We start from the raw sequence: 57,671 nt of genomic DNA, 5'->3' as shown, positions 1-57,671 counted from the left end.
GCTAGGGTAACTGGCGATGTTCAAGATTTACAATACTCTTTTTTATCTGTTTTAGAATTAATTGTTAGAGAGCCCTTAACTATTATTTTCACCATAATAGCTATGGTGTATATTAGCCCTCAACTTACGCTGTTTGTCTTTGTTTTTATTCCAATTATGGGCTTTGTAATATCCAAAATTGGAAAAAGTTTAAAGCGAAAATCAGATCGTGTTCAAAAAGAACAAGGCATGTTTCTGTCTACTTTAGAAGAAACACTTACCGGTTTAAGAATTATAAAAGGTTTTAGTGCTGAAGCTAAGTTTTATGAAACATTTCAAGAATCAACCTCTAGGTTTTATCATTTTTCAAATAAATTATTAAATCGTCAAAATCTTGCTTCACCGGCTAGTGAGTTTTTAGGTATTTGCATGATCTCTGTAATATTATGGTACGGTGGTAATTTAGTATTGAACGACAATAGTAATTTAGCTTTAGATGGAAGTAAATTTATAATTTACATGGGGCTAGCCTATAATATTCTAACGCCTGCAAAAGCAATATCCCGCGGCCTATACAACATTAAAAAAGGTGGTGCTGCTGCCGAACGTATACAGGAAATTATAGACACACCAAACCCTTTAAAAGACAAACCTGGAGCCATTATTAAAGAAGATTTTAACTCTGAAATTAGGTTTAATGATGTTTCATTTAAGTACCAAGACGAATATGTTTTAAAAGATTTTAGCTTAACCATTCCCAAAGGAAAAACCGTGGCTTTGGTTGGGCAGTCTGGTAGTGGCAAATCTACTGTAGCAAACCTTATAACGCGTTTTTACGATGTTAACAAAGGTGAAATTTTAATTGATGGTACCGATATAAAAAAGCTAACCACAAATTCCTTACGCAAACAATTAGGTATAGTAACACAAGATGCTATTCTATTTAACGATAGCATTAAAAACAACCTAAAACTTGGTAATGAAAATGCAACAGATACCGAAGTTATAGAAGCACTAAAAGTTGCTAACGCTTGGGAATTTGTAAAAAACTTACCGCAAGGTATAAACACTAACATTGGAGATGCTGGCAATAAACTCTCTGGCGGACAAAAACAGCGTTTAAGTATTGCCCGCGCCGTACTAAAAAGTCCTCCAATAATGGTTTTAGATGAGGCTACCTCTGCATTAGATACAGAAAGTGAGCGCTTAGTACAAGTGGCCTTAGAGAATATGATGAAAAATAGAACATCTATTGTTATTGCACACCGTTTATCTACCATACAAAATGCCGATGAAATTGTTGTTTTAAGTAAAGGCGAAATTGTAGAAAAAGGTAAACACGCAGAACTTATTGCTAAAAAAGGGGTATACCAAAAGCTAGTAGAAATGCAAAGCTTTGAATAATTTAGTTTCTCAATAAAATTTTGTAAAAAAACAAAAAGGATAGTGATTTGGGCAACTATCCTTTTTTTAAGTTTATGTTAGATTTGGGGACGACTAACATATTAAGTAGGTTTCTGATACAAATTTATATTAAAAATACATACTACACAAGAAAAAAATGTATTTTATCGTATTTATTTGCTTTTTATCGTGTATATATTTGTTAATTGTATGATTATTAAACAATTACAAAAACACATTTCTGATATAAAAATTCATTTTAAACTTTCAGTATATTTATCAGTCTAATTATTAAACCACTTTTGTGACAGACGAAGCGCAGTTAGTAAAAGAGTTACAATCGCAACAGCATAAAGAGAAGGCCTTTAGAGTGTTAATGTCGCTCTACAAGGAACGCTTATATTGGCATATTCGTAATATAGTAAAGTCTCATAACGATGCCGATGATGTGTTACAAAATACGTTTATAAAAATTTATAAAAACATTAATAATTTTAAAGGAGACAGTAAATTGTTTTCATGGATGTACCGTATTGCCACCAACGAGTCTATAACGCATATAAACAAAAATGCAAAACGCTTACAGGTATCTAGTGAAGAGGCGCAAGCATTGGCTATTAACAACCTAACATCTGATGTGTATTTTGAAGGGGACGACATTCAATTAAAACTACAAAAAGCTATAGCTACATTGCCAGAAAAACAACAATTAGTATTTAACATGAAATATTTTGAAGATTTAAAATATAAAGACATGGCAGATATACTAGAAACTAGCGAAGGTGCATTAAAAGCATCGTACCATATTGCAGTAAAAAAAATTGAAGCATATTTAACTAGCGATTAAACCTTTAGCATAAAAAACAGTCCAATAAATGATTGCTTAAAAAACATGAAAAACAGGAAATTACATCATATAAAATCGCACGGATTTAAAGTTCCAAAAGATTATTTTAATGCTTTTGAGGAAAATCTTCTAAATAGAATTGAAGAAGAGGCGCACTTGCCAAAAACCGAAACTGGCTTTAAAGTCCCTAATGGCTATTTTAACGCTATTGAAGATAATGTACTACAAAAACTATCTGAAGAAACTAAAACAAAAGTAATTTCTTTATTTAACAAAAAAACCATTGTTTACATAAGTAGTGTTGCAGCTGCAATATTACTTTTATTTAACCTTTCTATTTTTGAAAAAACACCATCTTTTGATAATTTAGAAACTGAAACTGTTGAAACTTATATTTTAGACGAAAACATAAGTTCTTATGAAATTGCATCACTATTTACAGATACAGAATTAAACGATAATAATTTTGTAGACCATAATCTAGATGCAGAAAACATTGAAGAATATTTATTAAATAATGCTGATATAGAAGCCTTATTAATAGAATAAAACAATAAAAAACATGAAAAAACTACTATGTATTTGCCTACTACTAGTGTCTATAAACGCATGGGCACAAAAAGAGGGCAAAAGAGAGCGTATAAAAGCAATTAAGGTAGCATTTATTACAGAACAACTAAATTTAAGTGAAAAGGAATCTCAAGAATTTTGGCCCGTTTACAATACTTTTGAGGAGAAAACCAATACCATTAGATTTAAAGAAGTACGAGCAATTCGTAAAAAAATTAGAGATAATTTTGATACTATGAGTAATGCTGATGCCAGCACGCTTTTAAACGAGCTTAACGCCGCTGAAAACCGCATGCACGAATTACGCATAGAGTTTTCTAAAAAGCTATTAAATATTATTCCTGCAAAAAAAATAATTCAACTTAAAATAGCTGAAGATGATTTTAGAAGAAAAATGCTTGAGGAATACAAAAAACGAAAAAGAGAGAAGCGCTAACACTTCTCTCTTTTTATTAGTTATTTAGTAATTATTTTTTTACTAATTTTCTAACAACTTTATTACCGCTATTTAGAGAGATATTCATTAAATAAATACCGCTAGACAACTCACTAATATTAATATTCTTTAAAGTTGTAGACATTACTTCTTTACCTAAAGCACTGTAAATTTCAACATTAGTAATGGTTTCTGAAGATTTTACCGTTATATAATCTTGAGACGGATTAGGAAAAACACTTACATTAATCTGTTTTACAATCGGTACATCATTAATACTTAAAACATTATTATAATCGAAAGTAGACCTAATTGTGCTACCCGAAGTAATAGTAAGTATTTTATTTACATACGGGAAATCCTCCAACAAATATTGTAAGCCATTATAATCTGCAAACGGATTTGCAAAATTGCTCATTAATGCAGAGGTATCGTATGTATAAGTTGTAGTTTCAGAAGTACCACCATTGTAAGTTTCTGTTTCAGATATTCTATTTCCATTACCGTCAAGAACATAAGAAATAGTATAATCATCTTCCCAAACACTACCGTTACGTGTTTCTGTTTCAACAAGGCTTATATTATCATTTGCATCGTAGGTAAATATTTCCCTTTCATCCAACTCCCAAACGTTACTACTTGTATTCCATTCTTCATCAACTATTTGGGCAATGGTATTATTAGGATTATAAGTTACGGTAGATCTAAATGAATTCACCCATACCCCTCCTACGAAATCTTCAGTAACGCCACTTGTTAGCAATCCAGATGTGTAGATTAAATTTGTTCTAGCCTCTGGCTCCCATACCCCAGTTCCCCATATAAAATCTTCTATATTTTCTACATCTCCGTTGGCATTGTATGTATAAATTATTCGTTCTGAGTTTTCAAACATGCTATTTACAATATTAAAACTCTGGAAAATTTCTTCGGTAGCTTTATTATTAGCGTTATAGGTGTAAAATGTTTTACCAAACGCTACCCAAGCGTTAGTATCCCAAAAGTAAATGGTCTCTGTTGTTAAGTTTCCATTAGCATCGTATTCATAGTTAAAACCTGTACTGTTTACAAAAGTTCCTCCATTGTAAATTTCGTCTATTCTAGAAAGAAGCTGGTTTTGGCTATAGCTTTGTACAATAAAAAGCAATAAAAGTGAGAGTGTAATTTTTTTCATGAAGTAGTGTTTTAATTTATGTTCAATATAATTAAAATTAGAGACATAAAAAAAATACCCAATACTGGGTAATTTCCTGATTTTCTATAAGTTAAACCTCAACTGCTTACTTAAACGTTAATTTAGAAACACTTCCTTTACCCACAGCATAAGCAACGGAATCGTTTAAAAAGCGAATGGTATAAAACCCCTCATCACTTAAATGTTTCCATGTGCTTCCAAAATCATTGCTGTAATCAATACCACTAAAACCAATAGCAACTAGTGCTTTGGCATTACTATTTGGGATGTATTGCACACAGCTCCTATATCCCGGGTTTTTATTGTTGGCAACCAATTCCCAAGTTTTACCTCCATCTTTTGTTCTTATTTTATTTGCTGAATTTTCATCTGGCTTGGTATAATCGCCACCAATGGCAAAACCATTTAATTCATCGTAAAAATCTATAGAATATATTCCTGTAGTTTCCTTTCCCTGTATAATTGGAGTATCAAAAACTTGCCATGTATGTCCTTTATCTGGAGAATATAAAATTCTACTTGCCACTCCTCCTGTAGCTACCCAAGTATGGGTACCAATTATAGCAATATTTGTATCGCTAGCTGCAAAAGCCGCTTCACCTGCTTTAGTATTTGGTATATCGTCGCAAGACAACTTAGTCCATGTTTCTCCACCATCTCTTGTAATAATAATACTCATGCAATTATCGGTTGGGTCTCCAATTGCAATGCCTTCTTGGTCGTTCCAAAATGCCATGGCATCGTAAAACACTTTTGGGTGGTGTTCTTGATACACCATAGTGTTTTCTCCATTTTTAATTTTATATAATTTTGCTGGTGTTCCTATTGTTAAACCAAATCTGTTTTTACGCGTGTAAGCCAATGCCCTAAAATTATTTTTTAAGCTATCATCATCAATAAAAATTGGGTAAACCACGTGTGCGCCATTATCTTCACTTAAATTAACACTACCGCCGTAACCATTTGATGTTAAAAAGAATACACAGTTTTCGTTTACAATTTCTAAAGCTCTAACATCTAAAAGGGAATCCTGCAATAGCGTTCTAAATTCAATTTTAGAAACGCTTCTTGGTTTAAACTTTTCTTTTTTTTCACAGGAAACAACAGTTAATACAATTGAAATGAATAAAGAAAGATATCTCATAATAAGTGTAGTTTTTATTAGTTCTATCGGGTTATAAAACTCTCCAGCCCCTTTTAAGCGTTATCTAATTCCATAAAAATAGAAAAGCTTTACGAATAAGTCCTTTAAGAATAAAACAAATAAACTTTTAGTGTACCTTTGCAGCCTTAAATACTTAAAAAGTCTGTTTTGGGTTTCCTATTCAAACTTGCATACCGCATAATGAATATTCCCCATTAGAAACTGGACACTGAGAACTAAAACAATGCGATTACACAGAAACCTATGTTTTGCCGTTATAGACGGATTAACACAAATCTTTAACGAAGAACAATACGCCGATAAGGTTATTCAACAACTTTTAAAACGAGATAAACGTTGGGGCGCTAGAGACCGTGGTTTTGTAGCAGAAACCACTTATGATATTGTGCGTTGGAAACGTTTATATGCAGAAATCGCGGAGGTAAAAGAGCCTTTTGATCGCGACAATTTATGGCGCATGTTTGCTGTTTGGGCAACTTTAAAGGGGATAACTTTACCAGATTGGAAATACTTTGAAAACACGCCAACCCGAAAAATAAAGGGACGTTTTGATGAGCTTTCTAAAACTAGAAAAATAAGAGAATCTATTCCAGATTGGATAGACGAGGTAGGTTTAGCTGAACTTGGAGAGGCCAAATGGACCAAAGAAATAGCAATGCAAAACCAACAAGCTGATGTTATTCTAAGAACCAACACCCTAAAAACTACTAAAGAAAAATTACAGAATATACTTTTTGATGACAATGGTATTGAAACCGAATTTATTAAAGGTTACCCATGGGCTTTAAAATTAACAGAGCGCGCCAATGTATTTGTTACTGATGCGTTTAAAAACGGACTTTTTGAAGTACAAGATGCTTCATCTCAATTAGTGGCAGAGTTCTTAGATGTAGCACCAGGCATGAAAGTAGTAGATACTTGTGCAGGTGCAGGAGGAAAAACACTGCATATAGCATCTTTAATGGAAAACAAAGGGCAAGTTGTTGCCATGGATATTTACGAAAGTAAACTTAAAAAACTTAAAATAAGAGCCAGACGAAACGGTGTACACAATGTAGATTTAAAAGTAATTGATTCTACAAAACCCATTAAAAAATTATACAATAAGGCAGACCGAGTGCTGATTGATGCACCTTGTTCCGGATTAGGTGTTCTACGAAGAAACCCAGATGCCAAATGGAAGTTAGAGCCAGAATTTTTAGACCGTATTAGAGTTACCCAACAAGAGGTATTACAACAATATTCTAAAATGGTAAAACCAGAAGGTAAATTGGTTTATGCTACCTGTTCTGTATTGCCTTCAGAAAACCAAAATCAAGTAAATACGTTTTTAAAATCTGAAGCTGGTGCAAATTTTAGCTTAGTAAAAGATAAAACAATATTAGCTCACGAAAATGGTTTTGATGGATTTTATATGGCGTTGCTAGAGCGTAAAACTTAACCAAACTTAAATTTTATAATATTTCTAGACCTCACTGGCTTTAAATTCTGTGAGGTCTTTTATATTGTAACAAGCATAAAATTCAAAATATCAATATTCTATTTTTTTGTCTCGGAATCGCATCTTATGTATCTTGGTTTTATGAGACCAAAAAACGTGGTATTCTTAGGTAAAAGCATTGGTAACTTCATTTCTGGAAACAAAATGGCACAAAGCTTTTTAAAACAAGATTTAATTGATAATTTAGATTAACTACCATTCCCATTGTTTTTTTGTGATGATGTCCTTTTGTTTCATGTGCTCCCAAACCCTTTAGAATTTACATATTGTAAAAACAGAAGGGTTTTATAATGTGATTGTGTAGAACCATTACAAACGAAATAGATAATAAAACGTAATGACAAGTAATTTAAAAAAATACCTCTCGAATTTTATAACCGAAACCATCACCAAAGTATCTTCTATTTCAGGTGGCGATATTTCAAAAGCATACAACATTGAAACTATTAGTAATACTTACTTTTTAAAACTAAACACTACTGCTGATGCATTAAAAATGTTTCAATTAGAAGCTAAAGGACTACGACTGATTGAAAAGACCAAAACCATAAAAACTCCAAAAGTATTGGCTTGCGATATATTTGAAGGTGCTTCATTTTTACTTCTTGAATTTATCGAGTCGAAAGTCCCTTCAGAAAAAGATTTTGAAAACCTAGGTCATCAACTAGCCAATTTACACCAATGCACTTCTGAAAATTTTGGCTTAGATGAAGATAATTTTATTGGACGTTTACCCCAGAGCAACACAAAACATAAGTCTTGGGTAGATTTTTATACGTTTGAACGTTTACTACCGCAATTGCAACTAGCACAACAAAAACATCTGCTTTCTAAAAAAGAATGTCCTGTTGCAGAGCATATAACAACCAAGTTACAGTCGTATTTTGAAGATATTAAACCTAGCCTACTTCACGGTGATTTATGGAGCGGCAATTACTTAATTTCAAAAAACGGCGAACCTTATTTAATTGACCCTGCAGTGTACTACGGGCATAACGAAGTTGATATTGCCATGAGTAAATTATTTGGTGGTTTTAATAGCAGTTTTTACGAGGCATACCAATGTAATTTCCATATTAATGCAAACACAAAAGATAGAGTTGTACTATATCAACTTTACTATTTACTGGTGCATTTAAATATGTTTGGCAATTCGTATTATGGCTCGGTGAGTAAAATTCTTAAAACGTATTTTTAATTAGCCACTTCACTAATAAACTTTATTCTATACAAACGTAGTTCCTCATCGTCGTAATCACCATCAAATTCTTCTATGGCTTCTTGTATACTATCAGTTTCAGACTCCATAAAATAGTCGTGAATTTCTTCTTGCTGATCTTCGTCTAGAATTTCCTCAATCCAATAATCTATATTTAACTTAGTTCCAGAAAACACAATAGCTTCCATTTCTTTAATAAACTCTTCCATAGACATGCCTTTAGAAGATGCTATATCGTCTAGCGGTAGTTTTCTATCAACGTTTTGGATAATATATAACTTGTTTGCAGAGTTACTTCCTGTAGATTTTACAACAAGATCGTCTGGTCGAACAATATCGTTTTCCTCAACATAGTTTGCAATAAGTGCAACAAAGTCTTTACCATACTTTTTTGCCTTTCCATCACCCACACCATGAACGTTACTTAGTTCTGTAAGGTTAATAGGATATTTTAATGCCATATCCTCTAACGATGGGTCTTGAAAAATAACAAATGGAGGCACACCTAGCTTTTTTGCATTCTTTTTGCGCAAATCTTTAAGCATTTCCATTAATTTTTCATCGGCAACACCACCGCCACCTTTTTCAGCGGTAATAATACCTGCGTCGTCATTGCTATCAAACACATGGTCTTCGGTCATCATAAAGGATTTAGGATTTTTAATAAAATCCTCTCCTTCTGGGTTTAGTTTTATAACGCCATACGTCTCTATGTCTTTTCTTAAATAACCAGCCACTAACAATTGTCTCAATAAAGCCATCCAGTAGGTAGCCTCTTCGTGCTTTCCTTTTCCAAAGAACGGTTGCTCATTTGTTTTATGAGAATTAATTAGCGCATTTTCTTTACCAATTATTACGTTTACTAAATCTTTAGATTTATACTTTGCATTGGTACCTTTTACAATATCTAAAAGAATTTTGGCATTATCTTTAGCTTCGGTTTTCTTTTTAGGGTTACGAACGTTATCATCCATATCGCCACCTTCACCTGTTTCGTTATCAAATTCCTCACCAAAATAATGAAGAATAAATTTTCGCCTAGAAATAGAGGTTTCTGCAAAAGCAACAACTTCTTGTAATAAAGCGTGCCCAATTTCTTGTTCTGCAACTGGCTTGCCAGACATAAATTTTTCAAGCTTTTCAATATCCTTATAAGCATAATAGGCTAAACAGTGGCCTTCGCCCCCATCTCTTCCTGCACGCCCTGTTTCTTGGTAATAACTCTCTATACTTTTAGGAATATCGTGATGTATAACAAAGCGTACATCTGGTTTGTCTATACCCATACCAAAGGCAATGGTTGCCACAACAACATCTACATCTTCCATTAAAAACATGTCTTGATGGCTAGATCTAGTTTTGGCATCTAAACCTGCATGGTAAGGCACCGCTTTAACGCCATTTACTTGTAGAACTTGTGCTAACTCTTCTACACGTTTTCTACTTAAACAATATACAATACCAGATTTTCCTTCATTTTGTTTTATAAACCGAATAATATCAACATCTACAGTTTTGGTTTTTGGGCGTACTTCGTAAAACAAATTTGGCCTGTTAAAAGACGCCTTAAATGTGGTAGCCCCAGAAATTCCTAAATTTTTAATAATATCTTCCTGTACTTTTGGGGTAGCTGTGGCTGTTAAACCTATAATTGGAATATCATCGCCAATTCTCCCAATAATATGTCTTAGGTTTCGGTATTCTGGCCTAAAATCGTGCCCCCATTCGCTGATACAGTGAGCCTCATCAATGGCCATAAACGAAATTTTTACTGTACGCAAAAATTCAACATTCTCTTCTTTGGTTAAAGATTCTGGTGCAACGTATAGTAATTTTGTAACACCGTTAGTAATATCTTCCTTTACACGTTTTATTTCGGTTTTATTAAGAGAAGAATTTAAAACGTGTGCAATACCATCTTCATTTGAAAGACCTCTTATTGCGTCTACTTGATTCTTCATTAACGCGATAAGCGGTGACACTACAATGGCTGTACCTTCTTGCATTAAAGCTGGTAATTGGTAACAAAGCGATTTACCACCTCCAGTAGGCATTATCACAAAGGTGTGATTGCCTTCTAAAATACTTTTTACTACTCCTTCTTGGAGTCCTTTAAATTTATTAAACCCGAAATACTTTTTTAGTGCATCGTGCAAATCAACTTTTGCAATAGACATAAAACTTGTAAAATTTGTTAACTAATTAATTATCATACCTTGCTGTTACAAACTATTAATTTTAGCAATGGATATGGAGAGCCCTCATTCTTTTTTTCGTTAGTTTTGTAACGAAATTTGAATTTACAATAAAATTTTAAATTGGCTACTGATAAAGATAACAAAATCTTTAATTGAGTACAATACTATAAAACTTATAAATTTTGAATAGTAAAGCAGAAATTATTAATGTGGCAAAACAAACTGTAGAAATGGAGGCTAAGGCCATTTTACACTTATCAACTCTAATTGATGATAATTTTGCTGATGCTGTAAACCTTATTTATAACTCTAAAGGGCGTGTGGTGATTACTGGTATTGGTAAAAGTGCCATAATTGCTAGTAAAATTGTGGCAACTTTAAATTCTACAGGTACGCCAGCCATTTTTATGCATGCTGCCGATGCTATTCATGGCGATTTAGGGTTAATATTAGAAGACGATGTTGTAATCTGTATTTCTAAAAGTGGTAACACTCCCGAAATTAAAGTATTGGTGCCCTTGATTAAAAGCGCGCACAACAAAATGATTGCAATAACCGGCAACAAAGATTCTTTTTTGGGTCTACAGGCCGATTTTGTATTAAATGCTTATGTAGAAAAAGAAGCATGCCCAAATAATTTAGCACCAACCACGAGTACAACAGCGCAATTAGTTATAGGTGATGCCCTTGCAATTTGCTTATTAGAAAAACGCGGATTTTCTAGTAAAGACTTTGCTAAATACCACCCTGGTGGCTCTTTAGGTAAAAAGCTGTATTTAAGAGTACACAATATTTCTTCGGTAAACCAAAGACCCCAAGTAGATGCCAACGCTAGTATAAAAGAAGTAATTGTAGAAATATCTGAAAAACTTCTTGGCGTTACGGCAGTAATTGAAAACGATAAAATTATAGGTGTAATTACTGATGGTGATTTACGTAGAATGCTAAGTAAAACCGATGATTTCTCGTCGTTAACAGCCAAGGACATTATGAGTGAAAATCCTAAAAGAATTTCTCCTGAAGCCATGGCAGTAGATGCAAAAGAATTAATGGAAGATTTTGGAATAACACAATTGCTGGTTGAAGACAATGGTAAATATGCTGGTGTTATTCATTTACACGATTTAGTAAAAGAAGGTATTATATAATGGCAAAAAAAGATGTAAATGAGATGTCTTTTTTAGACCATCTTGAAGAACTACGCTGGCACTTAATAAGAATTGTAGTAGCCATAGTAATTGTTGGCACAATAGCATTTCTCTCTAGCAGATTTATTTTTGATGAAATTATTTTTGCACCGCTAGAAATGAGTTTTCCAACGTACGATTTTTTATGTAAAACCGCCAATTTTATTAACGTAGAAACTACGTTTTGTGGCGAAAAAATTCCACTTATTTTACAGAACAGAACCATGGCAGGACAATTTTCTGCCGATATTTGGACAGCAGTTCTTGGGGGATTTATCATAGCATTTCCTTACGTAATTTTTGAATTGTGGCGTTTTATAAGTCCTGCAATGCATCAAAAAGAACGCAAACATTCCAGAGGTTTTATAATAATTTCATCCTTCTTATTTTTCTTAGGTGTACTTTTTGGATATTACATTGTTTGCCCACTTTCCATCAACTTTTTGGCTAATTATAGTATTTCTGCCAAAGTAGATAATCAAATAGATATAAGTTCATATATAGGCCTAGTAAGAGCTTCGGTTTTAGCTTCTGGTTTAATTTTCGAACTACCAATCATCATCTATTTTTTAACTAAAGTAGGATTGGTAACACCAGAGTTTTTACGTAAATACAGAAAATATGCCCTAGTAATAGTTTTAATACTTTCTGCTATAATAACCCCTCCAGATATTGCAAGTCAAATTATTGTTGCAATTCCAATATTGGTGCTATACCAAGTAAGTATTTATATTTCTAAACTAGTTATAAAAGGTCAACGTAAAAAAGTAAAAACACATGCCTAATTCAGTAGAAGAATTCAATACGTATCGTACCAAAATGAACGATAAGATTTTAGCAGACAACAATAAAATCATAAAACGTATTTTTAATTTAGATACCAACGCCTATACAGATGGTGCCTTAGATGTAAAAACAAAAGAACTCCTTGGTTTGGTAGCATCTGCCGTATTGCGATGTGATGATTGTGTGAAATACCATTTAGAAACCAGCTACAATCTTGGATTAAAAAAAGAAGAAGTTGTAGAGGCTTTAAGCATAGCAACTTTGGTGGGTGGCACCATAGTTATTCCACATTTACGTCGTGCTTACGAATTTTGGGATGCCCTGGAAGCCAATAAATAAATAAAATTTACGTTATTGCAAGTATGATTTTAAGAGCCGAAAATTTAATGAAGTCCTACAGCGGACGAAAAGTAGTAAAAGATGTTTCTTTGGAAGTAAACCAAGGAGAAATTGTAGGTTTGTTAGGACCTAATGGTGCTGGTAAAACCACTTCTTTTTATATGATTGTAGGTTTGATAAAACCAAACGGTGGACATATTTACCTAGACAATACCGAAATTACAAAGTACCCCATGTACAAACGCGCACAAAATGGTATTGGATATTTGGCTCAAGAAGCTTCTGTATTTAGAAAATTAAGTATTGAAGACAATATTTTAAGTGTACTGCAACTTACTAAATTAAGTAAGAAGGAGCAACGCATGAAAATGGAATCGTTAATAGAAGAGTTTGGTTTAGGTCATATCCGTAAAAATCGTGGCGATTTATTATCTGGTGGAGAGCGTCGCCGCACAGAAATAGCACGGGCTTTGGCTACCGACCCTAATTTTATTCTCTTAGACGAACCCTTTGCTGGTGTAGACCCTGTTGCGGTGGAAGATATTCAACGTATCGTGGCACAACTCACCAAAAAAAATATTGGTATTTTAATAACCGACCATAATGTACAAGAAACGCTAGCCATTACCGACAGAACGTATTTAATGTTTGAAGGTAGTATTCTTAAAGCTGGGGAACCCGAAGAATTAGCCAATGATGCTATGGTACGTAAGGTTTATCTCGGTCAGAATTTTGAGTTGCGTAAAAAGAAGATCAGAGAATAAAACACCTTTTTTTCCTTAAATCGTTCCTGTCATTCCTGTTTTCGGAGGAATGATAGAATTAAACAATTTTAATTTTGTAAAAAGTAAATTCGAAATTAATTCTACTACTTATGCCGTTTAATTTTTTTAAGCAGAAACTTAAATGTTTTAATGACTATTAAGGCTAAAAAGCCTACAATTAAGCCAACAATAAACTCTATAAGTATTGAAGGTAAGTTTATATCTTCGGTGGCATGATGAATATATTCTACATTATGAATAAAAATACCCCCAGCTACCAAAATTAATGCAATAGTACCTATAACGGCTAAACTTTTAATAACCACTGGTAATGCCCTAATTAAAAAGTTACCTATATATTTAGAAATACTCTTTTCTTTTTTACTAAAACGCACCAGCCTATAGCCAAAATCATCCATTCTCACAATAAGTGCCACAATACCGTAAACCCCAACTGTAGCTATAATGCAAACAATAGAAACTACTAGTATTTGAAATAGTATAGGTTCTCCTAAAACAGTACCCAAAGCAATTATCACTATTTCAACAGACAAAATAAAATCGGTAAAAATGGCCGACTTTATTTTCATTTTTTCAGCCACAACCCTTTCTTCATCAGTAAGTTCTGTTTTTAAATCTATTCCATTATCTGTTTCATGAGCATGAGGCACAAAAAACTCGTATATTTTCTCAGCACCTTCAAAAGCTAAATAAATTGCGCCAAGAATTAAAGCCAATGTTATAGCCCATGGCGCAAAAGCACTAAGTAAAAAAGCAATTGGTAGTATTATTAATTTATTAAGTGCAGATCCTTTTGTTATAGCCAACAAAACTGGTAACTCTCTAGAAGCCACGAAACCTGTAGCTTTTTCTGCATTAACAGCTAAATCATCACCTAAAATTCCCGCAGTTTTTTTTGTAGAAATTTTGCTCATTACCACTACATCGTCCATTAAGGCAGCTATATCATCTAACAACGCAAAAAAACCTGAAGCCATATTGTTCTAATTTTTTTTTAAGTTAAATTATCTAAAAGCGACATTACAATGTAAAGTAAGATAATAATAGGGATAGCTGCAAAATGTAGTGTAACCAGCATTACCAAACATAAAATTATAAAAATATAGCGTGTTGCATTAGCCTTAAAACCATATGTTTTAAATTTTAATGCAAAGAGTTTAATGTTTGATGTTAAAATCCAGCAACTAAATATGGTAAAACCTATTAAAAACCATTTGTTTAAAATTATTTGGTTTATAAAATCGTTATTCTGAAATTTTAGTATTAATGGCAAGGAAATAACCAACAAAGCGTTAGCAGGTGTTGGTAACCCCTTAAAAAAACTTTGTTGTTCTGTATCTATATTAAACTTGGCTAATCTGTAAGCTGAAGCCAGAGTAATTGCTAAACCCAAAAATGGCAAATATCCACCACCTGTTAGTTCATATAACGATATTTGAAAATTGTTATAACTACTATCCGTCCATCCAAGTTCTGTTAAACCCAAAAGCTTAAACATTACAATGCCTGGAACCAAACCACTAGTTACAACATCTGCTAAAGAATCTAATTGCAAACCCAGTTCGCCTTGTGCATTTAGTTGTCTAGCTGCAAATCCATCAAAAAAATCAAAGAATATACCAAGAAACACAAATATTGCCGCTGAAATAAAATTATCGTTAACAGTAAAAAGCACTGCAATACAACCACACAATAAATTAAGAAGAGTAAGTGCATTAGGTATGTATCGCTTCATGTAAAGTAATATTTTTGTAAAAATAACAAACAATTTTTGTTACATGCAACTATTAAACAATATCTGCTAAAATTTGAAGCATATAAGCAACAAATAAAATAGTTTAACGTTATATGAGAGCACACAAAACTATGTTTTCGGCATTATATTTTATGATAAAACTGGTATTATGTGCATCTTTGTAAAAAAATTGCGATTGAAACATTACACTACCGCATTATTTAGCTTAATAACGCTGTTCACCTTTAGCCAAACCGTTAGAAAATATTCTAATGAGTTTATGAATATTGGTGTAGATGCTGCTGCTTTAGGTATGAGTAGTGCTGTTACTGCGCACTCTAATGATGTAAATGCTGCCTATTGGAATCCTGCTGGTTTGGTACATATAGAAGATAATCAATTAGCTTTAATGCACTCAAGCTATTTTGCAAATATTGCTAACTACGACTATGCTGCATTTGCAATGCCTTTAGATGATAGAAGCGCAGTTGGTATTTCGTTAATTAGATTTGCTGTTGATGATATTTTAAACACAACACAACTTATTGACGAACAAGGCAATATCAATTACGATAGAATTAGTTTGTTCTCCACTGCCGATTACGGCTTAACTTTTTCGTATGCCAGAAAGCTTCCCGTCCAAGGACTTAATTACGGTGTAAATGCAAAAGTAATTCGCAGAATTATTGGAGACTTTGCCTCATCTTGGGGTTTTGGCTTAGATTTTGGCGTACAGTTTGAAACACAAAACAACTGGAAATTTGGTGTAATGGCTAGAGACATTACAACTACGTTTAACGCTTGGGCTATAGACGAGGAACAATTTGCAACCATTAGTAATGCTGTAGAAGGGCAAAACCAAGAACTACCTGAAACTACCGAAATTACCATCCCCAAATTACAAATTGGCATTTCTAAATTACTAACATTTAATTACGACTACACGCTGTTAACTTCAGCCAACTTAAATGTACGTTTTGCTGAAAATAACGATATTATCTCGTCCTCTTTTGCAAGCATAAATCCTGCTCTGGGCTTTGAGTTTGGTTATGTAGACATGGTATATTTACGCGGTGGTGTTGGTAATTTTCAAAACGAATTACAAATAGATAACACTGAGCAACTAAGTTTTCAACCTAGCTTTGGTGTTGGTTTTAAATATAATGGAGTGCAAATAGATTATGCTTTTACTGATATTGGAGACCAAAGCGTAGCACTCTATTCCAACGTATTTTCGTTAAAACTTGATTTTAGTATCTTTAGATAATGCAAAGAGTATTATTGTTATTTTTCTTATTATTTTCCATATTCGTTGGTGCACAACAGCAACTTTCTGATGGCGCTGATGTTAGCGTATTAACCATTGGCCCCGGAACATCTCTAAATGATGCTTTTGGCCATAGTGCATTTCGTATTAAAGATGAAGAAAAAGGTTTTGATTTGGTATTTAATTATGGTGTTTACGATTTTGAAGCCCCTAATTTTATACTAAAATTTGCACAAGGAAAGCTTAATTATTTAATTGGTTTAAACCGATTTGATGACTTCTACAATGTTTATACTGAACAGAATAGAACTATTAAACAACAAACTTTAAACCTATCTAAGGCTGAAAAACAAAAGCTTTTTGATGCTCTAATTGAAAACTATAAACCAGAAAACAGACGCTATCTCTATGATTTCTTTTTTGATAATTGTGCAACTAAAATTAAAGATGTAGCAAATATTACATGTAATAATACAATACAGTTTAATATTCCTGAAGATTACGAAGAAGCTACGTTTAGAACTCTTATTCAAGACAATTTAAATAAAAATTCTTGGGGAAGTTTAGGTATAGATTTAGCCTTAGGTGCTGTAATAGACCAAACGGCTACTCCAGAACAGCATATGTTTTTACCTAAAAACACACACAGTTTTTTTAAAAATGCTACAAAAGGAACTGAGAAAACCCCTTTAATAAAAAGTAGCAGTACGCTTTATGCTGCAAAACCTGTACCTACAAGTTCAAACTTTATTACTAGTCCGCTATTTATTTTCAGTCTCATCGGTATACTTATCATATACATCACCTATAAAGATTACAAGCAACAAAAACGCACTAAAACTTTAGATATCGCTATTTTTACAATTACAGGTTTAGCTGGCGTTGTTATTTTGTTGTTATGGTTTGCAACAGACCACGAGGCAACCCATAACAATTATAACTTATTGTGGGCAAACCCCTTAAACCTCATTATTCTATTTCAAATTTTTAAAACTAAAATGAGCAAATGGCTTAATAAATATTTAAAGTTTTTGGTGATTTTATTGTGCCTAATGGTATTCCATTGGATAACTGGCGTACAGGTTTTTGCTATTGGACTTATCCCCCTCCTTACAGCAGTATTTGCAAGGTATTTATTTTTAATTTATCATCTTAGGAGACTATAATATAACGTTACCCTACCATTCTACGAAGGTGTATTTTAATCGCACAAAAGATTTACAGATGGAGGTGTTTTTTAATAGAAGCTTGGGTACTTTACACTGAATACTACCAATAAAATACTGCCTTCTTGTTTACTACTGCCCCCTAAAAAAGATAACCGTACTAAGGGTTTTTACTAAAATGTTTACATCTAGCACAAAACTTCTGTGTTTAATATAAAACAAATCGTGTTGTAGTTTTAACAAACTATCATCTACAGAGGCTCCATATCTTGTTTTAACCTGTGCCCAACCCGTTAGTCCTGGCTTTACAATGTGCCTTGTTTCGTAAAATGGTAATACTTGCGATAATTCCCTAACAAAGTGAGGGCGTTCTGGTCTGGGGCCAATTAAGCTCATTTCACCCTTAAGCACATTAATAAACTGCGGAATTTCATCAATTCTAGTATTTCTCATAAACTTTCCAAAGGGTGTAATTCTAGCATCATTTTTTTTAGCCCAAACGGCACCATTTTTTTCTGCATCTACTACCATGGTACGGTATTTAATAATTCTAAAAAGATTTCCGTTTTTACCAATACGCTCTTGTGTGTACAGCAGTGGGCCTTTATTGGCAATAAGATTTCCTAAAAGAATTAATGGTATAAACAACACTCCAATTAAAATTCCAATTATAGAAATTAGTACATCGAAAAAACGATGAAAAAAAAGATACATTTTGTTTTGATTACTTCTACTAAACGGAAAATATTTGTAAAAATCCTTTCCAACAAATTGTACTGGAACCCGTTGTGTTAATTCTTCGTAAACTTGGGTGTATTCTTTAATAGGCACACCACTTTCTAAAAGCGTAATAAGATCGGTGTAAATCTCTGGTGTAATATTTTCAGAATTATAGCTTGCTACAACAACCTCCGAAATATTTTCGTCCTTTATAATCTGATAAATTTGTTTAGGATGGTATTCTTTTAGTCCATTAAACTTAACTTTTTCTCCCTTATTAATTTCGCAATTTATAAAACCTACAATTTTATAATTGGGGTCGGCATCATTAAAGGTATTTATAATGGTGGTTATGTTTGAGGTTTCACCAACCAAAAGGGCTTTTTTATAGAATCTTGGGGACGTTACAAAGGTAATATAAGCAAAACGCCAAATAAAAAGCGCTCCAAAAATTGAAACAAAAAAATATAGAATCTGTAAACGGTTTTCTGGTAGTACAGGTGTTAAAAAAGGTGTTAGCAGATAAAACAATACGGTAATAGATGTGGTGAGCAAAATATTAATCCATACCCTATCTAGCTTACTGGATTTTTGTAAATCGTACAATTCGAAAATAGACCCAAAAACCGAAATATACACTACCAAAACAAGTATCCATTTCCAGTTTAATCTAGTAATGGTAAAATAGTCAAAATGAAACGTATTGCCCACTACGTAAAGCAAAAATAGTACAACAACAACATCAAAAATTCTCAACAAGATTTTCCGTTCAGAAATATTAAAATGTATACTGTTTTTAGGCATTCATTTGTGAGAGTTAAGTGTGTAGCCAAATATAGCAAGTAAATTTATAAAATGTTAAGAAAGAACAGAAAACCATTTATGTTTAACAACCTCCCAATCAAATTGTTCCACTTTTTTTCTTGCATTAGTTGTAATTTGGTCTACTAGCAACTCGTTGTTTTTCAATCTTAAAATTGCAGTTTTAAATGCTTTTACATTATTTGGGGGCACCAATATTCCATCCACATTATTTTTTATTAAAAAAGGTAATCCGCCCACATTGGTAGAAACCACAGGCAAACCCAGAGCCATAGCTTCAATAACACTTACGGGCATATTATCAACATTTGTAGTATTAATAAATACATTAAATGCTTTAGATTTTTCATGCCATTCTGCTTTAGATAAACGTCCTGTAAATTCTACTTTAACATTTAAATTCTTAGCGAGCATTTTTACTTTTTGCAAACTACCATCGTTTTCTGGCCCTACCATACACAAGCTAACCTTAAAACCATCATCTTGTATTGACTTAAGTAGTTTAACAGCCAGTTTTGGATGGTATACTTCTGAAAATGAACGTACCCAAAAAAGGTGAATATCATCTATTTGCCGTTTTTTAAAATGATAGTTTTTTAACTCTATAACATTAGGGATATTAATGATGTTTTTAAATCCGAAGTTTTCAAAAAAAGATATAAAATATAATGAAGGCGAAACGTTTACATGGGCTTTTGTAAAAATTTGTCGCGATAGCTTTTGAGAAGTTTTTAACCGCTCAGGCAAATTGCCACCATGTAAAATGGGAATATACTTTAGCCCGAAATAAGTGCACAATACACTAGATAAGTAAGCATAGTAAAAGTTGGTAGTGCTGTAAGTATCTATTAACACATAATCTACAGAATTTCTATGTTTAATAATATGATACAACATATCGCACAACCTAAATATCTTATTTTTTTTATTGGAAGCCGTTATTAGATGATAACCTTCAGATTGTAACAAAATACTTAAGGTGTCTATAGTGGTTACCGTTTTGTTTTTATCTACCAATTGGTTTCCTATGTAAAGAATATTTTTCAAATGTTCAACTAGAGTTTATATAGTTTAAGCTTTCCTTCAGAATGAACTAGTTCGCATTGTGGAATAGTACTGGTAGTTACAAAATAATCGGCATTATAATACCTTAGGTAACTTATAACCTCGTCAATAGTTGTAAAATTATTGATTGTTTTTTGGCGCTTTTGCCATTGCGTAAAACGCTTTGGGTTACCCTCAATAAGCATAGAAGCACCTTTTCCATCAAAAATTACAGATCTTTTGGTAGCGCCTCGCAACACGTGACTTCCACAAATAACATCAGTGGTCTTGGTATGGGCTTTAATGTATTTTGCCATTTTATCTATGGCCAATGGTTTTCTGTCTTCTGGTGCAAAAGCACTTAAACTACGAGGCAAAATAGATTTAGAAATATCGTCTCCAAAAAAGGGTACATTGTTTAACATTTCACTTTTACTAAATACCAATATACACACGTAAACAAAAACAACGGCTGGTAATATATGAGGAGTTTTAATTTTTGAAAAGACATAATCTAACACAAATGCGAGTGCAAAAACACATGGAATAATTGCCACTTTTTGCATGCGTATTAACTGAAAAGACATTCTTAAATTTGTATTGAAAACGCCATTAACCAAACGCTCTAAAGGTATAGCTAAACTTGGGATTGCAATAAGAATAAGTGTTAAAACAAGTAATAATTTAGCATTTTTACCTATACCTCTTTCCTTAAAAGCAATTAAAACATATAGCAACAATGGGATAATAAAAAATAGGGTTTTAAACCCAAACCACTGTTTTAAGAACAACCATGGATTTTTAAAATACTCTGGAATTCTAGCATTAAAAGCCTCGTTAAACGCATTTAAATCGTAAGTTACCGCTACAGATGTTTTTCCAAAATAGGTTATTATAAATGGCGATATTCCTAAACCTATTGCTAAAATTAAACATAATAACTTAGGAACTGAAAACCTTTCTCTAAGTTTAGGGTAATAATATAAAAGCAGTACCACCAAGGTAACAAACATTAAAATACCACCTAAACCTGTAATAGGATGAAAATTAAATATAAGGCCTATTAAGACCCCTCCAAAAAGTAGTTTTATAAACTGTTGGGAAATAAGCAAAAAGGGAATAGGCATTAAGGAAATATATACCGTTCTGGGCATGATGGTCCACAAATCTGAGATACCCCAAATTTCTAGTCCCGGTAACCATATTACGCCTCTCAAAATAATAGATATAAAAAACGCTACCCAATAATTGTTTACAAATTTATATAAGAGAAAAAACCAAAGAATTCCAAAAAGTAAGTGGCATATTAACCCCAAAACATTAATGGCTTGTACATAGTTATAGTCTGTAAATTTTGCAATACATCGTAATGTTTGCACATAAAACGGTGTATAATATTTTACATTGTTAAGATTGTTTACATATAAATCGTCCTGAAATAAATTGGGATTATCAAATTTTTGTGCTACTGGAATAATATTTTGAATATCTGAAGATAGCTCACTGTAATTTGCATTTAAGTTATCTAAATAATACACTATAGCAATAGTGATATTTAAAACGAGTACTAACGCTATTCTTAGCTTATTTAGCGGTTTCATTTTACAGGTTTAGGCGCTTTAGTTATATCGTAGTGTATAGCTTGTAGCAATAATTGAAATCCTAGAATTATAGTAAGTGTTACCAACATTATTGTACCTGTTGGCGCAAAAATAGCTTTAGAACTGTAAAACCACCAAGTGTACAATCCATAAGTAAAACCAAACAAAAACAAAGGTATCCCCAGAAGCAGATATACCGAGGACATGTTAAAATCGTATAGAAAATAAGATTTTACAATTCGTTTTATAAAGGTTTTACATAAGCGGGGTAAAAACACAAAAGGCATTTTCCAAACACTCATACTGGATGTTTCATCACCATAAATAGCTGGCATAGATATATCTTTTATTCTCGCTTCCTGAAAATATAGCTCTGCTATTAAAGAAGTTTCAAAATAATACCTGTTAGAAATATTAGTAAACTCTAATTGCTTTAAAGTATTTACATTAATGGCAAAAAAACCATTGGTAGGGTCGAAATTATTCCAATATCCAGTTGCTGCCTTAACCAAAAACGAAAGTATTAAATTACCTGCTTTTCTAACAAAAGGCATTTTATTTAAAGACTTAAAATCCCTAAACCTATTCCCTTTGGCATATTCGGCAGTTTTAGACATTAATGGCTCTACCAATGCCGGTATAAAAGATGTATCCATTTGGTCATCGGCATCCAACTTAACAACAATATCCATACTATCGGTTATTGCTTTTTTAAATCCCTCTTTTGTAGCACCTCCTACACCTAAATTAGTTTTATTATTAATAATAACTATTTTAGTATTTTCCGTTATAACATTTGGCAAAGGCTCTGGGCTGCAATCGTCTACCACGTATATAGCATCAATAAAATCTGGAAGTTTCCCAACCACATGTTTTATGTGTTTGGCAGCGTTGTAATATGGTATAACTACGGCTATTTTACTTTTTTCGAGCATTTAAAAAATAATAACGTGGTGTAATAAGCATAACCACAATTAACAAAAAGTATCCTAAAATAGTGAATAACGAGCGGTAAATATATAAATGTTCACCAAAAAACAAAGTCACCATCATTGCCAAAACCAAACCTGTAAGTGCAGATTTTAACGATGTTGCTCGACCAAATTTTAAGAACAAGTAATTAGATAACCACTTAAAATATAAAAAGAGCCCAACTAAGCCTACTTCATTAATTAAACTTAAATAAATATTGTGAGCTGAAAACTGTATTAACAACCTATTATTTAAACCAATACCTAAAGGAATAATTAATGGGTTTTCTAAGAGATAGAAAAAATAACGTGTAGACAACTCCTTTCGCCCTGATCCTAAATCTTCGTATAGGTCTACAACATCCAAACTTTCTCCTGTAAGCAAACGCGGATCGCTTACTTTATTTACCACTCTATTTTCAACAGTGGTTGTAATGGTTTCTATCACTTCTAAGTTTAAAAAAAAGGCCACTATAACTCCAATTGATATAATTACAGATAAACCAAAAAACTTTTTTGTTCTAGATACAAAAAGGTAGCATATAAACACTATTAACCCTAAATACGTAGTTCTAGAACCAGATACACCTATGGTGGCTAAAGATGTAAGCAACGTAACTATTATAAGTACTTTATTTACTTTTAATTGGGGTTGAAGCATAAGCCCTGTAGCAAAAACGAATGAAAAAAGCATATTCATACCCAGGTTAATTTTATTAGGGCCTAAGGCTCCAGATAAAAAACCGCCATAAGACATATTATAAACTTCGTTCCACAAAAAAGGCACTAAACCAGCATGCTGCGAAAACACAAGAAGTGCTTCGGCTATGCCAAGTAGTAGTATTAAACTGGCAGCATATTTGTAGCGCGATCGTTTCCTTAAATACATTGCCATAAGCACTGCGGTGTAAAAGAACACTAAAAGATGGTAATAATACAGGCAGGTTTGCACAAACCACAAAGGTCTAGCCTTATATAAACTAAATACTAAGTTGAAAACTAAGGTAAATCCTGCCCAAAGTATAAACGTATGAAGGTATTTAAAATACGATTTAGATTTTATGTAAACCGTAAATAGTTTTAGGTTGTTATAAACTATAAACAAAATAACCAAACCAGCTAAGTCGTATAGTCGTAATTCGTTTTGCCCAATGGCACTATAGGTTAAAGCTGGTAAATTGTAGAAATAAGAAACAACCATTAATACCAATGCCACTTTAACATACAATGGTTTAAAAAGGTATTCTATTTTTTTCTCAATATATTCTGTTTTAGTCATTAACAATTACATAGATTGGTAGACTTTTACTATACTTTTTATTGTAGCTTGCTTAGAAAAATGCAACTTAACTTTCAAATTTAACTGTTCTCCGGCCAATTTAGCTTTTTCAGGGTTATTAATAAAAACTTCTATGGCATTTTTTAACGCTAAAGAATTTTGGGGCGCTATTAATTTTCCTTCATTTTCGTTTGAAATTACTAAGTTACAATCACCTACATTAGTCGCTATTGTTGGTAATTTAGCAAGACCATATTCAACTAGCGCTAAAGGCAAACCTTCTGATTTTGAGGATAACACTGCAATATCGCACTGTTTTAAAATAGCTGATATATCTGAACAAGAACCATACATAAAAACACTATTTGATAAATTTTCGATTTCTATATGTGAGCGTATAGATTTTGAATAATCGTCCTGAAAATCTTGTCCGACTAAATGCAAACTCCACTTTGGAAATCTACTATTTACCTCTTTAAAGGCTTTTAGCAGTGTAATATGATCTTTTTGTGGCCTAAGATTAGCCAAACATACAATACGCTTATTTACGAAACCTTTTAGTTGTGTGATAGCGGATTGACGGTCTAGTTCTGCAAAATTTGGCAAATAGCTAACACGTGTTGTTTTTAAATTGGTTTCTGCCCATACTTTTAACTTAGAATTTACACAGAAAATATGATTAAAATATTTAGAGCAAAACTTTAAAACTGCTTTTGGGCGCTGTTTCAAATACTCACTTTCCCCATAATGATCGTGCCATATAAGTTTTATTTTTGGGTGCAAAATCTTTAGAATAGTACCAATAAAAAAAGAGGTTGCATGTGCATGTATATGAGATATGTTGCGATGTTTCACAAATACGCTCAACCTTTTTATAGCACTAATATCTAAGGTTGAAGATCGTTCTAAAAACAAATAACCTACTTCTGGTTTTAGCAATTTTTTTAACACACCTTCCCTCCTCGTAGCACATAAAAACGAGGCATCAACCTCATCTACCAGAGCATTTGCAAAATTAACGGCTACACGCTCTGCACCTCCTGCATTTAGTGTGTCTATAAGTTGAAGTATTCTCATTTAAGCCACTATTAGTTTTTTAATCTCATACTCAAAGCCCTCTAATGTATACTGTTGAGACCATAGCGTTGCTTTTTTAGACATTTCTGCAAGCAAATTGTAGTCCGGCAAATGGTTGGCAACTTCAGTAACCGCCTTTTCTAATTCATCAGAAATTAAAATACCACGATTACCATTGTTTAGCATAAATGGCACACAAGAGACCGAAGTAGCAATAGGTATTACACCAAAAAACATGGCTTCTGCTATGGCTTTTGGCCATCCTTCAGACTTAGACGCTAAAATAACAAAATGAGTGGTTTGTAATGCTTTCTTAATAACATTCTTATCTTGGTTTCCGTGGAATATTATGTGTTTGTTTAAACTATTGGAATTGCAATACGCTATTAAATCTTGCTTTAAAATACCGTCGCCAAAAATCTCTAGGGAAGCATTGTAACCTAATGTGTTTAACTTTTCAACCATTTGTATGGCAAATAACGGACGCTTTCCTTCTACCAAACCACCAATAAACACGAATTTTAAATGTCCTGAATACTCCCTAGGCGTTGGTGTTACTTTATCTGCCTCATTAAACGTAGCCGTAAAAAATGGTTTAATATTTTTAGTTTGATTTTGCCAATTTCCATATACCAAAGCAGTCATGTTTTTAGTCCAAAACGTACTGGATATTATTTTTTTCTGAAGTCGATAACTCAACGGTTGCATTGCGTTAGGATCCCAATTTCCTGCATATTTTGCTGTTTTCACTTTCTTTGGAAAGCATATTTGTACTAAACATCCCAATAGCCCTATATTTCCAGGACATCGTAAATGGATATGATCTGCTCGTTTACACGCCATAAACAAACTAAAAATAATAAAAGGTAGTGAAAAAAATGAGCGTACACACCTTCCTAAGGAAACAAAAGCAATTTCAGGAATTTGGGTAAAAATAATATTATCATCCTTGTAAGCTGTATCTATAGCGGATGGCAGCTGTTTTGTAACTGGAGCAACAATTTCAACTTCATCAACATATTTTAACCATAAATTCATTTCCCTAACATAAGGCGCATAGGCAAACCAAGAATTTTCAATTGGCTTGTGTAACACATGGGTAATGATTAAAAATCGCATTATTGTAGTTTTGGTTTATTATATATAAGCGAAAACCATCCTGAAATTCTGCCCAAAGTTTCGGTTAACGCCTTTTTCTTTTCTTTTGATGTTAGTATGTTACTTGCTCTAATTAATGTTAACAAAAAGGAGGTGGCATGAAACTTAATTATAGCTCTAAAACTTGGTTTTGGATACTTTACACGCCACACATACCAACCGTTTCTTATTACCATTACACCGTATTTAAAATAGTTTGGTCGTCCAGAAGGCTCATGATAATGCGCCAATTTAGCATTTGTATTTACATAGAGTTTACCAATTTTGGCAATACGCAACGAAAAATCGGTGTCCTCATACAATCCATAGCCTTCAAAATAGGTTGAAAAAGTAAGCTTTTCAAAAACGTCTTTTCTATAACTCGATACGCCTCCCATAATTTGTTCTACCTCATATATATTTCCTGAAGGTGGCAAAAAACTCACTGAACGCCCATGACCAAAAGTAGGTAAAACCGCTGGAGGTGTGTCTGGTAATAAACCAAACCAACGTCTTACTTTAAATCGTGTTGGTTCGCTACGTTGCCAACCATCGATATAAAATTTACCTTTATCATTAGTGGTATTGGCTGGTTCCCAATTTACTTCGTTGGTAATGTAACCACCAACTGCCAATGCATCAGGACACACTTTATAAGTGGTTAATAGTTCTTCAAAATAATTAGCTTCTAGCGTTACATCATCATCTAAAAAACAAATAATTTTTGAGCTATCATCAACTTTTCTAATCCCAAAGTTTCGTTGTTTGGTTAAACCTCTATCATTATTATCGACTTTAAAATAAACAAGATTCTCATATTTTTTTCCAGATAGTATGGCTTCTGTTTTCATATCTACCGAACCATCAACAATAATAATCTGGTTGGGATATTTGGTTTGCGTATTTACAGTGTCCAAAAGTGCAACCAAAGCCTTTGGTCTCATATAGGTACAAATCACTAATGAAAATTTTAGGCCCATTAATTTAATTTGGCTTTAAACAATTGATACATTTTTATAAAGTAGGCCTCCCTTTGCAACAAATTTAGCCATAAGTTTCTATTAGCGTTTTGTATTGCTTCGTATTCAGCATCAGATAAATTTTTATGAAACTCCAAAACGTGTTCAGCAATAGGTTTTTTACTAGTCTCATTAATTATTAAACAGTGTTTATGCCATTCTATTTCATTTTCCAAAGGAAACCTACAATCTGTATTTATTACTATTGGTATGCGACCTACCGCCAAAGTTTCGTAAAACCTTACAGAAAAATTGCCAACCCCTCGCAAACAAAATGTATAGCCGTTTTCAAAAATATTATTATAAAATTCTTGCGAACTTGTTTTTTGCGTTATCGCAGAATGCAAACCCGCCCTATAATTATTACGCAAAATAAAATGAGTATTTAAATGAGTATTAGGTGCCAATTGCTGCAAATATTTTGCACGCTTTACACTAGAAGGATAAAAGGGCTGAGCATCTACCAAAGTTTTCTTTAAAGCACGCTTTAACTTATATTTTACATGGTTACTATACTCCTTAAAATATTTTGAAATTCCTGATTGTGCATGCCCAACGAAACCAATACTAGGCTTATCTTCTTTTTTTAAGACCGAAAATGGTTCGGATAAGAAAAACTTATAGGGATCGTTAATAAAAGAGGGGATTATAAATGTATGTTCTCCCAACTTACTGTTAAAACCACCTAATCTAAAAGTGTAACTATTAGGGATGTAATTTGTGAAGCCATAGTCTCCAGAAGTGTAAATCCATATTGGTTTTTGGTATGTTTTTACCAATACATTTAAAGCTGAAAACGCTTCTTTGTGTTTTAAAAACGATGTATAGTCTATTGGAAACACCACAATATCTGCAAGAGAAATTTCATTAACTATTTTATATTGGTTTAATAAATTACTATTCTTTTTAAATACTAAATCAAATAGCAAAGGAAATACTTCTCGCCTATGTGCTTCAACTAAAAAATCTGTATTTGTATAAAGTTTTAGCATTAATCTTGCGACTTAAGTTTTTGGCACCAATATACACTGCGTTCCCACTGTTTTTTAAAGTGTTTTATATATTTTAAGGGGTGCTTACCTGTACTGTTTTTGTAACTACGTAAACCTAACAATAATTTATAACCTAATTGCTGCTGTATTGTAAAATAAGTTTGATGTAACAATTGAATTGTTGGCGATGGTTTTGGTTGTATCGTATCGTTTTCCCAAAGTTGTTGTACTTTGGTTCTATAACCACCAATTGGTGCTTTCAAATGGGTTATTTTAACATCAGCAAAATAAATAACATCATGACCTAATTGTCGCAATTGCATACCAAAATCGTTATCTTCTCCATAATTGAATTCATACGCCATATTAAATTTTACAGCATCTAAAACATAAGATTTCACAATACTATTACCAGCACCAAAAATACTGGTTTGTGCAGTTTTTAAGTAGGTTTGAAATTCATTAGGTTGCAAATATACTGTGGTTCCCACTGTAGCACCGTGGTGTTCCAATCTAGAAAATAAATCTTCTATTAAGGTGTTGTTTAACCTATTATCGTCGTCTCCAAGTAGTGTCCACTCGCTTGTTACCTCAGCCAAGGCTAAATTACGGGCGTTACAAACACCCGTTTGATGTGTAAAGATATGTTTTATGTTATAAGGCCACTCCTCAGTAATAATATAATCCAGTTCTGAAACAGAGCCACCTATTGGGTTTTGTTCAACAATTATAACATTTTTGGGTTTTACTGTTTGATGCGACAAATCCTTTAAAACATCATACAAATAGTTTTTTCTGCCAATGGTTGGGATAATCACATCAACCTCTTTGTTCTGTATTACTTTTTTTATAGAAGTAATTGGTATATTTTGCAACTGAAAATTAGTTGATAATTGCCTATAAAACAATGCTTTTACTAACGGAAAAACCTTTAATTTTTTTTCAAAAACAGCATAAGCCATACATAGAAAAAACACCCAAACCCATTTGTAATGTTGTTTTACAAATTTAAAAAGTTGAAAAGATGATGCTTGTTCCACATCAATTCTTAACGGTGTGTTTTCTAACAAAAGTTTAGGTTCAGAATAACAAAACAAACCTTCTACCATTGCCCTTTTTGATAGGGAGTTTAGGTAATAATTAAAATTTTCGTTATAGTTTAAATCTGCTTTTAGTTGGTTAATAACCTCGGCATAAACTCCTCCAACACAACTATGCATTAACCAAGTGGGGTAATTAACAGTTTTGTTGATTTTTAAAAAGAAGGAGCGCTCTACATAACCAATTTGTTTTGGTAAAAAATTTTCTTTTGAAGGGCTAAACGAAGCCATGATACGTTTATGATGAAAAATTGTAGCTATTGCATCTATATTCAAATCTTCCAAATAACTTTCGTGACACCAAACCAAAAGTGTTTCTGGGAATTTTTCTGCAAGATTATTAAGTGTTTTGGTTACCGTTTCACCAACAACAGCATTAACAGCATGTTTATTACAGTCTAAAATTTTAGTGGTTTTATTATGTTGGTGCACTATAACTATCATGCTTCTAAACGTTCAAATTTAGTATTACCAACAATTGCTGCATATTTAGAAAAACTACTGTTGTACATAGGGTTTACTTTAAGAAAGTAGACTTTTTCGCTTTTAGAAATCATAAAAAAATCTATAAGTGTTTTTAAATGTCCGTTGGTATCTTTTGTTTTTTCAAAATTATCCATATGAAACGGATTCCCTTCAACAGTTTTAATATTTATTTTATCCTTTACATAAGCTATAAAATTAATACTATCAGAAAACAAATAAGCCTTTTGCGCTTCAGTAAGTATTGTCTTATTTATGAGCTGAAGCAATTTATCGCATAATACTTCTCGCTCCCTATAAGGTAATATTTTAGTGGTGGTATCTTTAAAATCTCCCATTAAACTCGTAAATCGGGAATGAAATGCAATAAATGGTTTTGTTTCTATTTGGTTTAATTTTTCACTTAAATGGCTACTTTGTTTAAATAATGTGTTAAAACTTTCCCGCCAATTATGTTCTAATTGAAGTTGATTTAATTCTGGAAAAGTAGATTTAGAATAATCTATATTAGCATAAACATAAAAACGGATAGCTGAGGAGTTTTGGATAAGTTGCATGGGGTTTGCACCAAAATTATTTATAAGATAAATAATTTTTGTTTTTGTAGGATGCCATTGTATCTGCTTTCTACTAAAGTTCCAATCGATATTATTGGGTTCTAAAAAGCTACTTAATTTAAACGGATTATCGAACAAGATCTTAAAATCATAATTCAATTCCTTAGCTATTTGGTAAAATGAAATAATGCCTTTTAAACGATCTACCAAACCGCCATGAGGAACTACCCCATCAAAACAAACAACTATTTGTTTTGTCTTTGGTTGTTTTGCGCTAAAGTACTGTACATAGTGCAAAAAAAGCATAACGCTTTTTTTCTTTTTGCCCAAAAACCGTTTTAGCATGTTAATTTTCATTAAGGTTAGCTTTTAGAAATTACATTTTTATAAAAGTTAATGTTTTCGTTTGCAATAGTATCTATATTAAAGTTATGCTCAGCTTTTCTCCTTGCTGCTGCACCTAATTTTACACATAAATTTTCATCGTTAAAAAGTTGTATTATGCTTTCAACATATAGTTTGGTTTCGGTAGGGTGTACTAAATACCCATTAATGCCATCATCAATAATTCCAGATGCCCAACCCATATTTGTATTTATTACAGGTTTTTGCAACGCCATACTTTCTACCGTAACCATCCCAAAGGTTTCAGCAAAACTTGGGAATATGCAAACATGGGCATTTTTAATATGCGTCACGATTTCAGTGTAAGGTATTTTTCCCAGATAATTAGTGTGCTCTTTAGCCTTATCTGAAAAAATATCTTGCATTAATTTATAGGTGGAAGCGGTATTGGTTTTCACATCTGCGGTATCGCTTCCTATTAATATTAATTTAGCGAGGGGTTCTTTTTCTATAACCTTATTAAAAATTTTAGCTAACTCTAAAACTCCCTTTTTTCTAATTAAAGTACCCACATAAAGTAGCGTTTTAGCTTCAAAGATAGTTGGCGTTTCATTTTTAAAATTCTGTAAATCTATACCATTTGGTACCACTTTTATTTTATCGGGTTTTAAGCTGAACAGTTTTGCTGTTTCCTCTTTTGTAAATATTGTGGGAGAAATATATGCCGATGCTTTTTTTAGTGCTATTTTTTCAAGAACAAAATTCTTAAACTTCTGCTTACGGTTTTCTAATTTACAGAAATAAGCATCGGTACCGTGAAAGCGAATCACTAAGGGGATATTAAGCTTCATAAAAGCTGTTATACCTGTCCAATCTGCCGCTTCAAGAAGACTAATATTTTCTGTTTTTACAACTGCATTAATATAGTTTTGAAGCTGTTTCCTGTAGAAATACCAAGTGAAAAAACGACGCGGTTTCTTAGCAATTAAATGAATGGTTAGCCCCTTTTCCTCCAATATGGCGTTACGTTCTTGATGGTACACAAAAACAGTTACCTGCATATTTTTTTTAACTAACGCCTCCACCAAGTTTTTTATACTTGTACCAATGCCAGCACTAGATACTACTTGTGGGTGAGGATATTCTGGTGCTAGAAAGGCTATGTGCATTAATAACTAGACTTTATGAAAAAAGTGAGTAATATGTTAAATATAGACACCAATATTAAACTAGTTTTTATAACATAAGGCATTTTAGGTTGTAATTTAGTGTGGGCAAAATATTTCAAACTTATTAAAATACATATACACAATAGTATATCATATCCAATTACCCATCTAAACTCCATTAGAGTTAAGACTATGGTAGATATTAATAGCATTGCAAATAAAAACACATAAAGCGGATATTTACGCATACTTATATAGGGTTTAGTAAATAAATACATAAATGGAAAAATTATTAAAAAACCATAAAATCTAAAATATTTTAAGGATAAAAAGCCAAGGTTATAAATCGATAATTTCAGTACTAGCATAGGATCTTTCATCAAAAACTCCTTTTGATTTCTCGGAAGTGATGCTACTCCATTTTTTTTCAAATATTGATTTACTTCAGAAAACGGTGTCTCCCTAAAAATTGAATTTTTATGCACTGGAAGTTCTCCTGCTTCCATTTTTTTTACTGCTAAGTAGTTACGTTGTAACCAATTTGCTCCCTCATTGAAGTTTTTATCATAAAATCCTAATTTTCCTTTTTCTTGTATAGAAGGATAATGACACATAAGAACTATAGACATTAAAGGAACAAAAAAAAGAAGTAAAGATTTAGAGTAAGAAAATATAGTACTTTTTTTTAAAAATTCTAGCAAAATAATTGAGAATAGTACAACTACGATAATAATTTGAGATGTTGGTCTAATTAATGTACAAATGGCACAAATGATACCAATAATAAAAAATAAATAATGATATTTTGTTTTTTTTTCGTATGCAATAAGAAATAAAAAAATTATTAGCATAAAAAAAACTGTTTGAAAGACATCATTATTAGAATATCTAAATGCTTTTAAGCTTAAAATATTAAATACATATATACTTAAAACAGCATAAAAACTTTTAGAATTTATTTTTCTATTTACCTTTATCAATAATAAAATACCCAAAATTAAAACCAGTAATTGAGATATAATGTTAGTGAAGAGAAATGCTTTTTTAACATCATCAAATATTTTAAAAAATAAATGATTAATTAAGTTGTACAAATAACTAGAACCTTTTGTAATTGTAGTATTATAATCATGATTTAAATAAAAATCAAAAGCTGAAAAATATCTATCAGGATCTCCTATTTCTTTGAATGAGAAATCTATATTCGAATAAAATAAATGAATACTCCAAGTAGCAACAAAAATAATCAGTATTATTTTGGTTGTTACACTTAAATTTTTAAAATATTTCATGCTAAAATAAAATGATATTATCTACTACTTTTTTTGCATCCAACCCATAAAACATGGGCAATCGCAGTAATCGTTCAGAAAATTTATCACTATTTGGTAATGCTCTACCATCATGTTTATTTTTATAAAATTGACTTTTGTGTAAACTTAAATAGTGGAAAACAGACAAAATGTTTTTTGATTTCAAGTATTCAATAATAGCATCTCTTTGCGCCATACTTTTGCAAACCACATAAAACATATGTGCATTATTAGTTTCTTTTTCGGGTTCTGGCATTAATTTAATATCATGTGCATGCGCCCAATTTACAAGAGCATTGTTATAATAATGCCAAAGCTGTAAGCGTTTCTTTTGAATATTGTCTATATTTTCAATTTGCGCCCAAAGAAAAGCTGCAATAATCTCAGATGGTAAAAATGATGACCCTGTATCTACCCATCCGTATTTATTGACTTCTCCTCTAAAAAACTCTGCTCGATTAGTTCCTTTTTCCCAAATAATTTCTGCCCTATTTATAAAACGGTCATCATTTATTGCCAATAAGCCACCTTCACCAGAAATTATATTTTTTGTTTCATGAAATGAAAAGGCTGCCATGTGGCCAATAGCACCTAAATACTTCTCTTTATACCTAGAACATATAGCTTGTGCTGCATCTTCAATAACCAAAATACTATGCGCATTGGCAATAGCCATAATAGTATCCATATTGCAAGCTACTCCTGCATAATGTACCACAACAATAGCTTTTGTTTTATTTGTAATTAAAGTTTCTAGTTGGGTTTCGTCTATATTTGGATTATCAGTTTTAGAATCTGCAAAAACTATATTTGCACCTTGCCTTACAAAAGCCAAAGCTGTAGATACAAATGTGTAACTAGGTACAATTACCTCGTCTCCAGGTTTTATGTTTGCCAACATGGCGCACATTTCTAGAGCATCTGTACAAGAAGTTGTTAAAAGCGCCTTTTTAAAACCAAAAGATTCTTGAAAATACGTTTGGCATTTCTTAGTGTAGTAGCCATTACCAGATATCATACCACGTTTAACGGCATCTTCTATATATTTAGTTTCTTTTCCTGTAAAATAGGGTTTGTTAAACGGTATCATTAATTATAAATTAATTGGCACAAATTTCGCCTTATCTGGAAGTAAAAATTTCATAAAATCAACTTCTTGCGTCGAGCCCCTTTTAGTATAAGTACGATTACTAACATTAAAAAATGAAACCTCAGTATTTTCGATATCTATTTCCGAGACATCTTTAACAATTTTTATCGATTTAGCGGTATTATCCCAGGTTTTTAAAAAACCCATCATTTTTACATATTTATCCTCTACAGAAACCTCAACAAATTGATGACCTATTTTTTCACTAATAGATTTAGCTGGCGAACCGGCATAGATTTCATTGTAGTTCATATCTTTAGTTACAACAGATCCTACTAATGCCATAGATTTATCTTGTGCGGTAATTGGAGAAACTATACAATGTCCCACAAACCAAACATCATTTCCTATTATCATTTCTTTTTCAGATAAAAATCTGCAACCTTCCAAAGTGTCTCCATATTTAACATGACTCCAAATTTGAGAGTGTGCACCAATACCACAATTATTACCTATGGTGGTTCCCCCAACAGAATCTATTATAGTATATTGCCCAATCCAAGCGTTATGGCCTATTCTACATGGTAAATATCCATGAACATTAGTATGGTGATGTAATTTGGAATAATCGCCTATTGAGAAATCATCACAAATTATTTGAACATCCTTCCCTATATAACAGTTGTCTCCAATATATATTCGTTTTGCATTTCCATTTAAACCTCTTATTATAGCGGAATCCTCTATAATGGTATTTTTTCCAATAGAAATTTCATCTGCAAAAACATTATTGTACTTCATTATCAATTATTTTATCTATAATATAAGGTGCCCTATTTTTAGTTTGATCAAATATTTTACCAATATAAATTCCTACTACACCAATAATGGTAATTAAAACTCCCGAAAGAAACCATATAGAAACCATAAGCGAACTGTATCCCAAAACGGTTATCTGTCCCGTAAAATATTTATAAATTGTATATACCCCTATTAAAAAAGAAATTAACGATACTATTATGCCAAACTTAACAAAAATCTTTAGTGGTTTATTTGAAAAGGAAATTATCGTATTAAATGCCAAGCTTAGCAACTTGGAATAGGTGTATGTAGTTTTACCCGAAATTCTTGGCGCATGCTCTACTTTTACCGAGGTTGATTTGTAACCTACCCAGTTTACAAAAAGTGGAAAAGACTTTATATAATCATCCATTTTTAAGACCTCTTTTATAACCTTTGAGTTGTAAACACCAAAATTTGCAATGTTATTATCAAAATCAGAGTCGGTTAAATATACATACAGTTTTGAAAAAAACTTAGAAAAAAACTTTTTGGTAAAAGTGTCTTGTCTTTGATGACGGCTTGCCAAAACAGCATCAAATCCCTCTAAGGCTTTGTTGTATAATTTCTCAACCTCTTTGGGTTGGTCTTGTAAATCGCAATCCATTACAACAACCCAATTGCCTTTGGCTTGAGATAAACCAGCCATTATCGTTGGGTGTTGCCCAAAATTTCTACTTAATCTAATACTTTTTACTTCTGGGAATTTAGAGGACAAACTTTTCATTACCAGCCAACTATCATCTGGACTTCTATCGTCCACTAAAATAATCTCGTAGGTCTTGTTTATTTTCACCATTACCTTTTGTATTTCTGAAACAAGTTCAGGAAGCATATTTTCGGCTCTGTAAACAGGACTTACAAACGATATTTCAGGGTATTGGTTACTCATTATTAATATTTCACAGTCGTTCTAAGGTAATTTCAATACATTTTGGTTGCCCATTTCTATCATAACCTCCCGATGGGTTTTCGCCAATAAATACCAGGCTAAATTGCGGTCTAGACATTGCTATAAAATCATAAACCTTTTTATGATGTTTATGCATATCATGAAACTCAAAAACTAAAGCTGAAAACTGTTTTAAATTTGATGTTATTTCATCTAAAAAATCATATTCGCTTCCTTCTATATCTAGCTTTAACAATATGCCGCTTTTAGAATTAACTTTACCTTCAATAAGTTTAAAAATACGTTCTGGCTTTTTTAACCAAAGTTTTAAATGGCTGCATCTTTTCTGCCTAACAAGATAATTAAAAATTAATGCGTTGAATATATATCTTATCTTTTCTGGTTTTTTAAAAAATAATCTTGCTAAACCTTTTAAAATTAACTTATATCCAGAAACGGTAGGATCTACCATTACAATTTCTATATGTTTATTAAAGCGAAATATATCGTATTCAAACTCTAAATTTGAAGATATGCCGCCACTAAACAACAAATGGGACGAAGTTATGGTGTTAGGGGTTAAATAATACCCGCCATCGTTAATACTACCAAATCTAAAAAGCGATGGTGCTTCAACTAAAAAATCTTCTTTTATTTTATTGTAATAATTATTCAACTTATTTCTTGTTCAATATTGAATTTATAGATTTCCAAATATTCTCAGAGGCAAGTGTTGGTGTTTTTCCAACTATAATTTCGTACCATTTTTTACCCGCTTCAACATTGGATAATTTACCATCTAGTATTTGTTTTACCAAATCTTGCAAGTTCTTTTTATCTGTACAAAATACAGCAGCTTTATCACTAGGCATGCTTCTAAAGTGTACGTACTTGTAATTTTGCCCTATATCTCGAATTCCTTTTTTTAACTGTGGCTGCTCGTAATTATAATAAATGCAGGATTTGTTATGCGCCACAAAATCAAAAACCGTAGAGGAACATACATTGGTTACAAACTCGCTATGTTCACACACGTTATGTAACATTTTAAAGTCTTCTTTTGCTGGTAACACTTGGTTCCATTGGCTGCCTACTTGCTTCCAAATAGGATCTAAAACTTCAATTATATCTTTATTGGCATTAATTACAGCATCGAATCTATTGGTAAAATCTACAGGGCATTTTCTGTAAATAACCCCCAAATTATAACCCTCCTTATTTAAATTTTTAACGGCATGTGCTAAATCTTCTAAATAATACTGATCTAGAGGCGATGTGGTTTCATCGTCTCCAGAATAGCAGATGTATTTTTTATTAACGTCTAAATTATAAGTCTTAAAAAATTCTGCCCTACTTACCCTTAAACGTTTATCGTAATGCGGTTCAAACTGAGGCGTACCAGTTACAAACACCTGATGCGCATCTACAAATGGGTAGTATTGCAATACCTCTCGTTTCATATGTTCACTCCACACACAATAATAATCGGTCTCTACTACTTGCATTGCTTTAGGGACGTTATCCCAAGAATACACAAACGCCACTGTTGGTATTCCTAAATCTTTTGCCGCTAATAATGCACTTATAGATTGTGTTGCGCGTTGTGTGGTACAAAAAATTATATCGGGTTTATGTGTTTCCAATTGCGCCTTACAGTAAGCATATTTTGGGTTTTTTCGTTCTAGAGCGTTTATTTTTTTTCGGATGGCTTCAACACCTTTTTCAGAGGAATATACACCTATTAAGAGCTTTGTATACAAGCTCTTAAATGTATTTTTTATTGAGTTATAATTGAATGGAAATTTATATGTTGTATAAACATCGTCATTAAATTTAGCTTTAGATACGTTTAATTCACAACGTTTTCTAGCTCTAGAATAAATAGGCGTTAGAGGGTGTAATTGATGGTTTTCTATTTTAACTTCATTGAAACCTAAGTTGTCTTTTAAAGAAAAAACAGTATTGTTCCAGTAAGTAATATCAAAACCCATTTCTTCACCAATGGTCTTAAAATCGGTAAAAGCGAAATTTCGTAACCCTACACCATCTGGAAAAAAAACAAAAACTTTTTTTTTCATTACTATCTTTGAAAATTAATCTTTTTTGTTCTTTAATTTATCGCGCTGTACTTGCTCTATGGGCAAGATATCTTTTGATTTAAATTGAAGTGCCTTGTGTACAGCTCGTAAGTCTCTAGACAATTTTCGCAAGCCCATAGGCTCTAAAGATGCGGCGTGGTCTGTACCCTTCCAAGTACGATCTAAAGTATAATGGCGCTCTACAATATTAGCTCCCAATGTGTATGCGGCAACATCTACCGCAATACCTAAATGATGACCAGAAAAGCCAATATGTTTTACATCACTTCCATACTTTTCGATAAGTAAATTAATATCTAATAAACATACGTCCTCAAACGGTACGGGGTAGCCCGAAGTACAATTATACAACACCAAATCTTTATTTCGATGGTATGATTTAAAGAGCGACACCAAATCATCAATTTCGCTTTTGGTAGTCATGCCTGTGGAAATGTGCAGTTCGCCTTTATAATTTTTGCACAACCATTCTAGCATTTTTGTGTTATTGTTACAGGCCGATGGTATCTTAATAAATTTAGGGTGTAATGTCGCTATTTCTTTTGCAGAAGTTACATCCCAAACCGAAGTCGCATAATCTATCCCTATGTCTTCACAAAATAGTTTTAGATGTCTGTGCTGTTCTACATCAAATTCCAAAAACTCACGATGTGCTCCATAAGTATCGCCATAGGAATTTACAGGATTTGGGTGGGGTTTGTTATATTGTTCTTCTGTTAGTAATTCTTTGTTATTTCGCTTTTGAAACTTTACAGCATCGGCATCGCAAAATATTTTTGCCACTTTAATAAGCTCTTTTGCTATGTTTATATTGCCTTTGTGATTACAACCAATCTCTGCTATAACATAAGGTTTTTTGTAGGTATTCATATATTTTGCCTAAAAGCGTTTGTTGTAGTTTATAATAAATTCGCAAGCCTCCCTAATAGCGCCTGCTCCAGAGTTTTTGGAAAGCACTACATCAGCAAGCTGCTTTATTTCTGGCATTGCATTGTTTGGCGCTAAAGACCAACCAACACTACATATGTTTGCCATATCGTTTACGTCGTCTCCTACATAAGCCACATTATTTAATGAAAAGTTTTGACTTGCAGCGAGTGTTTGTAATAGCGTATACTTATCCTTAACAGCTAAATACACTTGCGGAATTTTAAGTTTCTCCATGCGTTTGGCCACCAATTGAGACTGTTCGCTCGTCATTACCATAACCTCAACACCAAACTGTCTTAAAATTTCCAACCCCATACCGTCTCTCATATCAAAGTTTTTGGTATGCTCACCATCTTTTGTGTAAGCAATAGTTCCGTTGGTAAATACACCATCAACATCTAACACCAAATGTGTGATTTTCTCAGAACGTTTGGCTCGTCTTTGGCGCTCAATCAATAGGTTTTCTACAACTATCCAATCCTGTTCAGTATCTACTTCGTGCAAGCTTTCTTCTGGCATTTTTACAATACCTATAGTATTACCTAATCTGTTTTTTTGATTCAAAAGTACATCTTTAGTACATACATAAACGGCGCCATTTTCTATTAGAAGTCCTTTAAAATCTTGCCGTCTTGGGCGTTCTTTAGGATTGTAATTAACGGCTGTTCCATCTTCATTCCAAACAAATCTGTGCGTATTAACTACTGTAAGCGCAGAATCCTTTCCTTCTGCAATCTTACTTAAGCAGTTGTCTATATCTATTGCTTTGGTAAAAGGTGAAGTTGCCTGTAGCAAACAAAACACATCAAAATTATACGATAATTTCTCAGCAAACTCAATCATAGCACTTTCAGTAGAAGCAGTATCTGTAGCAGAGGCCCCAGAGCGTTTTAAAACCTTTATTTTATTGGTATAATGGTATTCTTTTTCAATAAAATTAATAATAGTGTCATCATCGGTGTAAACATAAACAACATCTAAGCTAGAATGTATTGCCTCTCCCAAAACCCAAGTAAAAAGTGGCCTACCCACCATTTTACGTTTGTTTTTCCCAATAATACCTTTAGAATTTTGTCTTAAAGGAATAAAACCAATTTTTTTCATAAATACTTGCTGTTGAATCTTCTGTAACAATCGCTAAAATACATTTTTTAGAGTTAGAACTCATATTGACTTTTCCTATTTCCTGAAAAATGGTTGAAATCCACTCATATTTCTTTACTTTTTTGAGCTTAGTAGAACTATGCCTTCCAAAAATTACCTTATCTGGAGAAATTTTATATCTTTTTCGGTTGAACACAATAAATCAAATTGAGTTCTTAAAGAAAACGATTCAAATCATTTAGTATTATTTTTATTTATAAATGCGCTAATTTCTGAAGTGAAAATTTCTGCGCCGTTTTCTAAGAGGTGCGCATAATCATAAAAATAATCTGCATTTTTATATTCTGGCTTTAGAGTATCGAAAACAATGACACCTTCTTCAGCCTTTTGGAGCTTTTTAAAACGATTAAAAAAACTTAAATTAAAGGATCTATAACTTGGCGAAAACACATGAATAAGTTGAATATTATTTTTTTTACATAAGTATTGAATATTTTTAAATGATGTTAGTCTTGATGATTCCTCCAAAGCTGTATTATAACTTGATTTGTTTTTACTGTAAATTAACTCTAAATCTTTCTTTTTTATAAGTGGCATTGTACCAGAACTATCTAATGGGTTCATGGAAGGCGCTGTTCTATTTTTAAACCTAAAATGAGATTTATTTAATCTTGATAAGAAAAAAACATGAGATAATTTATTATTTACACCTTCATCTATAAGTGTTGTGTTTATATAGTTATAGTTCGTTAAAGGCTGCAATACATCTACACGATAACGAATAGATATATCTCCAACAAACTCAGAAGGATTATCTATAGCCAAAAGTATTATTTCTGGTTTTTCATTATACTTTAATAACGTTTTTAATATAAACTCATGAAAATTAACATTAGAGCCTTGATATGATAGATTATAAGCACTTAGTCCTGTTTCTTCTTCTAACTGATTCGCCAAAATATTCCCAGCACCTTTTGATGACCCTAGTACAATTAATTCTTTATTAATTTCTCCATTTATGAGTTTTTCTAAACGCTTATCATATTGCCTTTTTGGAGTAGCATCCAATAAAAACCAAGTTACTTTTTCTACAGTAAAAAAGATTAAACCAAAAAGTATAATATGTTTAAAAAAACGCTTCATTTTTAAAATTGAAAATAAATGAATTCTTGTTGAGATTGATTGCTAAATATAAAAACTAACGCTACCAAAACCATGTAAAAACTCCATCGTAATGGTTTTGATGTATTGAACATAAGCGTTTGAATAGCATATTTTTGACGTCTTCCTAACCATTCAATTATTATAAAAAACACGATTAAGACCAAGATATTACTTGGTCTAATTATAGGTATAGAAAATAATGATGCGGTAAATAATTCTTTTAAATAAGAAAACGCGTGCGCTATGGTTTCCGCTCTAAAAAACACCCAAGCGATAACTGTTAAACTGAATGTAACAAATATATTAAACAACTCTTTGATACTAGGCAAAACACTATTTTGAGCAACAACATTTAAATTATTTCTATTACGTTTGGCTAGTAGAAGTGGTAAAAAATACAGGGCATTTAAAAGTCCCCAAACAATAAAGGTCCAATTAGCACCGTGCCAAAAACCACTAACTAAGAAAATAATAAAAGTGTTACGCACTTTCATCCAAGTACCACCTCTGCTTCCTCCCAAGGGTATGTATAAATAATCCCTAAACCAAGTGGATAAGGATATGTGCCATCTTCTCCAAAATTCGGCAATGTCTCTAGAAAAATATGGAAATGCAAAATTCTGTTTTAAATTAAACCCAAATAATCTGGCTGTACCAATAGCAATATCTGAATATCCTGAAAAATCCCCATAAATTTGAAATGTAAAAAATAAGGCACCAACTAAAAGCGTACTACCTGAATAATCATCAGAATTATTAAATATCTGATTGGCATACTCGGCGCAATTGTCTGCGATAACTACTTTTTTGAAAAAGCCCCAAAGTATTTGTCGGCAACCATCAACTGCTCTAGAATAGTGAAATGTTCTTTTCTTATAAAACTGTGGTAATAAATTTGTAGCGCGCTCAATAGGCCCTGCAACCAATTGCGGAAAGAAAGACACAAAAGCTAAAAACGAAACAATATCTTTAGTAGGCTCTAGCTTCCGCTTATAAACATCAATAGTATAACTTAAGGTTTGAAAGGTGTAAAAACTAATACCAACGGGTAAAATTATATCTAAAGTATTGGGTTGAATCTGCTGTCCGAAAAACGAAAATGCTTCAATAAAATTATCAACAAAGAAATTATAGTATTTAAAAAAGCCTAGAAAACCTAGATTCACGAGTATACTCGTCCACAGTAAAATTTTTCTTTTATTGAGTTGGCTTTCCTTTTTTAAATGAATACCAATAGTATAATCTATTAAAGAACTAAAAATGATTAAGCTTAAGAAACGCCAATCCCACCAACCGTAAAACACATAACTAGCTACAACCAAAAGCGCATTTTGTAATTTGAGATTATACTGTGCCACAAACCAATACAGTATAAATACTATGGGTAGAAATATGGCGAAATCTATGGAGTTAAATAGCATTTTTACAAAATTGATTGGAGTTTAAAACATTTAAACTTTGGAGTCTATTTTTCTTCAATTAAAAAATTCTTATTAATACCAATGGTTAGTTCTCCTGTTTTAAAACAATTAAAATTATTGGCTTTTAATATTTTATTAATATCCTCTCTACAATTAAACTCATCATGAATTTCTATTGCAATACATTTTGTTTTTTTTAAAAAGGATATGTCTGCTTCATTTGTAGTAAAAACTTCCTTTTCTGCTCCTTCAATATCTACTTTTAATATATCTATGTATTCCCAGTTTTTTTCCTTTAGCAAAGAATTTACAGTAATGGCTTTTAAGCCCCCTACTAAGCTTTCTTTTACCCTAACTGACCATTCTTTTTTGTCTCTAAAATCATTGACAATTGTTAAGTTGGTATTCTTATTCCACAAGCCCGCCTTATGTAAAGTAGCATTTACGGCATTATTTTCTATATTGTATTTTAATACTTCAAAATTATCATCATCTGGTTCTACACATAAAATCTTTAGTGTTTTTAATTTTCTGTGAAAATATAGCGCGGTAAGCCCAATATTAGCACCTGCATCTATAATAGTTACTGGTTCCGCTTTAAAACTCTGGATGTAGCACTCTATTACAGCACGATACTCTTCTTCTTCGAATATTTGACCAAAAACACTTATATCGCTAGATGGTCGTTTTCTTAGTTTAAATTGCAAGCTATTAAGCTCAGTGTAATAAAACTGGCCATCTTCATCTTTTTGTTTTCCATCTAGCTTAACCAACTTGATAAAATATTCTTTTAATCCATACCACTCAGGGGTATTTCTAATTTTAAAAACCCTTTTAATTTGAAATAAAAATAACTTCAATAGATTCCGAAAAGAAATTCTATCTCTGTGTTTTAAAAATAAACGGAACATTAAATATTATTTATAATTTTTTATTTTGTTTTTCACTTTTCGAATAAAACGCTCCAAATCTATATACTTTGGATAATTATCATAATAAGCATTGCCGCCTTTTATGTAAACAAGCTCTTTTTTACTTCCAATATTTGCGCCCTGTTTTGATAGTATTGCATTAATTTGATGATTAATGAAAGGAAATATTTGATAACGATCTAAAACCAATTCTCGAGCTTCTTTAATAGCCTCCAATTTAGCTTCATAAGCTTTTGAGTTTACTGTTTCCTTTAAAAATTGCTTAATATGCTTATCTTTTGGATCTATTTGAATGATGGCTTCAGCTGGAAAATAATCTTCAATACGCTCACAACCAAAATATAAAGGCACATTGTAGCTTAAAAAGCAATCCGATATTTTTTCTGTCCAATAGTAATCATTCGTAAAATTTTCATACGCAATAGTGTATTTTGATGTTTTCATTACATCCCATTTACTGTCTATTTCCTTAATGCCACGACCGTACAAATGTACGAATGGCAAATCTGAAATAAACTCTAAAAAGTCCATTCTTATGCTATGTTGAATAGAACTGCGTTGATTACCAGTTACCCAAACTATTTTATCTTCTTTTTTTAAATCCTCTGGTTGTAGTTTTTTAAAATAATCGTAATCTTTATCTAAATGCCAAGGTAATGCACCATGCGACAACACATATTTTCCTCCCTCGTTTATTTGGTTGTAAATTATGGATGCCTTTTTATTAGCATATTGTCTGTATTTAGAAACTTCGTTAGCAGGCTCTAAACATAAATGTAATATATTATTAGGGTTAACTTTTACGCTTACATCAGTTTTTGGATAATCTAGAACAACCAGAAAGTCGCATTCCGTAACATCATCTTCAGTAAACGTAATATTGCCCCATTTAAAAGATTGGTTTGGAGTTTGTCTTTTTATATCAGGATAAGGATAATATCTGCAAATCTTTACTAGCATTAACTTCTGTTTTATTAATATCTTAACCCTTGCAAGTTTGTTTTTCGTTTTATGGTTTCTAGGTTTACAGGCTTTCTATACTTTAACACTTTTGGCAAACCTAATATTGTTTTAAATACAGCTGTAAAGTAACATCTAAAATATTTCCAGTCTTTTAAGGCATACTTCATAAAGTTATGCCATAACACTTTTACTATTTTTTTTAATGGTGCCTTATAGTACACGATATAAAAATTGATACTATTTTTTAGCTGGCGCTGAAACCTATAATAATTTCTACCTCTTTTTTTTCTTAAATCAACATCAATTCTATGGTTTACTTTTATCTCTGGTTGATATAAAATAGTATAGCCTAAATTTAAAACCTCTATAGCTACCGCCGATTCTTCTTGATAAATATCCATCCAAACAGGAAAGCCATTAGTTTGGTCATACACTTTTTTCTTTATGGCAAACCCACAGCCCACAAAATCGGTTGTGTAATGAGACTTTAATTGTTTAGAACTTTGTAATGCCGCTTTATCAGATTCATACAGACCTCTTACTTCTTGAAAAGCAATAATTCCCAAATTAGGATCTTTATTAAAACAGTTGGAAACTGAATTAATAAAATCGTTACTTATAGGATGCGCATCATCATCTAAACCAATAAATATAGTGCCTTTTGCCTTTTTATATAAAATATTTCTAGCTGGCGAAGCACTTATGCTTTTTTTTATAATCGTCCAATTTACCCAATCGTAATCATTTACCAATGCCTCTGTTTCTTGGCATCCATCTATGCATACAAGCACTTCATGACAGGAAGTATCTATAATAGTTTTTAGTTTATTTAGTGTAAAAACCAAATCTTTCGCTCTATGTTTTGTGACTATTAAAAAAGATACCTGCATTTGGCCTAAACCTTATAAAATTGTGTCTTTGTAAAGTTGAATAATTTCAGGTTGTAAGGTAGCACGTTTATAATTATTTTCAATGAATCTTATATTATAATCTTGCGCTTTTTTTCTTAAGCGTAAATCGCTTAAGGCAATTTCAATTAGTTTAGAAATCGCTGTAAAGTCTAAAGGATTTTCAATTAAAAAACCATTAACACCATTTTGAATAACTTCTGATGTTGCACCGCCAGGGTTGGACTGAATTGGAAAAGCTCCCATGCCCATGGCTTCTAAAAGTGAATTGGGCATACCATCAGACAGATTATTTCCTAAATGAATAATACTTTTACCCATTAGCTGTAATAACACTTCATTTTGAAGTCTTTGATGTCTTGGGTGAATAACATATGATAGTGCCTTAAAAACTTTAGATTTTTTAATATATGCCTCTACTTCTTTATCTGCACTGTAAACATGAAATTCTACATCCTTAATTAATTTAAAAGGTAAAACTTCTATAGCTTTTACTATTTGTATCGCCTCACCAGAATCGTATTGATAGCCTTTAAAAATTATAAGGTTTCTATCGTTTTGGGGCATAATTTTGTGCTTGTTTAACTCAAGCCCCCCATTACCAGGAAAGACAAAGCTTTTTTTATTAAAGCCTAGGTTTGTAAGTATTTTAACGTCGCGTTTACAATCTGAAATTAATACATCAACCCTATTCATAAAACGAGTGACATCGGCATCTGTAGTACCTCTTTTTTTATAATAATAAACATCACTACCCCATGATGAATAGATGAATGGTATTTTGTTTTTCTCAACAACTGGAAGTATTGAAAACCCAGTTAATTGCATTTCAAAACAATGTATAATATCGGGTTTTATAGTATTAATACTGTTGGCTAAACTACTTGCTAAAGATGTTTGATTATAGTTTTGAATAGCTTTGTAAAGTTTAGGAAACTTCTTTTTAACGGTTTGCCTAAATAGATAATTCCATTTTTGTTTCCAGCCCTTAATCTGTGTTACCCAAGGTATTCTATGTGAAAATACGCCATCGTCGTTAGCATCAAGCCAATATATCTCGTATCCCGAATCCTTCAATTGGTTTACCCATTGAAAAAAGTGATGATTTGGTATAGCGACCATTAAAATTTTCATTATATCTTAAACAGTGGTTTAAATTTAGTATCTCCTCTTCGTATTATTTTAAAAATCGCAAAGAAAAATTGTATACGCAAACATTTCAACTTTAAAACAAAACTGTAGCACAGTTTATTCTCATTTATAAACCTTAAACACTTATTGGCTGCACTAAAGTTGCGTTCTGCTAAAGCTTGTCTAAAAAACCCTAATGTCATTTTTAAAACCGAAAGCTTTACAGGTTTAGTTTGAGATAGTTTTAACACTGTTTTTTTCGCCTTAAAATAAGATATTAATCCATAATCTACGTTAGAATAAAAACTATTGGTGGAAGATGCTCCTGCTACGCGATAATAAATTAATTCGTTATTTAAAATTGCAGCTTTTTTTTGTGTGAAGAGTGCTCTGGCATATAATTCATGATCTTCTAAAATGTGTAAATCTTCACGTATAGGCAAATAGGGTTTTAAACTTTTTGTACGCCAAAGTGGCGCTACCATCATCATAGGAAATGCTCCTGTAACAAACGCTTCAAATAGGTTAAGTGGTTGAGTTATTTTTGGTGAACCATCTTCTTTAAAAAAAACTTCTGGATTGAAATCGCCAGAAAACGTCCTTAATTTGCATACAACAAAATCGTTATCCTTAATGGCATTTATTTTTAACTTAAGATGCTCTGGGTGCATGATATCGTCACTATCAAAAAACTGTACGAAATCTCCTTTTATTTTTGTGAAACCATAATTTCTGCAAGCACTTGGCCCTTTGGTAATTGTTTTAGGCCTTTCAAATAACTGGAATCTGTTATCGGCTTTAATTAATGCTTTTACACATTCAACTGTAGCATCGGTGCTACCATCGTCAACAATAATACATTCCCAATCGGTATAGCTTTGTGCTTTAATAGAATTTATAGTTTCTTCTATTAAATATGCTCTATTATATATGGGAATAATAATGGAAACCATTATCTAAGTATTAGTATTTTAATGATATAAAACTGGGATTTCAAAGCATCCACAACTGTTAATTGCGGACTTGAATACACATATAGCAACTTCAAATAATATTTAAAGAAATCTTTACTTCTCTGAATCATACTTTTTTCGAACTTAATACCTGCATAAAATGCCCAAAGTGCTTTTTTAGCAATGGTTTTATTAAAATTTGCATCAACATCAAAACTATAATCTTTTGCGAGTTTTAAGCATTGATAACGATAATAAAACACATCGTATAGCTTTTTTTTGGTTAAATTAACCTTTGCACTAATTTGACTCTCATGACCATCGCCACTTTTTATGGTTGCCAAAACGGTATCTAAAATTTTAAGATTGGGTTTTAAAGCTAACATTCTTATATGAAACTCGTTATCTTGATATCGCATAATTTCCTCAGAAAACAATATTTTATTTTGTAGATAACTACGTTTCCACATAAAGCAGCAAGTTTGTAGTTCTATATGTTCCATGGCATAATTGTAAAATAAACTTTTACCATTATTATAGTTAAATTTGCTATCTCTAAATTGTGTTAACTTATAATTAGCGTAATTATTTCTATGCACTACAGCATCACATTCTGGGGTAAAAGCATTTACTTTCTCCTCCAGGAAGTTGGGTTTCATTATATCATCACTATCAAACCAATTAATATATTCGCCTTTTGCTAAAGTAAACCCATAATTTCTGCAACTGTTTGCGCCTTTTAAAAGCTGTTCTGGACGTTTAAAAAAATTAATTCTAGAATCTTTTTCTATATGTTTTAAAATGACACTTTCTGTATTGTCCGTACTACCATCATCAACAATGATACACTCCCAATTGGTATAGGTTTGTTTTATTATAGAATTTAGGGTAGCCTCAAAAACTGATGCTCTATTGTAAATGGGAATTATTATTGAGACAAGCTGAGTTTTCAATTTATATAGAAGTTATATACTTATAGTTGCTTGTTGCTATTACAAATACACTTTTATTACCAATAAATTCTTTTGTTTTAACAGGAATATTGTTTTTTTCTAACACATCTAATAATTCGTGTACAGTCTCTTTTTCAGAATGCCTTTCATAATCATCAAATAATATAATAAATTGGTTATCTGAATTTAATTTTTTTGCTAAACTTACAATATCAAACCTAGAATAACGGGAACTTCCTAGGGGACCGTCTATAATATATACATCAAAAGTTTTAGTAATTACGGTTTCAATATTATTATAGCCTTTGTAAGTAAACCCTTTGTGTTGTTTTTCTACTAAATCAATAATTTTAATTTCTGAATTATTAGACAAACTAAATTTTTCGGTAAAAAGATTTTCCCATTCTTTGCTATGTTCTATAATAATATGGTGGCACTCTCCTATATAATTATCAATAAAGGTAGAAGTAAACTTCGTAGATTCGCCTAATCCAAATTCTAAAATATTTTGAGGCTTAAAATCTGAGAGTATACGATGCAATACATAAAAAAAAGCATAGTTACCTGCCCACCTACCAATATTTAAAGGCAACTTTTCCAATGAACTCTTTCCACGAATACTATCATGAAAAATATGTGCCCACTCCAGTTCTTTGAGTTGAAGATAAGATAGCCTTTGTAATTTTACCTGTTCTCTTATTATCCTTATAATTTTTTTCACTTTATATTTTTGCTGAAAGATGCGATATAATAAAAACTTATGCGTTTAATTTTATGTAATTTTTTCTAAGATAAGAATTTAGCCTTACCACACCTTTTATTCCCTTTAATTTTGTTTTGCTAAAAAAAAGAAGATTCAATATTATTTTTTGTTTATTACTTAAATATAATTTTTCTTTTGCAACGTTAATTACAGTATTTAACTCACCTTTTTGGAGAGACTTGTTAGCATACAACCCAATTAAATTAAACAACCAAATTTTTAGATTGTCCCGGTTATGTTCTAAAATATCAGAAGGTATTTCAGTATGAATGGACTCTAAAAAAATAGGGATAGACTGAAATACATCTTTATAAAAACTCTTTGTTCGAGGATTACTGGAATTAGCTCTTCTATAAACACAATCTATTTGAGAAAAAATTTTGAACTTGGGTTTTAGTTGACTTAGCAACCTAATATTGAATTCTACATCTTGAAATCTGTTTAAGTTTTCATCAAATATAATACGCTCTTTAATTAATGATGCACGGTATAGCGTGCGCTGTAAGTTCCAAGGTAACCTTTTTTTTCCAACAAAAGCACTTAAAGCAGTTTCCCAGGTATTTACCATAACATCTGATGTATCGTCGTTTTTAAAACCACCTTTACAGTAAATACCCATTGAAAAAATTACCAAATCTAAAGTTGATGCCTCAATAGCTTCAACTCTTCCTTCCAAACAGTTTTCTAGCATTACATCATCACTATCAAAAAACTGAATATAGTGTCCTTTTGAAAGCGATAACCCATAATTCCTGCAAGCATTAGCGCCTTTTTTTTTGTTTATTGGCCTTTTATGGAGCGAAAATCTTTTATCTGATTTTACAAATGCATGTAATACTTTATAATCCTCTGCAACCGAACCATCATCCACAATAATACACTCCCAGTTTGTATAGCTTTGATTTGCTATACTTTTAAAGGTTTCAATAGCTAATTTAGCTTTATTGAACGTTGGGATTATTATAGAAACTAGAGGAACTGTATGATTAGTACTCTTCATTAATACATGCTTTTAATTGTGCTTTCAATCTATCGCTTTAAAGTAGTCTTCAAGTGTGGTCGTAAAATCATCTGAATTAAAATCAGCTAAAAAGGCTAATTTATTCCTGAATAAATGAGGGTAATAACTTAATCCCATTTTATCAATAAATATAGTTTTTACACCAAAATAACTGGCTTCTAAAGCAGATCCTGATGAGTAAGTGATGTGCAAACTACAATTAGCTAATAACAATGGTAATGGATCTACAGTGGCATTGTCAACATCAACATTAACAGTATCTAAAAGCGAATGTTTTTCTAAAATTGCTTTTATCTTTTCCTTATCATTCCATTGCCTAGGGTGCAACCTAATAAACCATTTTTTTTTGCTTGTTTTAATTATATTTAAAATTTTATTATGTAATAAGACATCAAGCGGAATAGGTAAAGGCTGTAACGTATACAAGATAAAATCTTTACTTATATATGATTTAGATTTTTTATTCCAATAATCAACCCATGGATTTCCATATTTCTCTACACTATATATCGAATTAGAATCTGCCCATTCTTTTATCTCATTAGCACTAAAATCGTCCCAACACCAATAAATTCTTGGTAAAATATCATATCCTGTTTTTGGTATAGCATACCAACTACCATAGGCCAAATGGTATTTGTTTTGCGGCCCGTGCTGCATTTCAATTGTGCTAACACCTAAATTATTGGCAGCTGCAACTAAAGGGTAAATATCTTCTGTATAATAACACAAAATAATTAATTCTTTAGGGCTTATCCTGCGTAATATTTTTTTAAAAAAAATAACTTTAGGTATAAATATGGTTTTTGCCCACTGTGATATGTATGCTTTTGAAAATTTATTAGAAAACTTTTTACAATACTCGTATCTCTCCAAATACGACAAAAAGTAATCATAACCATCAAGTGACAATTTTGTTTTTTTTCTAATATGAGTACATAGAAACCCTTTTAAAGCAAAACCAAATTTAAAAACATTCTCATGTTTATATTGGTCGGTTAATGTAGAGCCATACTCCAAATACATGTAATTAGAATATGCTTGTTCATCTTCTACAAGCACATCAAAAAACCTATTAAATCTCTTATTTCTATAGTTTACTCGAAAGGAATTGGATGACACAAAAACAGTTTGTCGATTTGGTATATTTTTAATCCAGTTGAAGAAAAAAAAAACACTATTTATACACTCTAAAGTTTTTCTTATTTTTTTTTTAAATCCTCTGTATATGTATTTGCTATTTTTTTTGTTACCAGGTTTGTAAGAGCTTGTAGTTTTTCCAATCTCTATCTCATCAATTAAGTTAAAAAAAAGATGAATTCTTATGTAAGGCCACAAGTGTATGTCGTTAACTTTCCAATTGTTTACATTACAATTACGTTCTACATCTAAAATAATATCTCTTATTTGAGATCTACTGTCCATTTTATGTAATATGTATTGATGCCTCTTGAATAAAACCTTTAGCCCTATTAAGTACGCCTGTTTTCCAATAATCGCCTTTATTAACTTTCATTAAAAAAGCATCTGCCAAATAATCAATAACTTTATGAGGTGTACTTAATGACACTCTTTCACTAATCATATAATTCATAAAATAATTACCTTCACGAAATTGTAATTTAGGTATAACAATCTCAATCCTTCCTTTATCATATATTTTTGCAAAAGACGTACCTAATTCGTCGGTAGCTATCGAATTTACAATTTCGTCATTCTCATTTTTAAACTGTAACACTATTGTGAATTGCTTTTCATCTATTGTACTAAACTTAGTATATTCAAAAACCAACTTATACGATTCCCCTGTTAATACCTCATTTACTTTTTTACCCTCACCATCCTCAATAAAGATATTTTCAACTTTCAATTTAAAATTACCTTTGCGTTCTTTTCGATTTAGGAGCGACACTTCTGTTAATTCATAATTACTATTTAAATAATAATTTACAGCTGAATTACTATCTCCACTAAAAACAATTTTTCCATTTTCAAGAACCACACCTTTAGTACATAACTTTTTAACTGAAGCCATATTATGACTTACAAATAAAACGGTTCTTCCATCACCCCTACTAATATCCTGCATCTTACCTATTGCTTTTGCTTGAAACTCAGTATCTCCTACAGCAAGCACCTCATCCACTACTAAAATCTCAGGCTCTAAAAAAGCAGCTACTGCAAATGCTAACCTCACAGTCATACCAGAACTGTAGCGTTTTACAGGTGTATCGATGTAACGTTGGCACCCTGAAAATTCTATTATTTCTTCTATTTTAGAACTTACTTCTTTTTTTGTCATACCCAGAATAGCGCCATTCAAATAGATATTTTCTCGCCCTGTCATTTCACCATGAAAACCTGTACCTACTTCTAACAACGAAGCTATACGCCCTCTTGTTTTTATTTCACCAGTTGTGGGGCTTGTAACTTTTGATAAAATTTTAAGTAGCGTAGATTTACCTGCACCGTTTTTACCTATTATACCTAAAACCTCACCTCGTTTTACTTCAAAATTTATATCCTGCAATGCCCAAACATAGTCTGAATTCCCTTTGGCACTTCTATCGTTACTTTCGCCCACCTTTAAATAGGGGTCTTCCTTTCCCCTAATTCTGTACCACCACCTATTTAAATCATGACTAATGGTACCCGTACCTACCAATCCTAATCGGTATTGCTTCGATATATTTTCAGCTTTTAAAATAATATCAGTCATAATTATACGGTATCTATAAAACTTCGTTCTGTTTTATTAAATATTACCAACCCTAATAGTGCAATACCCACGGTTACGATTAGGGTAACTAAAATGCCCTTTACCGAAAATTGCCCTTGTGAAAAAAACATGTACCGAAACGTTTCTACTATTTGAGCTAAAGGGTTATTTTCTATTATTGGATTGATAAAAGAAGCCGATTTAGGAAAACTACGCTCTATCTTTTCTACGGCGTCTTGTATTGGGTACATTACCGCAGAAACATACATGAGCAACTGCACCCCAAACCCTACTAAAAAGGTAAGGTCTCTATATTTTGTTGTCATAGACGAAATAATCATCCCTAAACCTAAGCCTAACAACCCCATTAAAAGCACAAGTACTGGGAACAGTAATAGTAAATTAACATCTAAAGTTCCCGATTTACCTTGAAACGCAAAAAACACATAAAACCCAATAAAAATTAAGAACTGAATAGCAAATTTTAATAGTGCAGAAATCACCACCGTCATAGGCATAATTACCCTTGGAAAATAAACCTTACTAAAAATATTCTGGTTTTTTTTAAAAGAATCGCTAGTACCTTTTAAACACTCAGCAAAATAGTTCCAAATAGTTATGCCTGCTAAATTGAATAAAAATGGATGCACATGTTCACCTACATTAATATTAGCGATGCCATTAAAAATAATGGTAAAAATAACAGAGGTTATTAAGGGTTGAATTAAATACCACAAAGGCCCTAGAACCGTTTGTTTATACAAGGTTATAACATCTCGTTTAACAAATAAAAACAGTAAGTCTCTGTAGCGCCAAATCTCCTTGAAATTAAAATCTATAAATTTTCCTTTCGGAGAAATAGTATATAACCATTCTGTATTTAAGTTTTCATTCTTCAAGAGATACAACGTGTTAATTTAAACGATTTTATTTGAATGGGTTTAAAAACTTAATTACCTTATTAAAGAAAGACGATTTACGCTTTTCGTCGTCATGATAACCGTTTGTATAATTTCCATAACCATAACCATAACCGTAGCCATAACCATAGCCATAACCATAGCCATAACCATAGCCCCGCTTTTGGTTAAAACCATTATAAACTAAACTTAAGTTTTTAATCTCTCCTTTTTTATGCTTGTCGTTTATAAGGTTTAGCATTTCCTTTTTGGTATAATCTTGCCTAATTACGTACAAAGAGGCGTCTGCATATTGAATTAATTCAATAGCATCTGCAACCAAACCAACTGGAGGGGTATCTAAAACAATGTAATCGTATTTTGCTTTAAGTTGTGTTATCATCCCATCCATCCTTTCGTTGATTAGTAACTCTGATGGATTGGGCGGAATTGGTCCAGAAGTAATAACGTCTAAATTTTTGACTTTAGTTTTTTGGGTGACCTCCTCTAGGGTTTTCTGACCAATTAAATAGTTTACTGCTCCTATATCATTTTCTATTTCAAAATCTCCAAAAATCTTTGGTTTTCTTAAGTCTAAACCTACTAAAACCGTTCTTTTTCCTCCAAGGGCAAATACCGTAGCTATATTTATAGAGCAAAATGTTTTGCCTTCCCCACTAACGGACGATGTTACCATAACCGTTTTAGTACTTGTAACATCATGTTGTTTATACATGTATTGCAAACTAGACCTAATAGCCCTAAAGGCTTCTGCTACCGCAGATTTTGGCTTTCTATGTACTACCAAATTGTTATCTAAACTATTTTTACCGATAACACCCAATAATGGAATGTTGGTTAAATTCTCTAAATTTTGTGGATTATGAATTCTAGTATCAAAAAATGTAACTAAAAGCGCGAGTAACAATGGTGGTATTAACCCTCCAGCTATAGCAAATACGTATCTGGAACTTAATTTTAAATCTATAGGTTGAGCACCTGTGTTTTTAGCAGAATCTATCCATATAATATCTGATACGGTAGCTGCTTTTATAATGTCTGCTTCTCCTCTTTTAGATAAAAACAGGTTATACGTTTTTTCGTTTAGTAGATATTGACGCTGAATATCCAACAGGTTTTGTTGGTCTTTTGGCAATCTATTAAACTGACTTCTCTCTTTAGAAATTTTAGCATTTACTACTCCAAGCTCTCTATCTAAACCAGCTGTAGAAGATTTAATATTTTCTAAAAGCACCTGTTTTAAGCCTTCTATTTGCATATTTAATTCATCAAAAATTGATGCGCCAGGTTTTACCGTAGCCTCATACTTTGCTTTTTGAACTGATAGTGCATTAATTTTTGAAATATTACTGAGTATGTTGCCATCGTCTATCCCTGCAACTGAAGGCGCCGGTAACTCGGTAAAGGATGTACTATTTTCTAAATAAGACTTTAAACTGTTGTAATATGATTTTTTTCTGTTAATATCGTCGCGCTGCAATTCTAAATCAGACAGCTTTTGTGTAATAAGCTCACTTTCTTGATCTAGATTATATATGCCCATTTTAGAACGGTAATCGTTTAAGGCGTTTGAATTGCCCATTAAGGAGTCTTTTACTCTACTTAATTGACTATCGATAAAATTTATGGTATTGGTTACAAACTGATTTTTTCTAGTAAGCTGCTCTTTAGTTAATACCCTAACCGTTTCGTTCAAATAATCTTCAATCTTTTTAGTATTATGGTCTACCATACTTAAATTGATGATTGAAGAATTTCTTGGGTTTCCTATTTGTAATTTTCCTCTGTAGGTAGCAACTACCGCATCAAAAGCCAAAAGTTTTATAAAATAAGTGTCGTTTGTTTTTACCTCCCGCTCTTCCGCTAGTACTATTTGCCCTTTAAAATATGGCAAATTAATAAACTCTCCTATGGTGTGTGTGGTTTTAGATATACCCAAAGAAACATCTAGTGTTTTAGTGGCCTGATTAGAAAATTTTTGGGCTGTAATGGTATTGGTTTTAAAATCAAATTCTAAATCGAACTTATTGTTTTCTTTAAAGGTGATTTTAGCGGGTGTATTTAAGACTTGATATGTTGTGGTATCAATTTTAAACCTAAATGGTGCATCTTTGTAAATGTCGTCTTTTCTAAAACGCGATGCTTTTAAATAGGTAACGTAAAACTGTAAATTATCAACAATTTGCTCGTGAAGACTTCTGGATTGCAGCATATTTATAATGGTTTGCACTTTCCCAGAAATACCACCGTAATTAAAGGTTAAACTTGTATTTGACGAAAACAGGGGGTTTTTATCTTCCTCAAGAGATATTTTTGTACTTAACTTGTAAGATTGCTGCTTTCTTATGTTTTGTTGGTATACTATAAATAAGCCTACGCCAACACATATAACAAACAACTTCCAATAGCTTAAGGCTTTAAGTAAAAATGCCTTAATATCAAACGCTGGACTAGAATCTACAATATCAAACTCTTCGTTCATAAAACGTATTAATTACCCCGTATTAAAATGTATGTGGTTAGCAACACAGAAAAAATACTTGCAAAAGTAGTGATATTCTGTGTTACTGTTTGGCCTGCACCCAGTGCTTTTCTTTTTAGAGGCTTTACTATTATCATATCATTTGGTTTTATATAATAGTATGGCGATTTCATAGCCACCTTATCTGTTAAATCTATATGATGTATTTTTTGTCCGTCTGGGTACTGCCTAACTACCAAAACATCGGTTCTATCACCAGTATCTCTAATATCGCCTGCATTAGCCAAAGCCTCAATAATATTTACGCGATCTTGAAATAATGTAAGCACACCGCCACCGCCCACTTCACCGGTAACAGTATATCGTAAGCCTGCTAGTTTTACGGTAACAAAAATCTTTGAGACATCTTTTAAATATTTATCTAAAAGCGCTTGCTTCACCTTTTTTTCAATCTCATCTGTGGTGTATCCAAGAACATTAATTTTATCTAATATTGGGAATTCTATATTACCGTGCACATCAACAGTAAAACCATTAAAATATAAACTCTGCGAATTTATTTGACCGTTGCTTTGCTCTGTTGGCCTAAAAATCTCTAACAAGCTTTTTAACTCACTATCCGTAGATTTTATATTAATACTAAGGATATCATTAACTTGCACCCTGTATGGTGAAGCCATAGTTTGCACTTGCGCAGAAGCGTTTACAGTTGTACCTTTATCCTGCAAATAAACAAGGTCTTTATTAGTGATACATGAATTAAAAAAAAGGCCAAAAATTAGCAGATAAAACCAAACAAATTGCTTCATTTCATGGAGTTTGAGATAGGACAAATATAACCTTTCATCGTGAATAATAAAACTTTACGCGGGTTCGTTGGTTTTTTATCTTGTTTTTCTAAAAAATATATGCTTTGAATTATTTAACTGTTGAAAATATATCTAAGTCCTATGGAGAGCTTACACTTTTTGAAAATAT

General features: G+C 32.1%; 53 protein-coding genes (2 of these 53 cut by a window edge). 13 read left to right on the top strand and 40 right to left on the bottom strand.

Going from position 1 to position 57,671, the window contains the following annotated elements; translation table 11 throughout:
* The 4 genes from CLV33_RS12370 to CLV33_RS12355 all read left to right on the top strand — a co-directional run.
* Positions 1–1,383: the 3' portion of an ABC transporter ATP-binding protein gene (locus CLV33_RS12370; RefSeq protein WP_105474186.1), read on the top strand. The gene continues 453 nt to the left of window position 1, outside the view; 1,383 of the gene's 1,836 nt are visible here — the last part of the coding sequence; its start codon lies off the left edge, out of view; it ends in the stop codon at positions 1,381–1,383.
* A 304-nt stretch (positions 1,384–1,687) separates the two neighbouring features.
* Positions 1,688–2,230 (top strand): RNA polymerase sigma factor, encoded by a 543-nt coding sequence (locus CLV33_RS12365; RefSeq protein WP_105474185.1) that lies wholly within the window; start codon positions 1,688–1,690, stop codon positions 2,228–2,230.
* Positions 2,231–2,275: 45 nt separating this feature from the next.
* Positions 2,276–2,779 (top strand): hypothetical protein, encoded by a 504-nt coding sequence (locus CLV33_RS12360; RefSeq protein ID WP_105474184.1) that lies wholly within the window; start codon positions 2,276–2,278, stop codon positions 2,777–2,779.
* Positions 2,780–2,792: 13 nt separating this feature from the next.
* Entirely contained in the window at positions 2,793–3,236 is a 444-nt protein-coding gene (locus CLV33_RS12355) for a sensor of ECF-type sigma factor (protein ID WP_146109739.1), read from the top strand.
* A gap of 31 nt (positions 3,237–3,267) precedes the next feature.
* Here CLV33_RS12355 and CLV33_RS12350 read toward each other — a convergent pair whose 3' ends face one another.
* Positions 3,268–4,410, bottom strand: coding sequence for a T9SS type A sorting domain-containing protein (locus CLV33_RS12350; RefSeq protein ID WP_105474182.1), 1,143 nt, complete (start codon positions 4,408–4,410; stop codon positions 3,268–3,270).
* A gap of 106 nt (positions 4,411–4,516) precedes the next feature.
* Positions 4,517–5,575, bottom strand: coding sequence for a WD40/YVTN/BNR-like repeat-containing protein (locus CLV33_RS12345; protein ID WP_105474181.1), 1,059 nt, complete (start codon positions 5,573–5,575; stop codon positions 4,517–4,519).
* Positions 5,576–5,819: 244 nt separating this feature from the next.
* Between CLV33_RS12345 and CLV33_RS12340 the strand changes: the two genes are divergently transcribed.
* Together CLV33_RS12340 and CLV33_RS12335 are read left to right on the top strand one after the other, a co-directional pair.
* On the top strand, positions 5,820–7,037 hold the full coding sequence (locus CLV33_RS12340) for an RsmB/NOP family class I SAM-dependent RNA methyltransferase (RefSeq protein WP_105474180.1): 1,218 nt from the start codon (positions 5,820–5,822) through the stop codon (positions 7,035–7,037).
* 397 nt (positions 7,038–7,434) lie between these two features.
* Positions 7,435–8,295, top strand: a complete 861-nt coding sequence (locus CLV33_RS12335; protein ID WP_105474179.1) for a fructosamine kinase family protein — start codon at positions 7,435–7,437, stop codon at positions 8,293–8,295.
* Here the strand turns inward: CLV33_RS12335 and CLV33_RS12330 are convergent.
* Positions 8,292–10,493, bottom strand: coding sequence for an ATP-dependent DNA helicase RecQ (locus tag CLV33_RS12330; RefSeq protein WP_105474178.1), 2,202 nt, complete (start codon positions 10,491–10,493; stop codon positions 8,292–8,294). The two genes, CLV33_RS12335 and CLV33_RS12330, sit on opposite strands and share 4 nt — an antisense overlap.
* A 251-nt stretch (positions 10,494–10,744) precedes the next feature.
* On the opposite strand from CLV33_RS12330, the gene CLV33_RS12325 reads away from it, so the two are divergent.
* Genes CLV33_RS12325 through lptB form a run of 4 tightly spaced genes read left to right on the top strand, consistent with a single transcriptional unit; the run spans position 10,745 to position 13,590 of the window.
* Complete coding sequence (locus CLV33_RS12325; RefSeq protein ID WP_394340405.1) at positions 10,745–11,662, top strand: KpsF/GutQ family sugar-phosphate isomerase; 918 nt, start codon at positions 10,745–10,747, stop codon at positions 11,660–11,662.
* Positions 11,662–12,486 (top strand): twin-arginine translocase subunit TatC, encoded by an 825-nt coding sequence (gene tatC, locus CLV33_RS12320; protein WP_105474176.1) that lies wholly within the window; start codon positions 11,662–11,664, stop codon positions 12,484–12,486. Before CLV33_RS12325 ends, tatC begins: the two co-directional genes overlap by 1 nt.
* Entirely contained in the window at positions 12,479–12,826 is a 348-nt protein-coding gene (locus CLV33_RS12315; RefSeq protein ID WP_105474175.1) for a carboxymuconolactone decarboxylase family protein, read from the top strand. Before tatC ends, CLV33_RS12315 begins: the two co-directional genes overlap by 8 nt.
* 23 nt (positions 12,827–12,849) lie before the next feature.
* Positions 12,850–13,590 carry an LPS export ABC transporter ATP-binding protein gene (lptB, locus tag CLV33_RS12310; RefSeq protein WP_042244217.1) on the top strand — a complete coding sequence of 247 codons (741 nt, stop codon included), beginning with the start codon at positions 12,850–12,852 and terminating at the stop codon, positions 13,588–13,590.
* Between the two features lie 104 nt (positions 13,591–13,694).
* On the opposite strand, the gene CLV33_RS12305 is transcribed toward lptB, so the two are convergent.
* Positions 13,695–14,588, bottom strand: a complete 894-nt coding sequence (locus CLV33_RS12305) for a DUF808 domain-containing protein (protein ID WP_105474174.1) — start codon at positions 14,586–14,588, stop codon at positions 13,695–13,697.
* A 17-nt stretch (positions 14,589–14,605) separates the two neighbouring features.
* On the bottom strand, positions 14,606–15,346 hold the full coding sequence (locus CLV33_RS12300; protein ID WP_105474173.1) for a CDP-alcohol phosphatidyltransferase family protein: 741 nt from the start codon (positions 15,344–15,346) through the stop codon (positions 14,606–14,608).
* A gap of 196 nt (positions 15,347–15,542) precedes the next feature.
* Between CLV33_RS12300 and CLV33_RS12295 the strand changes: the two genes are divergently transcribed.
* The gene (locus CLV33_RS12295; RefSeq protein WP_235420527.1) at positions 15,543–16,613 is read left to right on the top strand and encodes a putative type IX sorting system protein PorV2; all 1,071 of its coding nucleotides are present in this window, start codon (positions 15,543–15,545) and stop codon (positions 16,611–16,613) included.
* Positions 16,613–17,779, top strand: a complete 1,167-nt coding sequence (locus tag CLV33_RS12290; RefSeq protein WP_105474172.1) for a lipoprotein N-acyltransferase Lnb domain-containing protein — start codon at positions 16,613–16,615, stop codon at positions 17,777–17,779. Before CLV33_RS12295 ends, CLV33_RS12290 begins: the two co-directional genes overlap by 1 nt.
* 132 nt (positions 17,780–17,911) lie before the next feature.
* Here CLV33_RS12290 and CLV33_RS12285 read toward each other — a convergent pair whose 3' ends face one another.
* The 35 genes from CLV33_RS12285 to CLV33_RS12110 form a co-directional block, all read right to left on the bottom strand.
* Positions 17,912–19,303, bottom strand: a complete 1,392-nt coding sequence (locus CLV33_RS12285; protein ID WP_105474171.1) for an exopolysaccharide biosynthesis polyprenyl glycosylphosphotransferase — start codon at positions 19,301–19,303, stop codon at positions 17,912–17,914.
* 54 nt (positions 19,304–19,357) lie between these two features.
* Complete coding sequence (locus CLV33_RS12280; protein WP_105474170.1) at positions 19,358–20,368, bottom strand: glycosyltransferase family 4 protein; 1,011 nt, start codon at positions 20,366–20,368, stop codon at positions 19,358–19,360.
* A gap of 8 nt (positions 20,369–20,376) precedes the next feature.
* The gene (locus CLV33_RS12275; RefSeq protein ID WP_105474169.1) at positions 20,377–21,966 is read right to left on the bottom strand and encodes a hypothetical protein; all 1,590 of its coding nucleotides are present in this window, start codon (positions 21,964–21,966) and stop codon (positions 20,377–20,379) included.
* Entirely contained in the window at positions 21,963–22,901 is a 939-nt protein-coding gene (locus tag CLV33_RS12270; protein WP_105474168.1) for a glycosyltransferase family 2 protein, read from the bottom strand. Before CLV33_RS12270 ends, CLV33_RS12275 begins: the two co-directional genes overlap by 4 nt.
* The gene (locus tag CLV33_RS12265; protein WP_105474167.1) at positions 22,885–24,216 is read right to left on the bottom strand and encodes an O-antigen ligase family protein; all 1,332 of its coding nucleotides are present in this window, start codon (positions 24,214–24,216) and stop codon (positions 22,885–22,887) included. The genes CLV33_RS12270 and CLV33_RS12265 overlap by 17 nt, the downstream gene beginning before the upstream one ends.
* 6 nt (positions 24,217–24,222) lie before the next feature.
* Complete coding sequence (locus CLV33_RS12260) at positions 24,223–25,293, bottom strand: glycosyltransferase (protein ID WP_105474166.1); 1,071 nt, start codon at positions 25,291–25,293, stop codon at positions 24,223–24,225.
* Entirely contained in the window at positions 25,294–26,412 is a 1,119-nt protein-coding gene (locus tag CLV33_RS12255) for a glycosyltransferase family 4 protein (RefSeq protein WP_105474165.1), read from the bottom strand. It lies immediately after the preceding gene.
* A complete protein-coding gene (locus CLV33_RS12250) occupies positions 26,412–27,389 on the bottom strand; it encodes a glycosyltransferase family 2 protein (protein WP_449546309.1) in 978 nt (325 codons plus the stop codon). The genes CLV33_RS12255 and CLV33_RS12250 overlap by 1 nt, the downstream gene beginning before the upstream one ends.
* Before the next feature lie 20 nt (positions 27,390–27,409).
* Entirely contained in the window at positions 27,410–28,441 is a 1,032-nt protein-coding gene (locus tag CLV33_RS12245) for a glycosyltransferase family 47 protein (protein ID WP_105474163.1), read from the bottom strand.
* Positions 28,441–29,985, bottom strand: a complete 1,545-nt coding sequence (locus tag CLV33_RS12240) for a glycosyltransferase family 2 protein (RefSeq protein ID WP_105474162.1) — start codon at positions 29,983–29,985, stop codon at positions 28,441–28,443. The genes CLV33_RS12245 and CLV33_RS12240 overlap by 1 nt, the downstream gene beginning before the upstream one ends.
* On the bottom strand, positions 29,982–30,938 hold the full coding sequence (locus tag CLV33_RS12235) for a hypothetical protein (RefSeq protein WP_105474161.1): 957 nt from the start codon (positions 30,936–30,938) through the stop codon (positions 29,982–29,984). The genes CLV33_RS12240 and CLV33_RS12235 overlap by 4 nt, the downstream gene beginning before the upstream one ends.
* 5 nt (positions 30,939–30,943) lie before the next feature.
* The gene (locus CLV33_RS12230) at positions 30,944–32,095 is read right to left on the bottom strand and encodes a glycosyltransferase family 4 protein (RefSeq protein WP_105474160.1); all 1,152 of its coding nucleotides are present in this window, start codon (positions 32,093–32,095) and stop codon (positions 30,944–30,946) included.
* Complete coding sequence (locus tag CLV33_RS12225) at positions 32,095–33,387, bottom strand: O-antigen polymerase (protein WP_105474159.1); 1,293 nt, start codon at positions 33,385–33,387, stop codon at positions 32,095–32,097. Before CLV33_RS12225 ends, CLV33_RS12230 begins: the two co-directional genes overlap by 1 nt.
* Before the next feature lies 1 nt (position 33,388).
* On the bottom strand, positions 33,389–34,498 hold the full coding sequence (gene rffA / locus CLV33_RS12220) for a dTDP-4-amino-4,6-dideoxygalactose transaminase (protein ID WP_105474158.1): 1,110 nt from the start codon (positions 34,496–34,498) through the stop codon (positions 33,389–33,391).
* 3 nt (positions 34,499–34,501) lie between these two features.
* Positions 34,502–35,299 carry an acyltransferase gene (locus CLV33_RS12215; protein WP_105474157.1) on the bottom strand — a complete coding sequence of 266 codons (798 nt, stop codon included), beginning with the start codon at positions 35,297–35,299 and terminating at the stop codon, positions 34,502–34,504.
* Positions 35,286–36,230, bottom strand: coding sequence for a glycosyltransferase family 2 protein (locus CLV33_RS12210; protein ID WP_105474156.1), 945 nt, complete (start codon positions 36,228–36,230; stop codon positions 35,286–35,288). Before CLV33_RS12210 ends, CLV33_RS12215 begins: the two co-directional genes overlap by 14 nt.
* Before the next feature lie 10 nt (positions 36,231–36,240).
* The gene (locus CLV33_RS12205) at positions 36,241–36,906 is read right to left on the bottom strand and encodes a class I SAM-dependent methyltransferase (RefSeq protein WP_105474155.1); all 666 of its coding nucleotides are present in this window, start codon (positions 36,904–36,906) and stop codon (positions 36,241–36,243) included.
* A 1-nt stretch (position 36,907) separates the two neighbouring features.
* Complete coding sequence (locus tag CLV33_RS12200) at positions 36,908–38,308, bottom strand: glycosyltransferase family protein (protein ID WP_105474154.1); 1,401 nt, start codon at positions 38,306–38,308, stop codon at positions 36,908–36,910.
* 15 nt (positions 38,309–38,323) lie between these two features.
* A complete protein-coding gene (locus CLV33_RS12195; RefSeq protein ID WP_105474153.1) occupies positions 38,324–39,199 on the bottom strand; it encodes an N-acetylneuraminate synthase family protein in 876 nt (291 codons plus the stop codon).
* 9 nt (positions 39,200–39,208) lie between these two features.
* Positions 39,209–40,363, bottom strand: a complete 1,155-nt coding sequence (locus CLV33_RS12190) for an acylneuraminate cytidylyltransferase (protein ID WP_105474152.1) — start codon at positions 40,361–40,363, stop codon at positions 39,209–39,211.
* Positions 40,364–40,597: 234 nt separating this feature from the next.
* The gene (locus CLV33_RS12180; RefSeq protein WP_105474150.1) at positions 40,598–41,506 is read right to left on the bottom strand and encodes a hypothetical protein; all 909 of its coding nucleotides are present in this window, start codon (positions 41,504–41,506) and stop codon (positions 40,598–40,600) included.
* A 2-nt stretch (positions 41,507–41,508) separates the two neighbouring features.
* Complete coding sequence (locus tag CLV33_RS12175; protein ID WP_105474149.1) at positions 41,509–42,948, bottom strand: MBOAT family O-acyltransferase; 1,440 nt, start codon at positions 42,946–42,948, stop codon at positions 41,509–41,511.
* A 44-nt stretch (positions 42,949–42,992) separates the two neighbouring features.
* Entirely contained in the window at positions 42,993–43,808 is an 816-nt protein-coding gene (locus tag CLV33_RS12170; protein ID WP_170064017.1) for an FkbM family methyltransferase, read from the bottom strand.
* 57 nt (positions 43,809–43,865) lie between these two features.
* Positions 43,866–44,840, bottom strand: a complete 975-nt coding sequence (locus CLV33_RS12165; RefSeq protein ID WP_105474147.1) for a glycosyltransferase family 10 domain-containing protein — start codon at positions 44,838–44,840, stop codon at positions 43,866–43,868.
* A gap of 14 nt (positions 44,841–44,854) precedes the next feature.
* On the bottom strand, positions 44,855–45,688 hold the full coding sequence (locus tag CLV33_RS12160) for a glycosyltransferase family 2 protein (RefSeq protein WP_244906431.1): 834 nt from the start codon (positions 45,686–45,688) through the stop codon (positions 44,855–44,857).
* 57 nt (positions 45,689–45,745) lie between these two features.
* Entirely contained in the window at positions 45,746–46,885 is a 1,140-nt protein-coding gene (locus tag CLV33_RS12155) for a glycosyltransferase (RefSeq protein ID WP_105474145.1), read from the bottom strand.
* Entirely contained in the window at positions 46,885–47,835 is a 951-nt protein-coding gene (locus CLV33_RS12150) for a glycosyltransferase family 2 protein (protein ID WP_105474144.1), read from the bottom strand. The genes CLV33_RS12155 and CLV33_RS12150 overlap by 1 nt, the downstream gene beginning before the upstream one ends.
* Positions 47,835–48,788, bottom strand: coding sequence for a glycosyltransferase family 2 protein (locus CLV33_RS12145; RefSeq protein WP_105474143.1), 954 nt, complete (start codon positions 48,786–48,788; stop codon positions 47,835–47,837). The genes CLV33_RS12150 and CLV33_RS12145 overlap by 1 nt, the downstream gene beginning before the upstream one ends.
* A 1-nt stretch (position 48,789) precedes the next feature.
* The gene (locus CLV33_RS12140; RefSeq protein ID WP_105474142.1) at positions 48,790–49,509 is read right to left on the bottom strand and encodes a hypothetical protein; all 720 of its coding nucleotides are present in this window, start codon (positions 49,507–49,509) and stop codon (positions 48,790–48,792) included.
* Between the two features lie 37 nt (positions 49,510–49,546).
* Complete coding sequence (locus CLV33_RS12135) at positions 49,547–50,551, bottom strand: glycosyltransferase family 2 protein (protein ID WP_105474141.1); 1,005 nt, start codon at positions 50,549–50,551, stop codon at positions 49,547–49,549.
* A 24-nt stretch (positions 50,552–50,575) separates the two neighbouring features.
* Positions 50,576–51,997, bottom strand: a complete 1,422-nt coding sequence (locus tag CLV33_RS12130; RefSeq protein WP_105474140.1) for a hypothetical protein — start codon at positions 51,995–51,997, stop codon at positions 50,576–50,578.
* Position 51,998: 1 nt separating this feature from the next.
* Positions 51,999–53,291: an ABC transporter ATP-binding protein gene (locus tag CLV33_RS12125; protein WP_105474139.1), complete on the bottom strand. Its 1,293-nt coding sequence runs from the start codon at positions 53,289–53,291 to the stop codon at positions 51,999–52,001.
* A 2-nt stretch (positions 53,292–53,293) separates the two neighbouring features.
* Positions 53,294–54,190: an ABC transporter permease gene (locus tag CLV33_RS12120; protein ID WP_105474138.1), complete on the bottom strand. Its 897-nt coding sequence runs from the start codon at positions 54,188–54,190 to the stop codon at positions 53,294–53,296.
* 28 nt (positions 54,191–54,218) lie between these two features.
* Positions 54,219–56,693, bottom strand: a complete 2,475-nt coding sequence (locus CLV33_RS12115; protein ID WP_105474137.1) for an exopolysaccharide transport family protein — start codon at positions 56,691–56,693, stop codon at positions 54,219–54,221.
* A gap of 8 nt (positions 56,694–56,701) precedes the next feature.
* Positions 56,702–57,502 carry a polysaccharide biosynthesis/export family protein gene (locus CLV33_RS12110; RefSeq protein WP_105474136.1) on the bottom strand — a complete coding sequence of 267 codons (801 nt, stop codon included), beginning with the start codon at positions 57,500–57,502 and terminating at the stop codon, positions 56,702–56,704.
* A gap of 104 nt (positions 57,503–57,606) precedes the next feature.
* Between CLV33_RS12110 and CLV33_RS12105 the strand changes: the two genes are divergently transcribed.
* On the top strand, positions 57,607–57,671 hold the 5' portion of the coding sequence (locus tag CLV33_RS12105; RefSeq protein ID WP_105474135.1) for an ABC-F family ATP-binding cassette domain-containing protein. It continues 1,798 nt past the right edge of the window; 65 of the gene's 1,863 nt are visible here — the first part of the coding sequence; it begins with the start codon at positions 57,607–57,609; its stop codon lies beyond the right edge, outside the window.

It is taken from the genome of Jejuia pallidilutea (assembly GCF_002973595.1).
GTDB lineage: Bacteria > Bacteroidota > Bacteroidia > Flavobacteriales > Flavobacteriaceae > Jejuia > Jejuia pallidilutea.
The sequence above is the reverse complement of the archived record's forward strand: the minus strand, read 5'-3'. Positions and strand labels throughout refer to the sequence as shown.

Bases quoted from the DNA above. Each gene is read 5' to 3' on its own strand.
- CLV33_RS12180 (WP_105474150.1), bottom strand. From the start codon at position 41,506: ATGAAGCGTTTTTTTAAACATATTATACTTTTTGGTTTAATCTTTTTT.
- CLV33_RS12270 (WP_105474168.1), bottom strand. From the start codon at position 22,901: ATGCTCGAAAAAAGTAAAATAGCCGTAGTTATACCATATTACAACGCT.
- CLV33_RS12330 (WP_105474178.1), bottom strand. From the start codon at position 10,493: ATGTCTATTGCAAAAGTTGATTTGCACGATGCACTAAAAAAGTATTTC.
- CLV33_RS12285 (WP_105474171.1), bottom strand. From the start codon at position 19,303: ATGCCTAAAAACAGTATACATTTTAATATTTCTGAACGGAAAATCTTG.
- CLV33_RS12325 (WP_394340405.1), top strand. From the start codon at position 10,745: ATGGAGGCTAAGGCCATTTTACACTTATCAACTCTAATTGATGATAAT.
- CLV33_RS12155 (WP_105474145.1), bottom strand. From the start codon at position 46,885: ATGAAAATTTTAATGGTCGCTATACCAAATCATCACTTTTTTCAATGG.
- CLV33_RS12265 (WP_105474167.1), bottom strand. From the start codon at position 24,216: ATGACTAAAACAGAATATATTGAGAAAAAAATAGAATACCTTTTTAAA.
- CLV33_RS12315 (WP_105474175.1), top strand. From the start codon at position 12,479: ATGCCTAATTCAGTAGAAGAATTCAATACGTATCGTACCAAAATGAAC.
- tatC (WP_105474176.1), top strand. From the start codon at position 11,662: ATGGCAAAAAAAGATGTAAATGAGATGTCTTTTTTAGACCATCTTGAA.
- CLV33_RS12245 (WP_105474163.1), bottom strand. From the start codon at position 28,441: ATGCTAAAACTTTATACAAATACAGATTTTTTAGTTGAAGCACATAGG.
- CLV33_RS12305 (WP_105474174.1), bottom strand. From the start codon at position 14,588: ATGGCTTCAGGTTTTTTTGCGTTGTTAGATGATATAGCTGCCTTAATG.
- CLV33_RS12335 (WP_105474179.1), top strand. From the start codon at position 7,435: ATGACAAGTAATTTAAAAAAATACCTCTCGAATTTTATAACCGAAACC.
- lptB (WP_042244217.1), top strand. From the start codon at position 12,850: ATGATTTTAAGAGCCGAAAATTTAATGAAGTCCTACAGCGGACGAAAA.
- CLV33_RS12190 (WP_105474152.1), bottom strand. From the start codon at position 40,363: ATGAAAAAAATTGGTTTTATTCCTTTAAGACAAAATTCTAAAGGTATT.
- CLV33_RS12210 (WP_105474156.1), bottom strand. From the start codon at position 36,230: ATGAGTAACCAATACCCTGAAATATCGTTTGTAAGTCCTGTTTACAGA.
- CLV33_RS12360 (WP_105474184.1), top strand. From the start codon at position 2,276: ATGAAAAACAGGAAATTACATCATATAAAATCGCACGGATTTAAAGTT.
- CLV33_RS12135 (WP_105474141.1), bottom strand. From the start codon at position 50,551: ATGAAGAGTACTAATCATACAGTTCCTCTAGTTTCTATAATAATCCCA.
- CLV33_RS12290 (WP_105474172.1), top strand. From the start codon at position 16,613: ATGCAAAGAGTATTATTGTTATTTTTCTTATTATTTTCCATATTCGTT.
- CLV33_RS12275 (WP_105474169.1), bottom strand. From the start codon at position 21,966: ATGAAACCGCTAAATAAGCTAAGAATAGCGTTAGTACTCGTTTTAAAT.
- CLV33_RS12300 (WP_105474173.1), bottom strand. From the start codon at position 15,346: ATGAAGCGATACATACCTAATGCACTTACTCTTCTTAATTTATTGTGT.
- CLV33_RS12340 (WP_105474180.1), top strand. From the start codon at position 5,820: ATGCGATTACACAGAAACCTATGTTTTGCCGTTATAGACGGATTAACA.
- CLV33_RS12115 (WP_105474137.1), bottom strand. From the start codon at position 56,693: ATGAACGAAGAGTTTGATATTGTAGATTCTAGTCCAGCGTTTGATATT.
- CLV33_RS12225 (WP_105474159.1), bottom strand. From the start codon at position 33,387: ATGAAATATTTTAAAAATTTAAGTGTAACAACCAAAATAATACTGATT.
- CLV33_RS12165 (WP_105474147.1), bottom strand. From the start codon at position 44,840: ATGCTAGTAAAGATTTGCAGATATTATCCTTATCCTGATATAAAAAGA.
- CLV33_RS12235 (WP_105474161.1), bottom strand. From the start codon at position 30,938: ATGAAAATTAACATGCTAAAACGGTTTTTGGGCAAAAAGAAAAAAAGC.
- CLV33_RS12130 (WP_105474140.1), bottom strand. From the start codon at position 51,997: ATGGACAGTAGATCTCAAATAAGAGATATTATTTTAGATGTAGAACGT.
- CLV33_RS12350 (WP_105474182.1), bottom strand. From the start codon at position 4,410: ATGAAAAAAATTACACTCTCACTTTTATTGCTTTTTATTGTACAAAGC.
- CLV33_RS12195 (WP_105474153.1), bottom strand. From the start codon at position 39,199: ATGAATACCTACAAAAAACCTTATGTTATAGCAGAGATTGGTTGTAAT.
- CLV33_RS12200 (WP_105474154.1), bottom strand. From the start codon at position 38,308: ATGAAAAAAAAAGTTTTTGTTTTTTTTCCAGATGGTGTAGGGTTACGA.
- CLV33_RS12255 (WP_105474165.1), bottom strand. From the start codon at position 26,412: ATGCGATTTTTAATCATTACCCATGTGTTACACAAGCCAATTGAAAAT.
- CLV33_RS12230 (WP_105474160.1), bottom strand. From the start codon at position 32,095: ATGCACATAGCCTTTCTAGCACCAGAATATCCTCACCCACAAGTAGTA.
- CLV33_RS12260 (WP_105474166.1), bottom strand. From the start codon at position 25,293: ATGAGAATACTTCAACTTATAGACACACTAAATGCAGGAGGTGCAGAG.
- CLV33_RS12125 (WP_105474139.1), bottom strand. From the start codon at position 53,291: ATGACTGATATTATTTTAAAAGCTGAAAATATATCGAAGCAATACCGA.
- CLV33_RS12355 (WP_146109739.1), top strand. From the start codon at position 2,793: ATGAAAAAACTACTATGTATTTGCCTACTACTAGTGTCTATAAACGCA.
- CLV33_RS12150 (WP_105474144.1), bottom strand. From the start codon at position 47,835: ATGGTTTCCATTATTATTCCCATATATAATAGAGCATATTTAATAGAA.
- CLV33_RS12345 (WP_105474181.1), bottom strand. From the start codon at position 5,575: ATGAGATATCTTTCTTTATTCATTTCAATTGTATTAACTGTTGTTTCC.
- CLV33_RS12240 (WP_105474162.1), bottom strand. From the start codon at position 29,985: ATGATAGTTATAGTGCACCAACATAATAAAACCACTAAAATTTTAGAC.
- CLV33_RS12215 (WP_105474157.1), bottom strand. From the start codon at position 35,299: ATGAAGTACAATAATGTTTTTGCAGATGAAATTTCTATTGGAAAAAAT.
- CLV33_RS12110 (WP_105474136.1), bottom strand. From the start codon at position 57,502: ATGAAGCAATTTGTTTGGTTTTATCTGCTAATTTTTGGCCTTTTTTTT.
- CLV33_RS12175 (WP_105474149.1), bottom strand. From the start codon at position 42,948: ATGCTATTTAACTCCATAGATTTCGCCATATTTCTACCCATAGTATTT.
- rffA (WP_105474158.1), bottom strand. From the start codon at position 34,498: ATGATACCGTTTAACAAACCCTATTTTACAGGAAAAGAAACTAAATAT.